We start from the raw sequence: 57,671 nt of genomic DNA, 5'->3' as shown, positions 1-57,671 counted from the left end.
GTCCGAATGGAACGGCGATCGTTTTTTGAAGAGCAGTGATCCCCAACGCGTGCTGGTCATCGGCGGCGGTCCCGCCGGACTGGAGGCCGCCCGGGTGGCCGCCGAGCGAGGACACAAGGTCGTGCTCACAGAAGCGTCGAACCTGCTCGGCGGTAATTTCCTGCTGGCGGGCATGCAGCCAAGAAGAGGCCAGATCCTCGATCTCATCGCCTGGTATGAGCGCCAGCTCGAAAAACTCGGTGTAGAGGTTCGCCTCAACACCTATGTCGAGGCCGAGGACATCGACCCTTCCGAGTTCGAGCGCGTCATCGTCGCCACCGGCTCCTATTCACCGGAGACGGGGTTCCAGAAAACGCTGCCGACGGTCGAGACGATGCCTGGCCTGGCGAAGGGTAACGTCTTCACGATCGAAGCCGTCATGGCGCGGCAGGCAAGGCCGGGCAAACGCGTGCTGCTTCTGGATGAAGGCGGCGGCTGGCGCGGCTGCGGCACCGCCTGGAAGCTCGCCGAGGAAGGTCACCTGGTGACGATCCTGACGCCCGATCCCTTCGTCGGCAAGGAGCTGCAGAGAACCGCAGCCGACGTTCCGATGCGGCAGGCGCTCAGGAAACTTGGCGTGACATGGATCGTCGAAGCCAGCATCACCGAATGGCATGGCAACGGCGCGACGATCATCGACCACACCACGGGAGAGTGCCGCTTCATCGACGCCGATGCGTTGGTCACGGCCACCACGAATGCCCCGGCCGACTGGTTGATGCCGGACCTCAAGGAACGCGGTATCGCTACGCGCCAGATCGGCGACTGCGCGGCCCCGCGGCAGGCGCCCTATGCGTTTTATGAGGGTCGGAAAGCGGGATTGGAGATCTGACATGGCAGATGACGTGGAACTCGGCGCAGCGGAAGCGGAGGATCTGGCGCTGAGAGCTTGCCTTGGTGCCGGCGCCAACCCGGCAAGCGCCCGCTCGCTCGTCGACGCGACAGTGTCCGCCGCCCGCTTCGGCCCAAGCGCGGTCGGGTTTCCGCATATGGTCGATTATCTGAACAGTTTTCGCGAGGGGCGTATCAATGGAGATCCCGCGCCGGTCGCCACGCGCCCCTTCCCCGCCTATCTCGCCTGTGATGCCGACCGCGGCATCGCGCAACTCGGCTTCGACCGTGCCTTCCAAGACTTCGTGGCCGCCGCCCGTTCCTTCGGGATCGCACTCTTCACCCAGAAGAACAGCTATACCACGGGCGAATTGGGCTATTACGTGCGCCGGCTTGCGCTGGAAGGTTTGAGCGGCCTTGCGGCGACCAATGCGAATGCCATGGTCGTTGCCAAGGCAGGAGGTTCTGCCGTCTACAGCACAAACCCGATCGCCTTCGGCTTTCCGCTCGGCAATGGCACCACGCCACTGATCATCGATCAATCTTCCAGCGCGACTGCCTATGTCAACATCGTCACCGCAGCCGCCGAGGGAAGATCTATTCCCAAAGGTTGGGCGGTCGACGCGCAAGGCGCCGATACCCAGGATCCCGAAAAGGCGCTTACGGGCGCCCTTCTGCCATTCGGAGGCCGCAAGGGTGCGAACGTCGCCCTGCTCGTCGAAATGCTGTCGGCCGGCCTCTCCGGCGGGTCATGGTCGCTCGACACGCCGAGCTTCCGGTCGGGCGATGCCTCCCCGGCCGTCGGACTGACCGTGATTGCGATGATGCCAGACCCGGCCGGGAGCGATCACGTCGCCCGCGCTCACGACCAGATCCGGCGGCTGGAGCAACATGGCGTCCACATTCCAGGCTTCAGTGGCAAGCCACATCACCGGCCCTCAGAGCAACCTTTGCGAATGCCCCGCGCTGTCTTCGACGACATCAGTCGTTTTGCGTCCGATTGGTCTGGCGGAATAGCGTAACCCACCGCCTAAGATCCCGTTACACGCCGACAGAAATCGCCATCCCTTCCGGGGCGGCGTACATCGCCATGTTCTTGCGCGACAGATCGAGGTGTGCACGAACCAACGCCTCCGCTCGATCAGGATCGTGGTTCGCTATTGCATCGATCATTTCGTCGTGTTGGCGCGACGCCTCGTGCAACTCCTCCAACATGCGCGCGTTGCTCGGTCTGTAAAAAATCTTGCCGATACGCGCATGATCAATCAAAAGCCGGCGAAGGCTTGGAAGAATGAAGGCATTGTTCGCAATCTCGCCGACCCGAAGGTGAAATTTGTCATTGTAGAAGACGCGCGCGTCGACGTCGTTGCTGTGGACCGCGTCGCGAAAGCTGTCCTGTATCTCGCGCAGGCCCGCGATGTCGGCCTTCGACGCGTGTTCGGCGGCCAGCCGCGTGGCCGCAACATAGATCATCGGCGCGATCAAAAAGAAATCGCGAAGGGATTGGTAGCTCATTGAGGTCACGCGAGCCGGCCGGTTCGCTTCAAGTTCAATGAACCCTTCCCCAGCAAGCTGTCGCATCGCTTCGCGCACCGGGGGGCGGGACAATCCAAATTCCTCGCTCAACGCTACTTCGTCCAGAACCGATCCCGGCGCTATCTGCATCGTGAGGATACGGTGGCGCAAGGTGTTATTCAGGGCAGCCTTTCGATCCGGGCCGACGACTGGTTCAGCTGAGCTTTGATTGTTCGCCATGGCAAACTCCTTTTGAGCCCATATTGTCTACAAAAGATAGACTGGTCAACGCATTTTGATTTCCGTCGACGATCTTGCGGCCACGCGACTCTTTTGCCCGCTCCGCGGTGGATGCGCAAGGCCCAGCGGGCGACCTTCCAGGAGCGAGTATCGGTTCTGATCCTCATTCCTCGCGCCGGAAGACGAGCCGCAGCCCTGTTTCACTATCACGTTTCGTGTGTCTATTGACAGTAGACTAAATGTCTATCTATTGTATTATGACAAAACGACGGTGGCGATCGCCAGAGCGTTGATCCGACGCCGAGCGTTGCCGATGGCTTCCGGATTGATGGAGAAGACAAATGACGGAACTTCTGACGAGGGCGCAGTACGAGCAAATCGCGTCGAGACTATCCCTCCCTTCAAAGGCCATCATCGACGGTCGTTTTGTCGACGCGGGATCGGGACGCACGTTCGCAACCACTAATCCGGCGACAGGAAAGAAGCTGGCGGACTTGCCTGCTTGCGGCCCCGAGGACGTCGATGCGGCGGTCGCGAGTGCGCGGCAGTCATTTGCCGACGGGCGCTGGTCGAAGCAGCATCCGGCCGCCCGCAAGCAGGCTCTTCTTCGTCTGGCGCAACTCATTGAGAACAACCTAGTCGACCTTTCGGTGATGGAGAGCCTCGACAGCGGCAAGACGATCCTCGATTGCCAGACGGTGGACGTGCCTGAGACGATCAACTGCCTGCGCTGGCATGCCGAAGCGATCGACAAGATCTACGATCAGGTCTCTCCCGCCTCGAACGACCACATCGCGCTCGTCGTTCGCGAACCCGTGGGTGTTGTCGGGCTGGTCCTGCCTTGGAACTTCCCGCTCCTGATGCTTGCATGGAAGATCGGTCCGGCGCTTGCCGCGGGCTGCAGCCTGGTCGTCAAGCCGGCGGCGGAAACCTCACTGACGGCACTTCGGGTCGCCGAATTGGCACTGGAGGCCGGCATCCCGGCCGGCGTCTTCAACGTGGTAACGGGCTCGGGTTCACAGGTCGGCGAACCGATCGGCCGGCACATGGATGTCGACGCCGTGTCCTTCACAGGGTCCACGGAGACCGGTCGCCGCTTCCTCAAATATTCGTCCGAGTCCAACCTCAAGGAAGTCGTCCTCGAAATGGGCGGCAAGAACCCTTCGATCGTCATGGACGACGCCGACGACCTCGACGCGGTCGCCGCCCATCTCGTGAACGGCGCCTATTGGAACATGGGCGAGAATTGCTCGGCCATTTCTCGACTGATCGTCCATTCCGCCATCAAGGAAAAGCTGCTGGAAAAGATCGTCTCCGAGGTGAAGAACTGGCACGTGGGCGATCCGCTGGATCCGGACAACCGCGTCGGCCCTCTCGTCTCCGAGGCGCACTACAGGAAGGTTGCGAGCTACCTCGGCGACGAGGCGAAGATCCTCTATGGCGGTAAAACCAGCGAGGGTCGCTTCGTTCACCCGACAATTGTCGAGGTCGAAAGCAATGCCGCGCGGCACGCGAAGGAAGAGATCTTCGGACCGATCCTGACGGTCATCACGGTGGACAGCCTGAAGGAGGCGGTCACGATCGCCAACGAGACGGAATACGGCCTGACGGCCTCCGTCTTTACCGGCAACGGCAAACGCGCCATGCGGGCTGCCCGCGCTCTTCGTGCAGGCACCGTCACCGTCAACTCCTTCGGCGAAGGCGATATCACCACACCGTTTGGCGGCTACAGACAGTCCGGTTTCGGCGGGCGCGACAATTCCGTTCACGCCCACGACCAGTACACCCAGCTCAAGACCATCTGGCTCGATCTCAACGACGACGAAACCGCGGATCTGTAACCATGACCAGCTTTCCGTTTCCCGGATTGAACCTCGCAATTGCAACGCCCTTCGATTCTGAAGGTCGTATCGACTACGCGAAGCTCGAGCAGAATATCGAGCGCTATCTGGCGCTCGGCGTACCCGGCTTCGTGTTGAGCTCGGGCACCGGCATGCATGTGTACCTGACGAAAGAGGAATCGAAGGAACTCGTGCGGCGCGGCTCGAAGATCATCAACGGCCGGGCCAAGGTGATTGCGCAGACCTCGGCGCTGCTGACGGCCGACGTGGTCGAACGGACGAAGTTTGCCGCCGATTGCGGCGCTGACGGCGTCATGGTCCTTCCGCCCTTCTTCGAGGGTCCGACGGACGATGAGGGCATCATCGATTTCTATACGGAAGTGGCGGCAGCCGGCCTTCCGGTCATCGGCTACAACGTCCCGCACGCCGTCGGCGTGACCGTTACGCCGGCGCTTCTCAAGGAACTTTGCGCGATCCCGAACTTCTGTGCCGTCAAGGACAGTAGCGGCGATCTCGGCAAGCAGGCATCGCTCATCCGCACCGGTCTTCCGGTCATGAACGGCGCCGACCACCTCGTTCCCTTTGCTCTCTGGTCCGGAGCGAGCGGCCTCATCTGGGGCGGCGCCAACTTTGCGCCGCGTACCGCGCTCGCGCTGGTCGCAGCAGCCACTGCCGGCGAATCGGGCAAGGCGCGCGATATCTGGGCCTCGCTCGAACCAGCCATGTCCCTCATCTGGGAAGGCGATTACGTGCAGTCGGTCTACGCCGCCGCCGAACTCATCGGCCATGGTGCCGGCGCACCACGCAAACCGCTCCGTCCGCTCCCCGCAGACCGGATTGAAACCATCCGCGCTGCCCTCGGCAGCCTGGTAGAGCGAGAAGCCTAAACCGTGAGCACGCCCTCGAAAAAGGTATTTGCCGCAACGAGACTCCCGAAGAACACGGGCGTTTCTGGATGGGTGGCGATGCTTCCTCCCCGCCAGGCAAAACCGCGGCTCGAGGGACATACCACCGCCGACGTTGTCATCATCGGTGGTGGTTTTGCGGGTCTTTCCGCAGCCCGCAGGATCATGGAACTTGATCCGACACTCCATGTCGCCGTCCTTGAGGCCGGCGTCATCGGGGAGGCGGCGGCAGGACGAAACTCCGGCTTCATCATCGACCTGCCCCACGAGGTCTCGTCCGAAGACTACGGCGGGGACTCGGCCGCAAAGAGCCGCGAGGCCATAGAGACAAGCCGGACCGCCATCGCCCTTGCCAGCGCCGTTGCACAGGAACAGGGCTGGGGCCGCGAAATCTTCGATCCTTGTGGGCGCTACAGCGTCGCCATCAGCGAAGAGGGCGACCAGCATCTGGTCGACTATGCCGAGGGACTGGTGAAACTTGGCGAAGAGCATCAGCTGCTCAATGCGCGCGAAATCGCCGACGTGACGGGCACGAACACCTATACTTCGGCGCTGTTTACCCCTGGAACCATCATGGTGCAGCCGGCGGCCTATATTCGCGGCGTCGCAGATAGCCTGCGCGAACCGGTCAGGGTCTATGAGGAAACCCCCGCCGTGCAGTTGGAAAATGCCGGTCGTGGGTGGCTCGTCAAGACGCCCCAAGGCTCAATCAGCACAGGCAGGATCATCCTTGCAAACAATGGCCATGCGGAGAGCTTCGGCTTCTTCACGAGCCGGCTTCTCCACGTGTTCACCTTTGCCTCGATGACGAGAGAGTTCGACCCAAGCCGGTTGCCGGGTCAGCGCAAATGGGCGGCGACGCCGGCCCTTCCGATGGGCACAACCGTCCGGCGCATTCAGGGCCAGCGTGGCGACCGTCTACTTGTTCGCTCCCGCTACACCTATCACCACAACATCGAAGCGAGCGAGGGAACCCTGCGACGCGCAGGTGTGAAGCATGACCAGAAGTACCACGCCCGCTTTCCCCAACTGACGGATATTCCGATGGAATTTCGATGGGGCGGCGCAATGGCGCTGACGTGGAATTCGGTGCCCGCTTTCGGCGAGATCGAGCCCGGCATATTTGCAGCCTGCGGGTGCAACGGCGTCGGTGCCACGAAAGCCACGGCAAACGGCATCGCGGCGGCCGATCTGATGCTCGGCGTCAAATCACGGCTGACCGAAATCTTCGCGCGCTTCGACGCGCCGAAATCACTGCCTCGTCAACCGTTTCGGACCATCGGGGCCAAGGCGAACCTGGCGTTCCGTGAGTGGCGCGCCGGTGGCGAGTAGATAGTCGCCGCGAACAAAGGGCGGCAGTTGATCCTTTCGATAACTGAAGTCGGTGGTCGCGGCACCCCGGCTTTGATGGAACATGCCGCCAAAAAAGGGAACGGAAGAAATGAAAGAGCTGCTTGCATCTACCTGCTTGATGTTCGGCCTACTTGGCGGAGCATCGGTGTCACATGCCGCCGAATGCGGAAGCGTGACCATCGCCAGCATGAACTGGCAGAGCGCCGAGGTGCTTTCGAACCTCGACAAATTCATTCTCAACGAAGGCTATGGCTGCAGCGCCGAGATCACCATCGGCGACACCGTGCCGACCATCACGTCCATGGCGGAGAAGGGCCAGCCCGACATCGCTCCGGAAGCATGGATCGACCTTTTGCCCGATATCGTCAAGAAGGGAACGGAAGAAGGCCGGATCGTCAAGGTCGGCTCCCCCCTGCCCGATGGCGGCGTGCAGGGCTGGTGGATCCCGAAGTATCTCGCTGATGCCCATCCGGACATCAAGACGATTGGCGACGTGCTGAAGCATCCGGAACTCTTCCCCGATCCGGAAGACGCCAAGAAGGGCGCCATCTTCAACGGCCCGCAGGGCTGGGGCGGCACGGTGGTCACGGCCCAGTATTTCAAGGCGTTCGAAGCCGAGAAGGCAGGTTTCACGCTGGTCGACACCGGTTCGGCAGCGGGTCTCGACGGTTCCATCGCCAAGGCCTACGAACGCAAGGAAGGATGGGTTGGCTACTACTGGGCGCCGACTGCGCTGCTTGGCAAATATGAGATGGTCAAGCTCGAGGCAGGCGTACCGCTCGATGCGGCCGAATGGAAACGCTGCATCACCGTTGCCGATTGCTCGGATCCGAAGCCGAGCGCCTGGCCGGTCGATACGATCGTCACGCTGGTGGCCAAACCGTTCTCCGAAAAGGTCGGGCCCGAGGTCATGGACTATCTCAACAAGCGCGCCTGGAGCAACGACACGGTCAGCAAGCTGATGGCCTGGATGACCGACAATCAGGCAAGCGGCGAAGAAGGCGCCAAACACTTCCTCGAAGAAAATGAAGCGGTCTGGTCAAAGTGGGTCTCGCCGGAAGCGGCCGAGAAGATCAAATCGGCGCTTTAAGCCCCGTCCGGGTGCGGTGAGCCCAGGCACACCGCATCCTTTGCCACAATCGAAAACCTTGCGCCGGCTTCTTCAAAAAGGGGAACCGAATGGAATGGCTTTATGAATTCCCACACATGAACGACGACAGTCTTCGCACGCTGAAGAAGGCGATAGACGAAGGCTTCCGGTCGTTCACGCGCGCCTATGGCGACACAATCGAGGGCTTTTTCTCCCCCTTGCAGCACTTTCTGATCGCCTCCGAGCGCTTCATGACCCAGACACCCTGGCCCATCATTATCGTCATCATCCTGGCGATCGCCTGGGGCGCGAGCAGAAGCTTGAGAGTCGTGCTGGGCTGTCTGGTGACCCTTTTGGCGATCGGCTATTTCGACATGTGGGACGACACCATGCGGACGATCTCGATGATCTTCGTCTGCACGCTGCTGTCGATTGCCATCGGTATTCCGATCGGCATTCTGATGTCCCGTTCCGATCGCCTCCAGCGGGTCGTCAACCCGATCCTCGACGTCATGCAGACGATGCCGAGCTTCGTCTATCTCATCCCCGTCGTCATGCTGCTCGGGATCGGCAAGGTGCCGGGTCTCATCGCCGTCGTCATCTATGCCATCCCGCCGATGATCAGGCTCACCAATCTCGGCATCCGCCTTGTCGACAAGGACGTTCTTGAAGCGGCCGATGCATTCGGTTCGTCGGGCTGGCAGAAGCTCAAGAACGTGCAGTTGCCGCTGGCGCTGCCGACGATCATGGCGGGCATCAACCAGACGATCATGATGGCGCTCGCCATGGTGGTCATCGCGTCGATGATCGGTGTTCAGGGCCTCGGCCAACCCGTGCTGAAGGCAATCGCCAACCAGTACTTCACACTGGGCATTTTCAACGGTCTTGCCATCGTCGGCATCGCCATCATCTTCGACCGGGTCAGCCAAGCATACGGCGAGAGGCTCCAGAAGCATAGGGAGATCGTCCATGGCTGACACAAAGTTCGGCGGCATCAAGATCCGCCACCTCTACAAGATCTTCGGACCGAACGCGAAAGCGCATGTCGACGCCGTGCAAAAGGGCATGACGAAGACAGAACTCAACGAACGGCATGGGCATGTTCTCGGCTTGCGGGACATCAACATCGAAATCCCCTCCGGCGGCATTCAGGTGATCATGGGCTTGTCGGGGTCAGGAAAGTCGACCCTCATCCGGCACATCAACCGCCTGATCGATCCGACGGCCGGCGAAGTGCTTGTCGACGGCGTCGACGTCGTCAAGATGAGCCAGCCGGAGTTGCGCGAGTTTCGACGGCACCAGACGGCAATGGTGTTCCAGAAGTTCGCGCTGCTTCCCCATCGCAACGTCCTAGACAACACGCTTTATGGCCTTGAGGTTCAGGGCCTCGAGCGCGCGAAGGGCGTCGACATCGCCATGCGATGGATCGAGCGCGTGGGTCTGAAAGGCTTTGAAAGCAAATACCCCAATCAGCTTTCCGGCGGCATGCAGCAGCGTGTCGGCCTCGCTCGTGCGCTTGCCAACGACGCGCCGGTTCTCTTGATGGACGAGGCCTATTCGGCACTCGACCCGCTGATCCGCATGGACATGCAGACGGTTCTTCTCGACCTGCAGAAGGAGATCAAGAAGACCATCGTCTTCATCACCCACGATCTCGACGAAGCCCTCAGATTGGGCGACCAGATCGCGGTGCTGCGGGACGGCGAGGTCATCCAGCAAGGCACCAGCCAGGACATCGTCTTGAGGCCAGCCGACAACTACATCGCCAACTTCGTCAAGGAGGTGAACCGTGGTCGGGTCGTTCATGTCGAGGCCGTCATGACGCCGGTCGCCGCCGATCACGCCGTCAATGGCGCGACGTTGAGCACGGGAAGCACGATCGAGGCCGCCCTCAAGATCCTGGCGCACAAGGATGCCAAGGATCTGGTGGTCGTCGATGCCGTCGGCATGCCCGTCGGCATCGTCGATCTGAAGCGGCTGGCTGCGGCGGTCGTAACGCCGCACTGAGCGGCGGGAGACCTGCACCCATCCAACGGAAACCTAAGAAGCCGGGCCAGGCGTCGCCGCGGCAGAGGCCGCTCGTCCAAGTTCCGGCCCAATCGATGGAGAAGACATCATGAAGTTCGAAGGTATTTACACCCCAGCCATCACGCCGATCGGGCACGACGGGCAAATCGACCGCAAGGGTTTTGCAGCCGTGCTCGAGTCCCTTGTCGATGCCGGGGTTCACGGTATCATCATTGGCGGATCGACCGGCGAGTACTATGCCCAGAGCGCAGAGGAACGTTTCGACCTCGCCGCCCTCGCCAAGAATGTGATCGGTTCAAGAATGCCGCTCATCGTCGGGACAGGCGCCACGAGGACGGAAGACTCCGTGGCGTTCGCCAAGGCGGCCAAAGAGATCGGCGCTGACGCCATTCTCGTGTCGTCGCCACCTTACGCCTTGCCGACCGAGGAGGAGAACGCTGTCCACGCTTTGACGGTGGATCGGGCGGCGGATCTGCCGATCATGCTCTACAACTACCCAGCCCGCATGGGGGTGATGATGGGAGACGCGTACTTCTCCCGTGTCAGCGAATCCAGAAACGTCGTGGCCATCAAGGAAAGTTCCGGCGACATGGCCAATCTTCACCTGCTCGCCCGCAAGTACCCGCACATCGCTCTTTCCTGCGGCTGGGATGACCAGGCACTCGAATTCTTTGCCTGGGGCGCAAGGAGTTGGGTCTGCGCCGGCTCCAACTTTCTGCCAAGGGAACATGTCGCTCTTTATGAGGCCTGCGTCGTCGAGAAGAATTTCGACAAGGGACGGGCGATCATGACGGCGATGCTGCCGCTCATGGATTTTCTCGAATGCGGCAAGTTCGTCCAGTCGATCAAGCACGGATGTGAACTGGCCGGCCTGCCGGCGGGACCGGTCAGAGCGCCGCTCGGCTCGCTCAACGCCGAGGAAAAGAAAACCCTCGAGACGATCGTCGCCACCTTGAAGCGCACGGTCGCTGAGATCACCTCGGGGACCGGCCATGCATGAGCGCAATGCGATGTCTAAGGGCGTTCAACTGGCTGCCGTTGTCGTCGAACACGGCAGGCAACTTCTTCAATCGACGAGCGAGACGATGAGATGATCACGCGGTCCGTCAAACGCTTGCCGGTCGAAAATGGCATTTCGGGCTGGGAGGCGATCAGCCAGCGTTCGTTTCCGGTTCGATCGCTCGACGGCAACGTGAACGCAGACTGGCTGATCATCGGCGCCGGCTTTGCCGGCCTTTCGGCAGCGCGCCGCCTGCTGCAACAGCGCCCCGATGACAAGATCGTCATCCTTGAGGCGAGTGAAGTGGGCAAGGGTACGTCAGGTCGGAACTCCGGCTACATGATCGACGTGCCGCACAACCTGTCATCCAGCGAATATTCGAGCGGAACGGCTGACGCCACTCGCCGGGAAATGGCCCAGAACCGTTACGCCATCAAGTTCGCCACGCAAGCGGCGGAGGCCTATGGAATGTCGCGCGAGACCTTCGATCCCGCGGGCAAGATCAATGCGGCTGCGACGGCACGCGGCATGAAACTTAATATGAGTTTCGGCCAGTCCCTTGGGAGTGCGGGTGAGAAGCACACCTTCCTTGATGCCGCCGAGATGCGGGAGATAACGGGGTCGACCTATTACCTCGGCGGGCTCTATACGCCCGGTGCGGTGCTGATCCAACCAGCGGACTACGTGCGCCAGTTCGCTGCCGGACTTTCACACAAAGTCGTTCTCTTCGAGCGGTCTCCCGTGACATCGCTTAAGCGTGCCAACGGCATCTGGATAGCATCGGTGGCGCGCGGCTCGGTAAGCGCTCCCAAGGTCATCCTGGGTGTCAACGGCCATGTGGAAGATTTCGGGCATTTCGGCAGGCGATTGATGCACATCTTCGCCTACGCCTCAATGACGGCGCCGTTTCCGGCAGACGATATCGGGCACAAAGCTTCCGGTCGGGATCGCTGGGCTTTGCTCCCGGCCGACGCAATGGGTGCCACCGTGCGCAAGATCACATCAGGCGGTCAGTCGCGCATCACGATCCGCACCAAGTACACCTACGACACGACGGTCGCCCTTTCGGAAAGCCGCCTCTCGAAAATGGCGCAAGCGCATCGACGTTCGATCGATGCGAGATTTCCTGACCTCAAGGGAATACCGTTCGAGCACAGTTGGGCAGGTCGTCTTTGCCTCAGCCTCAACCACGTGCCGGCTTTTGGCGAGATCGACGAAGGGCTCTTTTCCGCCTGCTGCGAGAATGGACTTGGCACCGTCAAGAGCACCCTTGCCGGCATGATGGCCGCCGACTTGGCGACCGGGACCGTCTCACGGGAACTCGAAGAATACATGGATCACCGGGGCCCAACCCGGCTCCCGCCCGAGCCATTTGCCTGGCTCGGGATAAACTCGGTGATCCGATTGCAGGAAATGCGCGCAGGTCGTGAGGGATGATCCATCGCGGGCAATGCGAGGACCGGATGAAGGCAGAGACGGCCTCCTGGCTCGAGCGAAGATGAGGCAAGATCCGAAGCTCATCTGGAAGCTTCTCCACCGCGATAAACGGCCCGCGCATACCAACCAAGGCCCGGGCAGCGAGGTAGATTTGCCATAATGACGCACATGAAATCCAGCGCTGCTGCGGCGACCAACCGGCTCAAGATCGGTTTCGTGCTCGCCCGGTCTTTCACCCTTTCTGCCTTCGCGCTGTTCGTCGACACCCTGCGGCTGGCGAGCGACGAACTCGACAAATCCGGTCGCATTCGGGCAGACTGGCAGGTGCTCGGCAACACACGGCATCTCATCACCTCCAGCTGCGGCGTGCAGGTTGCACCGACATCGGGCCTGGTCGACCATGCCCCCTTCACCTACATCGTCGTCGTCGGCGGCTTGCTCAACAGCGAAAACCCGATCGACGACGAAACGGTCTGGTTCCTCAAGAAGGCGGCAGCGCGAAAAGTCCCGTTGATCGGCCTGTGCACCGGCACCTTCATCTTGGCTGAGGCCGGCCTGATGTCGGGGCACAATGTTTGCGTCAGCTGGCTCCACTATCAGGCATTCCGCGAGCGTTTTCCGGAGCTGAAGGTTCGCTCGGACCGCCTATTCAATCTGGACCGCACGCGCGGGTCCTGCGCCGGAGGCAGCAGTGCTGCCGACATGGCGGCCCATATCGTGCGCCTTCATATCAGCAAGGAGGCCGAGCGGAATGCACTCGAAGTCCTGCAGATCGACAAGGCACGCTCGCATCTTCATGTTCAACCGAGAAAGCCGCTCGCGATCGAGAGCAATGATCCCCGTTTGAACGCTGCCCTCATCATCATGGAGCAGCACACCGAAAACACGATCTCGATCTCCGAACTAGCGGCCTCCGTCGGTCTGTCGCGCAGGCAGCTCGAACGCCTGTTCATGGAAAAAGCGAAGATGTCACCGGCGCTCGTCTACAGAAAGTTTCGGCTGGAACGTGCCAAACATCTTCTCACCCAGACGGATGCGTCGCTGATTGAGATCGCCCTCGAAGTTGGCTTCGAGAGCGCCGGGCACTTCTCGAGAATATTCGCAAAAACCTACGGACAGACGCCGAGCAGGCTCAGAGCGCAACGGGAGAGGTGATTTGTCCAGCAGCCATTCCAACGACAATCGCGCCGAAGAAGATGCCGTCGGGCGGCGCGATCCGAGGGAAACCTGGTCCTGGTAGGCATCGGCACTGCCCGATCGAAGGGTGACAATCGCCCCAACCAACCCACCCCACTGCGGCCCCTGAAGCAATCAAACGCGCCTACGAAGTTCGGGGGGCTTTCTTCTTCGAAAGCGACCTTGGACCGGATGGCCGTCCGGGAGTGCGATTGGCAAACCGCTGAGACTGCGGTCGCTCAGACACGGCGGCCGGAACGAAGGGCTCATTCCTGACGATACGTTATGCGATCCTCAAGATGCAGACGGTACATCCCACATCAAGAGACCGCCTGTGCTCCGGTTATCTCCACAAGGGAGCCACAAATGAACGCGGCTTCCTCCGACGCGAGAAACGCGACAAGCGCCGCAACCTCTTCCGGTTTTCCGATCCGCCCAAACGGAACGAGCTTGTCGAGATCGGCGATCGTTCGGCCAGATCGCTTCACTCCCGCCTCCAACATTGGCGTATGGATTTCTCCGGGGCACACCGCGTTCACCCGGATCTTGTTCGGAGCGTAGTCCCGAGCGAGATTCTGCGTGAACGCCGCAACCGCGGCCTTGGTCGTGTTGTAGGCGATATGGTTCGGAGCCGGGTAAAGGCCCCACTGCGAGGCGGTGTTGACGATTGCGCCGCCGCCGGCCCCGATCATGTGCGGGAGGGTGGCACGGCAAAGATGGAACATCGAATCTAGATTGACCGCGAAGCTCAGGCTCCAGTCGTCGTCGGTCAGCGACAGGAGATTGCCGCGCCGATTGATGCCGGCGTTGTTGACCAGAACGTCGATGCGCTTCCTCAACGCGAACGCTTCTTCGATCAAACCGATACAGGGGTCCTTGCGCGAGATGTCGGCGGCAATTGCGACCGCGGACCCGCCGACGGAGACGATCTCGGCTGCGACGGCTTCGGCCGCTTCGCCGTTGACGTCCGAGACGACGACAAATGCCCCCTCGTCCGCCAGCCGCCGCAATATGGCGGAACCGATGCCGCCACCACCACCAGTCACGATCGCCACTTTGTTTTCGAACCTCTTCATCGTCTCTCTCCCCTCTTGTCGAGTAACCAATTATCGAATGTAGCTGCCGCCATTGACGTCGAGCGTCGCGCCATTCAGCGAACGCTGCGAGGACCGCAACGCGAAGGCGACGAGTTCGGCGATCTCCGAGGGCTGGGCCATTTCGCCAATCGGAATGTCGGCGACTGCGGCTTGCTTGCCGAACTTTGCGATGAATTCCTCAGCCATGTCCGTCTGCACCCAGCCCGGTGCGATCGCCAGGGCCACGACCCCATCAGCGCCGAAGCTGCGGGCGATCGATTTCGTGAGATTGATCAGCGCCGCCTTCGTTGCGCCATAGGGCATGGCGTCCGCCGCATAGCCGCGCTGCCCGGCACGGCTCGCCATGTTGACGATGCGGCCACCGCCCTGCGCCTTGAAATGCTTCAGAGCCTCCTTGCAGAGATCGGCTGCGGCAAAGAAGTTCACTTGGAACTCCTTCTGCCAGGCCTCTCTCCAGGCACTCGGTTCGGCATCGATCGAAATTTCCGTGCGGATGCCGGCATTGTTGACGAGTGCATGGATGCGTCCTGCGGCAGCTTCGGCTTCCCGCCAAAGAGCGAACGCGCCGTCGACCGCGGAAAGGTCCGCCTGGACGATCATTCCTTCGCCCGGAAGGCTGGCGAGCAAAGCCTCCGCAGCCGCTCTGTCGCGGCCGTAGTGGATGATCGGGCGGGCTCCCTCCTCCGCTAGGCGCTGCACGATGGCGGCACCGATGCCACCGGAAGCGCCGGTAACGAAGACAGTCTGACCCGATAGAGTTGCTGTTGACATGACGCCTCCTCCTTCAGCTCAACGCATCGACCTGCGGACCCCAACTGTCGGAGAGCGCAAAGCCGCTCCTGAATGGGTCCTCGTCGGACATGCGGAGGTGTTCGCGGCCATAGATCCAGGCCCGCCCAGTGATGCGCGGCAACACCGCGAGGTGTCCACCGACCTCGGCGGTGCCAATCGCCTCCGCTATGAACTCTCCGCCGATGATTGAGCGCGACGTTCGCCGGTCCCCCACAACGACCTTGCCGCGGGCATAAAGCACGGCAAGGTTTGCCGAGCTGCCGGTTCCACAGGGCGAACGGTCGACGCGCCCGGGTTTTAGCGTCGTACAGGTACGCACGGCTCCATCAGGTGCTTCTCCTCGGAACATGACATAGGCGATCTCGTCTATGCCGGTCAGCACCGGGTGCTTCACTTTTACTTGCGCGGATAGCAGCGCCTTCAGTTCGATCCCCGCTTCGGCCAGATAGCGCGCGTTGGCCGGAGCAATCTCGCTGCCAATCTGTTCGACGTCGGCGATCGCGTAGTAGACACCGCCGAAGGCGATATCGACCTTGATGCGGCCCCACCGCGGCGTCTCGATTTCCAGGTCGAGCGCCTCGGCAAAACTCGGCACATTGTCGAGGCTGACAGACAGGCAACGACCTTTGTTGCAAGCGGCGCGCGCAACAATCAGCCCGGCGGGCGTATCCAGGCGGACGATCGTTTCCGGCTCTCGCATTTCGACGCGACCGCTTTCGAGAAGTGCCGTCACGACACAGATGCAATTGCTGCCGGACATCGGATGGGCACGATCCGCCTGCATCACGATGAAACCGGCATCGGCGTCAGGCCGCGTCGGTGCGAGGAGCAGATTGACCGACATCGCGACGCTGGCGCGGGGCTCGAAGGTGACGAAGCGGCGCAGGCTATCGTCGACCGTGTTGATGTGGTTCATCTTGTCGAGCATCGTTGCGCCTGGAATTTCCGGCGCGCCGCCGACGATCACCTTGCCGATCTCGCCCTGGCAGTGAACCTCCAGGAGATCGAGCGAGCGATCCCAGTTCATCGAAACGGGGGCACTCATTTGATGTACCAGCCCCATTTCTCACCGGTGGCAAAACGCGTGATCTGCTTGGTCTCAAGGTAGTTCTCAAGGCCCCACCGACCGAGCTCGCGGCCGATGCCGGATTCCTTGTAACCGCCCCAGGGCGCCTCGGTGAAGGTCGGCTGCGAGCAGTTGATCCAGACGATGCCGGCGCGGAAGGCGGCAGCCACGCGCTCCGCACGACGGTCGTCCCGCGACATGACAGCGGCTGCAAGACCGAAGCGGGTATCGTTGGCAAGCTCGATCGCCTCCTCTTCACGCGAGAACGGCCTGATGCAGACGACCGGGCCAAAGATCTCCTCGCGCCAGGCGTCGCTCTCCAGGGGAACATCGGTCAGCACCGTCGGCTCGAGGTAGTATCCCGTCTCGAAGCCATCAGGACGCTTTCCCCCACAAGCGACCGTCGCACCGGCCGCCTTCGCCGCCTCGATCGCCGCGACGACCTGCTGATGTTGGCGTTTGGAGACCAAAGGTCCAAGAAGCACACCGTCCTCGAGACCATTGCCGATCCTGATCTTCTTCGTTTCCTCAACGAGGCGGGCGAGCAGCCGGTCGTAAATCCCGTCCTGGACCAGGACGCGCGACGTCGCCGAGCAGACCTGGCCCTGGTTCCAGAAGATGCCGAACATGATCCATTCGACGGCCTCCTCGATATCGGCATCATCGAAGACTACGAAGGGCGACTTGCCGCCGAGTTCGAGGCTGATGCGCTTGATGTCGCGGGCGGCAGCCGCCATGATCTTCGACCCGACCGGACCGGAACCGGTAAAGGCCAGCTTGTCGACCTCCCTGTGGTCGATGATCGCCTGTCCTGCGACCGAGCCAGCCCCGGTGACGATGTTGAGGACGCCGGCCGGAAGGCCGACGTCATCGGCAATCGCCGCAAGCTCCAGCGCCGTCAGCGACGTCACCTCGGCCGGCTTCAATACCACCGTGCAGCCGGCAGCGAGCGCCGGCGCCACTTTCCAGGCTGCCATCAGCAGCGGGTAGTTCCAGGGAATGATCGCGCCGGCGACGCCGATCGGCTCCTTGACTGCCTTTGAAGTGAAGCGCGCGTCGGGGAGCGCTATCGGCTCCTCCGGATTGTTGTCGAGCTGTTCTGCAAGCCCGGCGTAGAAATCGAAGCAGCCGGCCGCATCAGCAACATCCCAGTCTGCCTCTGGGAACGGTTTGCCATTGTCGATGACTTCCAGACGGGCGATCTCCGCCTGCCGGGCGCGAATACCCTGAGCAATGGCGCGCAGGTACTTGGCTCTCTGTGCGCCCGACAGTTTCGGCCAGCCATCCTTGTCGAAGGCGCGGCGTGCCGACTTGACGGCGACGTCGACATCTTCCGCCGTTGCAGCAGCGACCTTATGGATCACTTCTTCCGTCGCCGGGTTGACGACGTCGAAGGTCCTGCCGTCGGACGACGGCCTCCACTTGCCATCGATATAGAGTTCGCTTCGCATGGTGTTCTCCCTGCTTGCCTGGCGCCGCTCTTAGAAGCGATCGACGCGATAGGGTTTGAGATCGATGGTCGGGTTCGTGCCCGTCATGAGATCGGCGATCAGCCGAGCGGTCGTGGCGGCATAGGTAAGGCCCAGATGGCCGTGACCGGTGGCATAGAAGACGTTTCTGCGTTTGGCCGAGGGACCGATGACCGGCACCGTATCCGGCAAGGCCGGACGGTGGCCCATCCATTCGCTCACCTGTTCGGCCTTCAGGTCGGGCAACGCTTCCTTCGCCCGCTTCACCAGCACTTTGGCGCGGCGATAGTCTGGCGGCGCTTCGAGCCCGGCCATTTCCACCGTGCCGCCGACGCGAATACCGCCCGCCGTCGGTGTCACCATGAACGCGCGCGCCGGCCAGATGATAGAATGGCGCATGGCGATGCCCGGTGCCATGATCTGAGTGTGGTAGCCGCGTTCGGTTTCGAGCGGGATCGGCTCGCCGATCAGGCGTGACAGCCGCCCGGTAAAGGCGCCTGCCGCCAGCACGAAACGATCGGACGACAGCTTGCGGCCGTCGGCGAGCCTCATCGCCGAGATCCCGACCTCGCCTTCCTCGAAACCGACAACCTCGCCGGTCTCGATTGCGCCGCCGAGCGCCTGGAATCGATCAGCCAGTGCCGTCACCAGCCGATAGGGATCGGCGATGGAGCGGTTGTCGGGGAGGAGCACCGCCTTGGCGATCTTCGTCGTCAGGGCCGGTTCGAGATCTCGGATGTCATTGCTGCCGAGGACCTCATGACGGAAGCCAAAGCGTTCGAGAATTTCGATATGGTCGCGGTCGGCCCGAAACTCGGCCTCATCGGCATAGAGGCTAAGGCAGCCTTCGGCGCTCAGCAACGAGGTGAGCCCCGTGTCGCCCAGCAGCGCGTCAAGGTCTTCATGAACGCGGCCACACAGGGCAGCCCCGGCCGCTTCCAGTTCCCGCAGCTTTGACGGGCGGCTGGCGGCGAGGAAGCGCAGGAACCACGGGACGAGTTTCGGCACATAGCCTGGCCGAATGCGCACCGGCCCCTCCGGATCGAGCAGCCATCTCGGCATCTTCGCCCAGACACCGGGCCGCGAAGCCGGCATGAACTCGGTCACGGCGATGCTTGCCATATTGCCGAAGGAGGCTCCCATGCCCGGGCCGGCGCGGTCGATCAGTGTCACGGAGAAACCGCGACGCTGGAGCTGGTAGGCGATGGATGTGCCGATGATGCCGGCGCCAACGACAGCGATGGATGACAAGGGAACTCTCCTCGAAACTTGAGAAGCCGGACGCAAGCCCGTCCGGCTTGCTTTCGTCAGTTGAGGACCGGCGCGATCGCCGCGCGAAAATCCGCCTTTTCCTGCTCGGTCAATTCGCCGAGCGGCGCGCGGCAGAGGCCGACCGGCGCACCCTGCAGCTCGCAGCCGTATTTGATCTTCTGCACGAACTTGCCGCTTTCGAGGATGTTCATGGCGCGATAGAGCACCGTCATCTGCTCGCGTGCCTTGGCGAGGTCGCCGGAGCGGAAGGTGCGGTCGAGATCGACGCAGGCCTTCGCCATGCAGTTGGCCGGGCCGCAGATCCAGCAGTCGGCGCCCCAAAACATGAAGTCGAGGGCGATGTCGTCGGAGCCGGAAATCAGGTCGATGCGGCCCTTATAGCGCGCGTAGATATCGATCGCGCGCTGCAGCGATCCCGAGCTTTCCTTGATGCCGAGGACACGCGGATCGTCAGCAAGGGCATCGAGGATGTCGAAGCCGATCTCCACGCCGTCCTTGTAGGGATAGCTGTAAAGGACAAGATTGATGTCTGTTTCCCTGAGCACGCGCTGGAAATGGGCGAGAAGCTCTTCCTGAGTGGGGCGCGTGTAGAACGGGGTTGCGAGCAGAACAGTGTCGTAGCCGATCTCCTTGGCCCTCAGCGTGTTCTCGATGACCTCGCGGGTCGCCGGCCCATTCGTCCCGGCGATCAGAGCCTCGCCTTCCTTCGCGAAGTCCTTGACGAATTTCAGGACTTCGTCGCGTTCCGCGTTCGAAAGCGCAGAGTATTCGCCGGTCGAACCCATCGGCACCCAGCCGGTGACGCCCGCAGCGCGCAAGCCTGTGAGATGCTTCTCGAAGGCCTTGAAGTCGACCTTGCCATTCGCATCGAACGGCGTGACGAGGGCGGGCATGACGCCAGAAAGTTTCATCGGGTGGTCTCCTGTCCTTAGATGATCAGATGGCAAGTTTCTTGAGAATTCGGCCTTCGACGAGTGTGACGGCACGCGTCAGCGGGAAGGCGATGGCGAAATAGATGAGTGCGACGATCGTCAGCACCTCGACGGGCCGGGCCGTGTTGTTGGAAATGTTCTGGCCGACGAACATCAGGTCAGCCATGCCGACCGCCGAAACCAATGCGCTCTCCTTGAAGAGACTGACGCAATTCGAAAGAAGCGTCGGTACGGCGCGGAGTACTGCCTGCGGCAACACGACGTTGGTGATCTGCACACGCTTGGGCAGACCGAGCGCGACGCAGGCGTCGAATTGCTCGCGCCCCACGGATTTGAGCGAAGCCCGGAACGTCTCGCTGGAGATCGCGCCCATGTAGAGGGTCAGCGCTATGACACCGGAGGAAAGATTGGATAGTTCGACGCCGAGGATCAGAGGCAGGCAGAAGAATATCCAGAAGAGCTGGATCAGTACCGGCGTACCGCGGAAGAACTCGACATAGATGCTGGCAACGGCCCGCAGCAGAATATTCGAGGAGGCGCGGGCCAGACCGACGAGGAAGCCGAGCGAACAGCCAAGTACCACGCAGATGAGCGTGAGTTTGATGGTGGTCCAAAGGCCGAGCGCCAGGGCTTCCTGGAAGCGACCGAGAACGGAGAAATCAAGGGACATATTTTCCTCCTAGCTCGTGATCGCCTGACGCCGGCGTTCGAGATGGCCGACGATCTGGGTGACGGGGAAGGAAACCGCGAAGTAGATGAGCGCGGCGATGGTGAAAGTCTCGATCGGCCGATAGGTCTCGGTCGAAAGCGTCTTTGCCTGGTACATCAGGTCCTGGACGGCGACGATCGCGACCAGCGCGCTTTGCTGGAAGATGACGATGCCGTTGGTCAGGAGAACGGGGACCGATGCTCGCAGCGCATCGGGCAGAACGATGTAGAGAACGCGCTGCAGCGGGTTGAGCCCGAGCGCGATGCCGGCATCGAGCTGTTCGCGTGGCACTGCTTGGATGGTGGCGCGATAGGCCTCGGCGTTGAATGCCATCAGGTTGAGGCCGAGCGCCATGACGCCCATCGTCATCGACCCCAGGAAGACGTTGAAGAGCATCGGCACGCAGTAGAAGAACCAGACGATCTGGACGATCGCCGGCGTGCACCGAAAGAACTCGACGAAGAGCATCGCCGGCAGCCGGACCGGCGCGAGGCGGCTCATCAGCAGCAGCGCCAGCGGGAAACCGAGGACGATACCGATGATGTTGGCGGCAACGGTCAATTGCACCGTGACGAGCAGCCCGTCGATGAGGGGAGCGAGCGAGACCGACTGGAAATCGAACGAGTAGTTCACGGGCGACCTCCTACTGCTTGATATGGAAGACGCGGTCGATGAATTCCCGGGTTCTTTCCTCCCGGGGGGCACCGAGCACCTGTTCGGGCGGCCCGTCCTCGACCACCACGCCGCCAGCGCAGAAGATGACGCGCGAGGCGATGTTCTTTGCAAACCACATGTCGTGGGTGACGATCATCATCGGCATGTTCTGGGAGGCAAGCTGGAGGATGACCTGCTCCACTTCCGCGACCAGTTCGGGATCGAGCGCCGAAGTGACCTCGTCGAAAAGCATGAGCTTCGGGTCGAGCATCAGGGCGCGAGCGATGGCGACGCGCTGCTTCTGCCCGCCGGAGAGTTGCGCGGGATAGGCATTCGCCTTTGCACCGAGGCCGAAGCGCTCGAGCAGCGCCTGCGCCCGCTGCAGCGCCTTGGTCTTCTTCTCGCCCCTTACCTTGCAGGGCGCGAGGATCAGGTTCTGGATAACGCTGAGATGGGGAAAGAGCGTGTAGTGCTGGAACACCATGCCGATCGAGCGCCGCACCTCGGCGTCGATCGTCGTTTTCGCATCCGCTCCCTTCGAGGAAATATAGGGCTTGCCGCCGAAGGTGATCGAACCGCTGTCGATCTTTTCCAGCCCCATCATGACGCGCAACAGCGTGCTCTTGCCACCGCCGCTCGGGCCGATGACGACCACGCGCTCGCCGGGTTTCATTTCGATGTCGAGGCCTTTGAGCACCTGGATGTGCGGGCCGTAGCTCTTGTGCAGTGACTTGACGTTTACGAGCGGAGCGACTGTGGCAGTCATGGCATCCTCGTGATCCGGCGTTTCTGGAAGGAGCCGAGGCATTCACGCCTCGGCTTCGAACATCACTTCGTCGACTTCAGGACGTCGTCGACGGCCTTGCGGATCAGCCCCTCGACGTGACCGGTCGCAACTTTTTCCTCGAGGAAGATGTTGACGACCTCCACATCGGCGGCCGAAAGCTGATGCGGCAGACCGAAGGCTACGCCCTGCTTGGCAAGTGCCGGTTTCGGATTGAGGGCGACGGCCCAGTCAGGGTTGGATTGGGTGAAGAGCTGGTTTGTGTCCGAGGCGTCGACGAGGATGTCGGCGCGCCTTGAGACGACTGCGAGGCGCGTTTCATCGTTGCCGGGCAATCGGAGAATGGTCGCGTTCTTCACAGCCGCGGTGATCGCCTTGTCCTGCGCGGTACCGGACATGACCGCCAGCGTCACGTCAGCCTTGTCGATGTCAGCGACGGACGCTGCTCCTGTCGGGACCTTCGGATTGTCTTTGTTGTAGGCAAGCGAGATCTGATACTCCATCGCCGGCACCGAAAACTGGACAGCCATGGCGCGGGCGGCTGTGCGATTGAGCGCGAGCGAGACGTCCCATTTTCCTGCCTGGAGACCGGCGACGATGTTGTCCCAGGTCGTGTCCACAAATTCCGGCTTGACCTTCAGGGTTTCGGCGAACTCACGGCAAAGGTCTGCGAAGAAACCGGAATATTCTCCGCTTGCCGGATCGCGCATGACATAGGGTGGAGCCACCGCTGCACCGCAGCGCAGGACACCTGCCTTCTGCACGCCCTGCCAATAACCGCCCTCAGCGGATTGGGCCTGAGCGGACGTCATCGAGATACCGGTCATCAGGACAAGCGCAGGCAATGCCCGCAGCGCGGGCGCAAGCAACGTCGAAAGCATCATCATTTCCTCTGTTTAAGTGCGCGGGTGCCGCGCGGTTCCTCTCGTCGGTCATGCCGATTTTCTTGTTTTGGTGTCGTCTCTGTGTCGACACGATATTTAATGTCGTCTCAGTGTCGACAAAGTCAAGCGGAAATTTTACATTGTCTCCGACTGCCCGTTCTGGCCATATGGTCGGGAAAGATCGGAAAGGGTGCTAAGTGTCTGAAGAAGCGGAAACCAAGCGGGCCAAGGGGACAGGCTGGAAAAGCGTCTATGAGACGCTCAGAACCGAAATCCTGGCGCTGACGCTTGCCCCCGGTCAGCTGCTTGACGAGAACAGCCTGGCGGAACGCTTCGACATGTCGCGTTCTCCGGTTCGCGAGGCGCTGATCCGGTTGGCCGGCGAGGAACTCGTGGTGACGCTTTCCAATCGCAGCACGATTGTCGCGCCGATCGAGGTGGCGACGTTTCCGAAGTACGTCGAAGCCCTCGACATCGCCCAGCGGATGAACACGCGCCTTGCTGCGCAGCTCCGGACAGACGCCGATCTGAAGGCGATTGCCAAGCGGCAGAAGGAGTTCGAAACGGCCGTCAAGGGCGCGAACCATCTGCAGATGTCGGAGGCGAACAAGCAGTTCCACATGGCGATCGCGAAAGCGGGCAAGAACGCCTATCTCGCCTCGTTCTACGAAAGGCTTCTCAATCAGGGGCAACGCATGCTGCACCTGCATTTCGAATATCTGGAGCGCACCCACGAAGGCTACTTGCTCACCGACGAACACAATCAAATGCTGGATGCGATCCGCGCAGGCAATGCCGATCTTGCGGATGAACTTGCCCACGCCCATACGCGGCAGTTCCAGGACAACTTCATCAACTTCATGCGCGAGAACTACACGACAGACGTTTCGCTCGCGCCTCGCAAGGCGGCGGAATAGAAATGCGCATCGGGTTCATCGGCACCGGCACGATCACCGAAGCGATGGTGAAAGGGATCGTCGCCTCCGAGCTCTCAGTTTCACAAATCATCGTTTCACCACGCAGCCGGGAGATTGCGAACCGGCTTGCAGACAGCTTCACTGCGGTAAAAGTCGCCGCCGACAATCAGGACGTGATCAGATCCGCAGACGTCGTGTTTCTCGCGATCCGCCCACAGATCGCTGAAGAGGTCATAAACGCGCTCGAGTTTCGGCAGGGCCAGGTGGTCGTAAGCGTTGTCGCCGCCGTTGACCGCGAAAGGCTTCTCAGTTGGATCGGCAAGGATGTCGAGCTGACGCAAGCCATCCCGCTTCCCTTTGTCGCCGATCGCCAAGGTGTCACGGCAATCTTTCCGCCCAACGAGCGGGTTGCCAAGATCTTCGACGCCCTTGGCACCGCGGTCGAATGCGAGACAAAACAAGAGTACGACCTGCTTGCCGCGGCCAGTACGTTGATGGGCACCTACTTCGGCGTGCTCGATCACGTGACAGGATGGCTTGTCGAGAACGGCTTGCCACAGCAGAAGGCTCGTGCCTATCTCGCGCCGTTGTTTACAAGCCTTGCGCAAACTGCCGTCCACGCAGAACAGACGTCTTTGAGCGACCTCAGGCGCGAGTTTTCCACGAAGGGCGGACTGAACGAACAAGTATTCGAAAGTTTTGTGCAGCATTGCGGGACGCAAGCGCTGTCGACCGCACTCGACGGGGTCTTGCGACGCATAAGATCCTAGCCGATTTGGCGTGGGGCTTGAGCGAGTTCGCATTGCATTCGCTCTTTTCGACGTCGGCGCGCGGTTCATGGCGCCATCAATCACCGTCGCACCGGGTTTCAGTCACTCCGCCTTCACCATCTCCGGACCGGCCGGCGACTCGCCATATCCATCGCCAGGGGAGGAGGACCAGCGGATGGCTTTAGCCGGATTGGGCTATGTCTTAGTTTATTCTCAACTACATTAGACTTTAGTAGAATGGAGGTGTGCAGGGAGGTACGCATGGAACGCTTAAAAGCCGAAAAGCTTGAAACCGACGCTGCTACGAAGGTCTGGTCCGTCCATGATTTCTGCAAACGGCACCGCCGTTGCGAGGAAGAGGAACGTCGACTTACAAGACTGTTTGGGATGTTCGCCACAGCCCGCGAACTCCTGAATAACGCGCAGCGCACACCGAAGTGGCGGTAGTGCGGGTTGGCTCCTATGCATTACCTTCGTGCGGCCGTCGTGCTCTCGCTCTTTCTTCTAAGCTCTTACGCTTGGGCCGAAAAGCGCGTCGCGCTGGTCATTGGAAACTCGGCCTATCAGCATGCGCCGCAGCTTGCCAATCCTCAGAATGACGCCAACGACATGGCCTCGAAATTGACAGGACTGCGGTTCGTGGTGGTGACGGGCCGCGACCTCGACCTGACTGGGATGCGTCGGTTGATCCGAGAGTTTGTAGGCAAAGTTGAAGGCGCCGACGTGGCGCTCTTTTTTTATGCCGGTCACGGGCTGCAGGTAAACGGGGGCAACTACATGATCCCGGTCGATGCGCAGCTTCGTTCAAACAACGATTTGGATTTCGAGGCGTTGCCGGTCGAGCTTGTGCTCTCCGCTATGGAGCGTAACGCTCAGGTCAACTTGGTGTTCTTGGACGCGTGCCGCGACAATCCACTCGCCGCGACCTTGGCCCGCTCCCTGGGAACCCGATCCATGGTAGTGGGGCGGGGTTTGGCGAAACTCGATACCGGCGTGGGCTCACTGATTGCGTTCGCAACTCAGCCCGGAAACGTTGCCCTTGACGGAGCTGGCAGGAACTCTCCGTTCACGACGGCCTTGCTGAAACACCTCGGCACACCCGGGCAGAGCATAACGGATGACCTGATTGCAGTGCGTCGCACCGTCTTGCAGGTTACTGATGGCAAACAGATTCCTTGGGACAGCTCATCCCTGACGGGCCCCGTTGTTCTCAATCCAGCGCCAGTTCCGGACCCGGCAACGAGCCCGGCGGCGACGGCAGGTACTGACAGAACTGTGGAGCTTACCTACTGGAATTCCATTAAGGATCTGACCGAAAGTAGTTTCTTCGAAGCATACCTCCAAGAATACCCCAACGGGGCGTTCGGAACGCTTGCGAAGTTGAAGATCGCAGCAATCGCGGGGCGTGAAAAGGAAAGGCAGACGGCGGAGCAGGAAAAGGCGGATTCCAACCACGCCGTAAACCTGGAAGACAACGCCAGGCAAACTGACGTCGCTGCACTTGAACAGAACACCCCAGGGGCGCAGGCGTCAGGTTCGCCAGCCGGCAACATGGATGCCGGCGAACTCGCATTCGCCACCCAAAGGGAATTGGCGCGAATTGGATGCCTCAGCCGGGTCGACGGCAAATGGGGTGACAGCAGTCAGAAGGCCCTGCAAGCATACGCCGAGCGCAAGGGGCTCAAGCTTGCATCGCTCGCACCGACCGAGGAGCTTTTGAATGGGCTGAAGGCGATCGGCAATCGCGTCTGCCCACTCGTCTGTGGCACCGGAATGGAGGCCCGTGCCAACCGGTGCGTGCCGCCCGGCCTCAGTGCCTTCGACGGCACATGGAGTTTAACACGGCATGCAAAGACGGACTGCGGCGACTGGCGCGAACTCTCGACAACTCTTTACGTAAGAAACGGCGTAGTGTCGTCTAGCTCTGGGTTTTCGGGAAAAGTCTCCAACAACGGAACCGTCAATATTGCCCACACCTTCATCCATAAGGGGAGGAAAGGAGGTAACACACTGACGGGAATGATAAAAGGAAGTAAAGGGACCGGCAGGTTTAGAGGGACCGGAGCAGGCAGCGGCTGTTCAGGAACTATTACTATGATTAGGATGTAGAGTTGTCTGTACGTCTAAACCTCGGCGCGGTTGACCTTGAGCTGACCGTCGAAGACCTCTCCGAGATCACCGCAGGTCCTGGAAAGACGCTGTGTGAACAGCCTCAGCTTACCCCCTTATTTGTAGGCTCGTGCGATCGCGCTGACGTCTTTGGCCGACTCGGGTGTGGGAGAGGTCGAACTTAAATCTTTGCTGGAATTCACTCCCTAAGGGCGTCGATCGTTTCACGACGTGTCCGATGAAGACGCTCAGTCTTCCCCGTTAAGATCTGCCAGCAAGTGTTTGGCTACACTCAAATCCTCGGTATCAAGGCCTTCATGGAAATGATCGAAGACTGATTTCAGAAGACCGAGCGCATCGCTCCGAGCACCTCTCGCGTTCATGAACGCAGCCAGATCGGTTGCCACACGCAGTTCCCAGCCGTGGGCACCCATTTTTCGACTTGTATCAAGGGCTTCCAACAGGAGACCCTGCACATACGACGCAGGCATGGACGGTGACAGGTTAGCCGTCATACGGAGCAGTTCCGGCATGGAACAAAGGTCTCCATTGGCTTCGACCGATTGTTTGGCCTTTTCCAGTCTTGTCATGCTTTCGTCGAGTTGTCCGAGCGCAGCCAAACCTTTGATTAGAGATAGCTCCAGCATCGTCGTAAACACCTCATAGGTTGAGGCGTGAAGCTTCTCGATGCATCGCCGTAGGCTGCTCACGCCGCCGCTCAGATCGCCTCGCCGGATCGCTAGTTCTCCTTCGAAACCGTGAGCAACCGAAACGTACGGCGACAGCGAGTGCAACCCGGCTCGGGAAATCAGCCAGTCGATGTGCTCCTGTGCGCTCTGCAAGTCGCCACGCCAGAGAAACACCGCGATACCCCCAAGTAGCGCAATGCAAAGGGTTAGCGAATGGTCTGCTTCCGCAGCTTCTTTGATTGTCTGCCGAGCCCGGTCATCAGCTTGGTCGGGAAATCCCTGCAGCCATAGGTTCCTCGCGAGTATCCCTCCAGCGAGGCCGTGGCCCTGGAAGCCCACATAGCTCGCCGGCGTCCGGTGAGGCAATGGATCACCCCGCACTGCGGCCTCGAGTTCCAGTCGCGCCGGGGCAAGGTTGCCAGTAAAGTGCAGCGAATTGCCCAGAAAGAAATGTCCCAGCGCCACGATGCCAGGATCCTGGCTTTTCTCAGCAATTGAAGAACATTGTCGCGCGCATTGGAGGGCCGAATTGAAATCTCCGGTGCGTAGATAAAACATGTTCAATGGTCCGAGAACCTTTAGCTGGTCGACGGGATCTCCCCGGTGTTCAGCAATCTCCAAGCTTCTCGCGAGAGCAGGTTGGGTATCACGGCCGCCATGCAGGTACATTCGGGAAATTCCGAGCCCAGCTTGAAGATGCATCTCCTCGAGGCCACCTCGCAGATCGCCATCGATGGCAAGAAGTGCGCGTTCAGACTCACCCATGTCCTCGACAAGCGCTTGCGGTTGCTACCAGCGGCGAAATGACCGCCCTTTTCAGCGCCGGTGCCCAGGTTGATCCTATGGGGCATATTGCAAAAATTGTGCGCAACTGCAGGTCAAATTCACTTGCCTGGGCGCCGGAATGGCGGACAATCCCAGAGGAGTTGCCTGTTGGGTGGGCAAGCCCAGCGTCGCAGTGGGCGACACCGGCAGCTGCCCTTCGACGGAGGAGAAGATGGCCGGTAACCATTCAGACCCGAGCGGACCCGACCTCGCCTTCGGCATTGCGCTCGCCGATCTCCCCGATGGCGGAAAGGTGGTCGGTCATCGCGATGGCGAGCCGGTGCTTCTGGTGCGCCGCGGATCCGAGATTTTCGCGGTAGCCGCCAGCTGCTCGCATTACGGTGGGCCGCTGGTCGATGGCCTCGTCGCCGACGACATAGTTCGCTGCCCCTGGCATCACGCCTGCTTTGATCTGCGCACCGGAGAGGCCCTACGTGCTCCGGCGTTATCGCCGCTCGCCTGCTGGTCGGTTGAACAGCACGGCGACAAAATAATCGTCGGCGAGAAGCGCAAGAAGCAGTCGCCGGTTTCACGCGAAGGCGATGCCGGAGCGGCTCCCGAAAGGATCGTCATCGTCGGTGGCGGCGCCGCCGGCTTTGCCGCCGCCGAAAGACTGCGGCGCGAGCAATTTCAGGGCGCCATCGTCATGATCAGCGATGACGAGGCGCTGCCAGTCGACCGCCCTAACCTTTCGAAGGACTATCTCGCCGGTAAGGCGCCGGAGGATTGGATCCCGCTGCGCAAGGAGGGCTTCTATGCCAAGAACGGCATCGATTTGCGCCTCGGAACCAGGGTTGCCGGCATCGATGTCCGCGCCAGCGAAATCTTGCTCGCCGATGGGGCACGGGTCGCCTTCGACAGACTGTTGCTGGCGACGGGCGCCGAACCGGTTCGCCTGACCATACCCGGCGCCGACCAGCCTCATGTCCACACGCTGCGCTCGCTTGCCGACAGTCGGAAGATCATCGCGCAAGCCGGCACCGCACGCAGCGCTGTCGTCCTGGGCGCCAGCTTCATCGGCCTCGAAGTTGCAGCCGCCCTTCGAGGCCGCGGCGTCAAGGTGCATGTGGTGGCGCCCGAGGAACGGCCGATGGAACGGATACTGGGGCCGCAGATCGGCGATTTCATCCGCGCCCTGCATGAGGAAAATGGCGTCATCTTCCACCTTGGGGATACCGCGGCGAGCATCGGCGCAACGGAGATCCAACTGAGCAGCGGCGGCATCTTGGCCGCAGACATGGTCGTTGCCGGCATCGGCGTGCGGCCGCGGGTCGATCTCGCCGAAGCGGCCGGGCTCGCTACCGATCGGGGCGTCCTGGTCGATGCCTATCTTGAGACCAGCGTGCCCGGCATATATGCGGCCGGCGATATTATCCGGTGGCCCGATCCCCATAGCGGCGAGAACATCAGAGTGGAGCACTGGGTGGTGGCGCAGCGGCAAGGCGCTGCGGCCGCACTCAACATGCTCGGACGCCGGAAAAAGTTCACGGATGTGCCGTTCTTTTGGAGCCAGCATTACAACGTTCCGATCAACTATATCGGCCATGCCGAGGGATGGGACGAGATCGAGGTCGAGGGCGACATTCCCGCCAAGGACTGCCTCGTGCGCTTCAAGCGCGGCGGACGTGTGCTGGCGGTCGCCACGATCTTCCGCGACACCGAGAGCCTCGAGGCAGAACTGGCGATGGAGCGGGGCGAGGCCCAGTAGTGACGAATTACTATCTGGGCCATAGGGCGATAGCGAGTTTGACGAAGCACATTCGCAACACGCTATGACAAGCTGTTCGCCCACTTCAAATCGAGAAACGCCTAGACTGCATTGAAAGGCAGGGGCAACGCGCGGGTATTATCGGCGTACTGGATTTCACGACGACGGCTAAAATTGGATTTGCAGACCTTCAAACGGAACAGACAGGGACCTCAGCGGAGGAAGCGATCGCGATGAGACAACTCAGTGAAGAGGGCCGACGAACCCTGGGAGGGATTGCAGAGCGGTACGGGGTCAGCCTCGGCGCGGTGGAGCACCTTCTGATGGCGATTATCGCCGGGCAGGCGACACAGGCCCAGTTCAACCATCCCGATCTAGGTGGGATGGGGCAATGGTCGCAGGGCGGCATGATCATGGTCGGCGACATGTTCAACAATGCGCTGAAGGCGAACGTGGCCGGAGTTTGTTCCGAGCTTGCGGCCTTGGTGCGCGGCATGGATTTACCGGGCCCGCAGACGTCGTCCCAGTCCCAATATCAAGGCCAGGGCGGCGGCGTCAGCCTGTTCGTGCCGGGCGCGCTGTCGGCTGGGAACTGGTGGCCCGAGGAGCTCGGGCACCCTGCCTCGACCGGGGCGCAGAATGACCTGCGTTATGCCTTTTTCCCGACAACCCGACGGCTAGCGATCGATATCGGCGGCCGGGTTACGGTCTATGACACGAAGGACCATCGCATTGGCGGATTCTCGCAACAGCAAAGCGGCGACCAGTCGCTGAGCTTTACCTCTCAGCATGGGCTGGTGAAAATTTCGGAACTGGATGTGATACGGCAGGGCGGCAAGGAACCGGCAGACACACCGGCTACCGAAGCATCCGCCGCCACGGCTGCGCCGTCGATATTCGCATCGTCCGCGTCGGAAACCCCCGAGCCACAACAAGGGGCACATCCAGCGCCGGAGGCGGTTCGGTCGGATGAGGACATCTTCGACAAGATCGAACGTCTCGCGGCACTTCATGCGAAAGGCATTCTCACGGATCAGGAATTCGAGGCCACGAAGTCGGAGTTGCTCAGCCGACTATAGCATCCGATGAACGGGGCTTGCCACGGAGGTCAATGGAAGGCTTTCATCGAGCCGCGCCGGGCGATGACGACCGTCAATGAACTCCGACAACCGATTGAGCTCGCGCTCGCTCACCAAAACCCATCCCATCCTGCGTCTCCCGATCGCCTAACAAGCCGAGTGTGACAATCCGGAGTCGACCCAAAGGGGACGTCGGAGGTTGCCTGTCCGTGAATAGGTTGTGCCCCGCCAGTGGCAGCCGCTTTGGCAAGAGCGGCGTCGCCTTATGGAGATTACCCCGGTAAGACGCTTGGTACCGCCCGCCAGAGGGAGAACTTGGACTCCACATATGTCGCGCAGACCGTCATCGCCGTCCTCGTCCCAGCAATATTTGGCACCAAGCGTCGCCAGGGAGCGTATTTCGTGAGTCCGTGGTGCGATCTTGGCGCTTCGTGACATCGATGCTGTGTATTCGGACAGCCAATCAGGCAACATCCCGAGTTGGTTGGATGTGTGTGACGCGACCGCGGAGTTGGTCCCAGTCTGGTAGGAGGCGCTCGGCGTTCCTCCGGCAAGGTTCGTCCGCGTCGAAAAGAAAGACTGACTGTCGCTTCGCAACTGGTCGCCAATCGACTGATCCGAGGCCACCATCACGCCGGTTGCGATTTGAGGATCCGGATTGACGGCTCGGAAACGGTCACTCTTCTTGATGTAAGAGGCTAGGAGGTAGGGCATGTCGTCCCCACCCAAGCGGGCGCGCCCCACATACTGCACCCGAACGGATGCCGTGCCACGGTGCTTCAGGTCCAGCATGTCTGCTGCTTTGCTGGAAACGTCGATGATGCGACCCTTTCGATAAGGACCGCGATCGTTGACGCGCAGGATGAGCGAAGAACCGTTTTCAAGATTGGTCACCCGCACATAGCTGGGCAAGGGAAGGGTCGGATGTGCGGCGGACAGGTGTTTCGGGTCATAATCTTCGCCGTTTGCGGTCCGCCTCCCCTGAAAAGCTGAGCCGTACCAGGAAGCTACCCCCTTCCTGTCGTAGTTCGGGTCCTCCTTCGGAAAATAGCTCTTGCCTTTCACTACATAGGGCTTGCCAACCACATAGCGGCCACCGCCCTTGGCGACATTCTTGCGGTGTGCGACCCACGGGTTAGCCTTCACTCCGTATGCCTTTTCGGAGATATATGCTTTGCTGCGGTTCGTGTTGGGCGCTTGCGTGGTCGTACAGGTAGCACAGCAGGCGCAGATCACCGTAATCGCCAACCATCGCACACCCTTCGCGGGCGTATTTGCCTCAATGACCATCTGTCCAACGCTAGCGACGGCCTTCCATGCAACTGCGGCAAGCCTCGACATAAGCGCTCATGTCGGCCACGCGCCTGCAGTCTGTGCACTGGGTCCAGAAACAGACGGAATAGCAGCTGTGGCACTCGTCGATGCATCACTGCACTTGGGGTCTCGCCATTAATTCGCTCCATCCGTGTAGTGACTGTAAAATCAGATTTGATGCCAAAAAGTTCCACGGGGACACAAACATACGCGACGCGGTTGGAGTCGCCCCGGCCTCGCTACGCTTGAGGCCTCTTTGGGGGCAGGAAACAGCTACCCGCATGTCTATGATCCAGTTGAAATCTGCACGCCCCACGACCGACAACTCCCTCGCCTTGCCCCCCGCAATCAAGGGTGACTTGCCGATGGCGTTTTGCCCGAGAGTCGCGCTTACCTGCCATGTTGAACTGCATCCTGTAATTGCCTGACGAGTTCTGCGGTCCGTGGGTCATTCGGCTGGAGTCCCGCGAGCGCCTCCGCAAACTCAAGCGTTTCTGCATAGCGGCCGAGTTTGAGTCCAAGCTGAATGGCAGTGCCAAGCAGATTAGCGTCAGTCGCACCCCCTGTAGCGGTCAGATCGAATAGTTCGAAAGCGTCATCCGTGCGGCCCACCGCATCCAGCGCGATTGCTGCCGTCGTCCTGTATCGGGAGTTGGCCGGAGTCAGGCGCACGGCCGCCTCCAGTTCCCGGATCGCGTCCGGCATCGCCTTTTGGCGAACGAGCGACAAGCCATGTCCGTAGCGAAGGTCTGCCTGATCCGGGTTGGCGGCAACCGCCTCAGCGTAGGCCTGTTCGGATTTTTCGTTGTCACCGCTGGCGCGATAGAGTTCGGCGAGATTGATGCGCACGCCGGAAAGCGTCGGATCAAGAGCAATCGCCCGGCGGAACGCCTTTTCCGCTTCGCTCATGCGCCTCTGTTCGAAAAGGAAGGATCCGTAGGTGCTCTGCGCCTCGGCGACGTCCGCGTTGGCCTGGACATAGGCGCGCAAATCGTCGACGGCCGCGTCGAAGGCGCGGCGTTGATCGCCGAGAAAGTCCAGTGACGGAGTGCCGCCAAGAGCCCTGGCGGCGGCCACCCGGACTGCTCGGGTTTCGTCGCCAAGAAGAACGCCGATCGCGGCCAATCGAAGTTCAGGCGGCAAGCTGGCAGCCGCTTCTGCTGCCCCCAGTCGGACGAGCGGATCGGAATCTTTCGCTGCCGCTTCGACGTCTGCGGCCGTTGCTTCTCCATCGAGCCTCGTCATTTCGGCAATCGCACTGCCCCTGACGATGCCTAGTTGTTCGCGGTCGGCCAAAAACCTGCGCAGATCGTCGATTGCTGCACGATCGTCCCGCGCCGCTGCCGCGAATGCGTGCGCTATCGTCGGACGATTGCGCCAGTGCGTGCCGTACCATTTGTCCATGGCCGCCACTGACCATGCGTTTGTCCTGCCTTCATGACACGAGGTGCAGGCATTCGGGACGCCGTAGGCTTCGGAAAGGTCTGGGCGTGGGATGACGAAGGAGTGGTCTCGCCGCGGATCCGCTTTCATGTAGCTGCGCTGGGGCATGTGGCAGTTGGCGCATTGCGCGCCAGGCGACCCGGTCGGGTGATGGGTATGTGCCGTCGTGTCGAACGCACCGCCGGGATCGTACTTTGCAAAACGCTCCGGTGCCGTTTCCGTGTGGCATTGCGTGCATAGGACGTTGCCGACGGCCTTGACCGTGCCTTCATGTGGCTTGTGGCAATCAAAGCAGGTGACGCCCGCTCTCGCCATCTTGCTCTGCTGGAAGGAGCCGTACTCGAACACCTCGTCGAGACTCTGTCCGTCCGGGAAATAGAGGTCCCGGCGGAGCAGCGCCGGCGAAAAATGGTCGAGGAAGGCGTTTCCGGGTCGATAGCCATCGACAAGCTTGGTCCGCCGCGCGTGACAGGCAAAACAGGTGCCTGCATCGACCTTCGATAGGCCCAGACCGGACACCGCCGTCGAGGCATCTTTGGATTTGGCCTTGGCCCACTCGACATGCTTGGCACCGCCGCCGTGACAGGACTGGCAGCCGATGCTGGTCGCGACGTAGGACGACTTGTATTCGTTCGTCTTCGGCTGAAAATTGACCTGAGGGTTGGTGGAATGGCAGTCGATGCAGGTGCGGTTCCAGCGGTAGAAGGGCCCTGTCCAATGATAGGTGGATGCTGGCCGTGCCGGTTTGCCTTCGCCGAGCCAGAACCACGCCTGCTTGTCTGTGTCCCAGGCGACGTCGAAAGCCTGCAATCGCCCGTGACCGAGATCGATCAGATATTGCTGCAGGGGTTCGTAAGCAAAGGTGTATTTGACCTCGAAGTCCGCTTGCCTGCCGTCCGGTCCTTCCGTGCGGATGAAGAAGCGACCGTCGCGGCGGAAGAACTCTGCCGCAATGCCATCGCGCTCGAACCGGGTGTTGTTGAAATCGGCACGCACCGACTTGTCGTCGGCAACGGCCATCGCCTTGGCGTGGTGCGACTTGGCGAATGCGGCCGCCTCATCGGCGTGGCAGGACGTACATGTCGTCTCGGCCACGAACCCGTCATGAATCGCGATCAGCGGATCGGCGGCGGCAGGCGGAGCCGTCTCGGCGGCAACGGTCTGTGCGGCGGACGCAAGCATGGCGCCAAACAATAGGGCTGCCCGAACAAATGCCGCTGAGAGAACAAACCCCGTCAATCGAACGCTCCGTATCGTTCTGGAACAAAGGTCTCGCTGCACCCGGCAGCGAGGCCAAAGCATCGGGCAGAAACGAAACCAATAGAAGCCCAATCAGCCGAGTTTACTATTGGGAGGTTGCGCTCGTGCTGATTAGACCAACCAACCAGCTTAGTAGCAAGGCGGGTACGGATAGTAGTCGCATTGCGGCGGGTAGTAATACGGATTGGCTGCTGCAGCGCCGACGGCGGCACCGGCCACCACCCCCGCGGCAACCGGAGCGCCGCGATACCAAGCCCCGTGATAGACGGGCGCGTGCCAATAGGCACCTCCGACATGGGCGAAACTGGCGTCCCCGACACGCGCATAGCTTCCATGAAACCCGCCGGCACCAAAGTCCCCGCCGCGGAAACCACCCCCGCCAAAACCACCCCCACCAAAACCACCGCTGAAGTGATCGATGAAAACCGCAGCGGGTCCGGCCGCACCACTCAGACTTCCTTCGAGAACGGCAACGTCGAAGGTCAGGGTAGTACCTTCCAGCTTTGGAGATTTCAGAGTGACCACGACGTCACTGACGTCCGAGCCGCCACCTCCCAGTACCGACACCGTTGCGTTTGGAGGGTCGACAGCGAAGTTGTCCTTGCCCTCATCCCACTGCATGATGAACTGTTCGGTGGTTACATGTCCGGCGGCCCGCACCGGTCGGTCGGCAAAGACGATCGAATTTGCCGACACGCCAGTCAGAACCAATTTGTCACCATCGATCTTGGCGCCATCCGAATTGATGACTGCAAGTGACGGCACCGGACCGGTGGGCGCGACCGTTCCGATCGCCTTGCCCAGCGGCACATGTTGCTTCTTGGTGGAATCCTGGGCGAATGCAGCAGTTGTTGCCAGTGCCACGCCTCCGACAACGGCTATCAAGCCGGCGACATGATTGATTTTCATCGTGGATGTCCTTCGAGTTTGGGATAAGCGGCAGGGCCGCCTGTCCTGATGGCCTCACGAACGTGGATGGACATTGACTGCACAAGAGTGTCGCACACGATGCACGCAACGCAGTCTACTTCTTCGGAAAGATCTCTTTCCAATCCGCCTTCATGTCGACCACGGTCCATTTGTTTATCGCCGCTGCATCGAGCGCCTCGTCGAGGCGGCCGAATTCCGTGTCGCGATCGTAGGCGTATTCACGTTCGGCATCGGTGTGATGAATGAGCATGGCGAAACGGACGCTCCCACCCGTCATTGTCGTCCATTGCAGCATTTCCAGGTCGCCGTCGGAATTGCCGAAGGCGGCGATCGGGCGGCGGCCGATATGCTCGTTGATCCCGACGGGCTTGCCGCTCTTGTCATCGATGAAGTTGACCTGCGGCAGGCGAAACAGGGTCGGCATCCCGTCACGCATCTCGAACTGGGTTTTGATCGACGAGCCTACGACCTGCTCGGGCGGGACGCCATAGACCTGTTCCGACCACGGCCGCATGAACTCGATGCCGCCGCCGGATACGATGAAGGTCTTGAAGCCGTTGGCGCGCAGATAGGCCAGCAGTTCAAGCATCGGCTGGTAGACGAGCTCGGTGTAGGGACGCTTGAAGTGCGGATCGCGTGCGGTGGCAAGCCAATCGGAAACGACCTTCTGGAACTCGTCGCTGGTCATTCCGCTATGGGTTGTCATGATGAGCTCGATGAGGCCCTTTTCGCCGGATGCGGCAAGGGTCTTCATGTCGCCTTCGAGCACTGCCTTGAACGGCTGCGTGTCCTTCCATTCCGGATGGGACGGAGCCTCGGCCTTCACACGGTCGAGCGCGAAGGCGAGTTGGGTATACATCGGATGCTCCACCCACAGCGTGCCGTCATTGTCGAAGACGGCGATGCGCTCAGGCTCCGGGACGAAGTCGGGCGTGTTCTCCGTCGTCACCTTCTCGACAAAGGCGACGATGGCAGCCTTCGGGGCGGTGTCGTTCCACGACGGCAGCGGGTCGGTCTGGGCCTGTGAAGGATGACCGGAGCAGGCGACAGCGATCGGAACCAACATTGCGGCGAGCGTTACGAACAGTCGGCGACGGCCGAGCTCGAAATGATGGAACACTCCCATATCGTGTCTCCTGTTGTTGGCCGAGCAGTTGCCGCGGTAACGGCAAACGCCTTGGGGGTCGTTCCGCTACTTTCCCGTGAAAAATACAGAGCGATCCGCAGCGCGTCCGGTTGGCAGGCGGCCCTCCTGGGCCGCCCCGCCATGTCGTACGCCGATTGGCGCGTCAGTCGTGACCAGTCTTCATTTCCCGGACCTGCTGCATGACCTGCTCCAGATTGTAGCTTGCCGGGTCCTGCATCGGCGGGAAGTCGATGTAGGTCTGGAGGTGCTTCAGCCACAACTGCTGTCCGATGGGTAGCATGTTCCAGTCATAGACATAGGCCGTCGACGGAGAGGCGATCGCGCCGCCCATGCCGAACAGTGTCTTGATCTGCTGGCCGACCGAAGTTTCGAACGGATCACGCTTGATGTTGACGACCTGCGTCCAGGAATAGGGCTGCACGCCGGAGATGAAGCCCGCCGGGTCGTCAGACACCATGGCGAAATACATCTTCCAGTTCTTGTATCGGACCGCAGACGGCTCCTTGCCGGAGTAGTACAAGAAGTGGTCGCGCGCGGACTTTTCCGACTTGCCTTCCAGGTAGTCGCGCTGGTTGACCCCGTCGAGCGTGGTCTTGGCGATGCCAGGATACTCGCCCTTCTCGATCCGCGCCTTCAGCTCGTTGCCCTTGGGGCCGCCGGCAACGTCGACCAAGGTGGGCAGCCAGTCGAGAGCGGCGAACATCTCGTTCTTCACCGTTCCGGGCTCGATATGCCCGGGCCAGCGTACGACCAGCGGCGCGCGCATGCCGCCTTCCCAGGTGGACAGCTTGCCGCCCTTGAAGGGGGTGGTGCCGCCGTCGGGGAAGGTGATCGTCTCGGCGCCGTTATCGGTGGTGAAGACGATGATGGTATTGTCGAGCTCGCCCATCTCCTCGAGCTTTTTCAGCACGTAGCCGATGTTGTCGTCCATCTGCTTCATGCCGGCTTCGTTGACGCCCCAGTCCTTGCCGCCAGGCTCTCCGACCATGGCCAGGTACTTGTCCGGGAGCACGGTCGTGATGTGCATACGGGCCGGGTTGTACCAGACAAAGAACGGCTTCTTCGTTTTCTCGGGATCGTTGCGGTCGAGGAAGTCGATAACCTTGGCCGAGATCTCCTCGTCGACGGTCTTCGATCGCTCTAGCGTCAGCGGTCCCTGGTCCTTGCAGCTTTGGTTCGCCGCAGTCCCGTCGGAGGATGTACACGCGAGCATCGGACGCGGCGGCGTCAGGCAAGTCGTTGTCTTGGGATCAACGGCCGCGGGATCCTCCGCAAGTCCTGGGATCGGCGTGTTCTTGCAAGGGGGCGCGAGTGTCTGCTCTGTCGGTGTCTTGTTGATATCAGGGAAGCTTACTCCCTGCATGGCATCGAGGTGGTACAGATACCCCCAGAACTCCTGGAAACCGTGCGCGGTCGGCAGGGATTCGGTGTGATCTCCGAGATGGTTCTTGCCGAACTCGCCGGTGTTGTAGCCGAGATCGAATAGGAACTTGGCGAGCGAAGGCGTGCCGGTCCGCAAGTAGGACGGGCTTCCGGGAATTTCCGGTAGGACCATGCCGACGCGCACCGGCTGCATGCCGGTGAGGAAGGCAGTGCGTCCGGCCGTGCAGCTCTGCTCGGCGTAGTACGTCATGAACTTCGCACCCTCATTGCCGATGCGGTCAATGTTGGGCGTTTCTCCCACCGCAATGCCTTGATGATAGATGCTCGGCTGCATCCAGCCGATGTCGTCGCCCATGATGAACAGGATGTTAGGCTTTCTCGTCTCCTGAGCCTGCGCCGGGGCGATCGCGCCCCAGAGAAAGGCCACAGTCGTCAACGCACCGAGACTGTAACTAAGGATTTTGCGGCTCATTTTCAGCTCCTCCGGTGAATAGGCATTTCCCGTTCGGGAGATGATCCGTTACGGTGGCTTTCACCCGGACGCATAGAGAGCAATCCATCGAAATTCGGCGACCGCGTGTAAAACCTTGCATTGACGGATGCGCCGGAAGCACGCCGAAGCATTCGCGTCTGCTGTTCGTTGAAATTGGAATTACGCCCAGTTCACGTAATCGCTACATATGCGAACGCCACTCATCGCATCGGAGCCTAGTCAGGATTGCGCCTCAGCGATATTGTCCTTTGGGGCAGCGCGCATGAACGGCTGCGTGTCCGTCCATTCCGGATGGGAAGCTGCCTCGGCCTTCACGCGGTCGAGTGCGAAGGCGAGTTGGGTGTACATCGGATGCTCGACCCACAGCGTGCCGTCATTGTCGAAAACGGCGATGCGCTCCGGTTCGGGAACGAAGTCGGGCGAGTTTTCCTTGGTCACCTTCTCGACGAAGGCGACGATGGCCGCCTTCGGGACGGTGTCGTTCCACGACTGCAGCGGGTCGGTCCGGGCCTGCGCCGGGGCAACAACAAACAACGTTACGTCCCACAGTCATAACGAACCCTCCAGAGGTCAGGTGTCCAGGTTCCCGTCCCTTGAGACATGCGGAGGACTGTGCCTTGGAACCAGACGGGCGGCCCTGGAAAGCCGCCCGTCGTGTTGAGCCTGCCTTCTAGTTACCGGGCTTGTTCTTGATTGCGGCGTCGATCTGCTTCTTGACTGCATCAAGATTGAACGAAGCCGGGTCTTGCATCGGCGGATAGTCAATCGCCGTGAGCGCCAGTTTCGTGACCTCCTGCTGGACGCTGACGAACCGCCAGAACTCGCGAGCGAAGAAGTCATTCATATAGCCCCCGCCGAGGTCATTGAGGCTTTGGCCACCGATCGAGGGCGTCCGCTCGAATGGGTCCTGGCGGATATTCACCATAGTGGGCATGTCAGTGGTTACCTTCGGCCCAGGCCAGCCTTGTGGCTGTTGGAAGAACTGGAACTTGAAGTTGTCGATGCGAACCGCCCCCAGAGAAGGGCCGCCGAAGTAGAAAAATTCATGCCGTGCGGACGGTCCGTTGCCCTGCAGAAGGGCCAACTGGTTGTAGCCGTCGAGGTGGTTCTTATAGGTCCGGTCGCCCAGCTCCTTCCCTTTCAGAAGCTCGTCGGTGATGTTGGCGTTACCGGCTGCCGCTAGGAGCGTGGGGAACCAATCCAGAGCGGAGAAGATGCCGTTCTCTACAGTGCCCGGCTTGACTTTGCCCGGCCAGCGGATGATTGCCGGTGCCCGAAAGCCGCCTTCCATCACCGTACCCTTGGTGCCCTTGAACGGGGTCATGCCACCATCGGGCCAGGTGAAGACTTCGGCACCATTGTCAGTTGTGAAGATGACGATGGTGTTGTCGGTCTCGCCCGCATCCTCCACACACTTCATGATGGCGCCGACGCTGTCATCCAGTTGCGCCATGCCGGCTTCTTCGAGGCCGTAATTGCTGTCGCTGTTCATGAGCGCTTGATACTTTGGCGACAAAAACGTCCAGACGTGCATACGCGTCGTGTTGTGCCAGACAAAGAACGGTTTGCCGTCCGTCTTGGCCTTGTCCATGAAGTCGCACGAGGCCTTGACCAGCACTTCGTCGAACGTCCCCATGTCGTACTTTGCCTTGGGCGTGATGTCATGCATGTTCGGGACGTTGGTCATGTCGGCGAATGGCGCCAGGGGACCCTCGTCGACGATCCGCTGCTTGCCGATCTTGCCCCAACGCGGCTGTTCGGTCGTGTCGTCCGTATCCATCGCAAAGCTGTGCACCAAATTGCGCGGGCCGACTTTGTCGCGGTACGACTGGTCGTTCGGGAACGAATACCAGTAGGGATCCGACATCGCGTCGAGGTGATACAGGTACCCGAAGAACTCATCGAAGCCGTGCAGCGTTGGCAGGAACTTGTTCAAATCGCCGAGATGGTTCTTGCCGAATTGACCGGTGGCGTAGCCCTCGGTCTTGAGGGCGGCGGCAATGGTTGCAGCCTTGTCCGGCATGCCGACGTCTGCTCCCGCTTGTCCGACCGTCGTCAAGCCAGTGCGCAACGGGATTTCACCTGTGATGAAGCTTGCTCGCCCCGCGGTGCAGCTTGCTTCCGCGTAGTAGTCGGTGAATAGCATGCCCTCGGAGGCAAGCTTGTCGAGGTTTGGCGTCTTCCCGGACATGATGCCCCGGTGATAGGCGCCAATGTTGAACCAGCCAACATCATCGCCCATGATGACGACAATGTTGGGCTTTTGCTGATCTTGCGCGGCTGCCGGCATGATTGCTGCTGTCGCAACAAAAGTGGAAGCCAGCAGACCAAACCAGATACTTTTCATCTTGCTCATGGTCTGGATCCCTCCCTGGCTGCCCGAAATGGGCCGGCAGCCCTGCGCCCATTTGGAAACGCCTCATGCCGCATCTTCCAGTTGTCGCAGGCGGATCCATTGCTGGTTATCGTCGACACGGCGGAGCAGTTTGACGGCGCATTTTCACAGCCGGAAGATGGCTGACGGTGGCCTGACCACGTGCCGATCTTGCATGGATGGATGCGCCGAAGCAGGCCGCGCGTCTGCTGTCGTCGAAACTGGGACTACGCCGAGTTCACGCAATTGCTACTTACGCGAAAGCCATTCATCGCATCGCAGCCTAGTCAGGAACGCGCCTCGGCGATATTGTCCTTTGGGGCAGCGCGCACGAGTTGGCGCGGTATGGATCGATCAGCAATCGCATTGGGTGTGGAAGCCGTACGCAGGGCAGCAAGGTTTTGGCGTGGGGGCCGGACTAATTTTTGAAATAGTTGAACGCCGACGGGCAACCGCCCCGGCCGCATCGTCATCTCCGAACGCATCGACGGAGAATGGCGCAAAGGACGTTCAATATGGTTCGTGCATCAACGAAACCATCGAGCCCGTTCACCCGGATCGCATCCGCATTTCCTTGCCTTCTGCTGCTCGTGATCCTGATGACGGCCGAGCCCTTGTCGGCGGAGGTCGTGGACCAGGTCCCACGCATCCTCATCCTCTATCCTTATGACGAGAGGATTCCGGCAACGACCATTGCTGGCGAGACCCTGAGACATCGGCTGCTGCAGGCGACAACGGGGAAGGTCGATCTATTCTCGGAATTTCTCGACCTTTCCAGGTTCCCCGAGAAGGTTCACATCGACCGGATGGCGCGATATCTCAGTGAGAAATACGCCGACCGACGTCCGGATGTAGTGATTGCGCTTGGTGAGGAGGCAACGGGCTTCATCGTCAAATACCGGCATGCGGTCGCCCCGGATGCGAAGATCGTGTTCTGCGGCTTCAGCGGCGCGGATGCCGCGAAGCTGAGCCTGCCGAGCGACGTCGTCGGGGCCTTCAGCGAGTATGACATCGCAAAAACCCTTCTCATGGCGCGTGGTCTCCAGCCGGACGCCCGCGATCTCGTCATCATCGGCGGGTCCTCGGATTTCGACCGCTCCTGGCTTGCGACGGCGCGCGCGGATCTCGCCGGCCCCGCAAGCGGTCTTAAAACGACCTACGTCGAGGATTTGACCATCGATGAATTCGCGGACCGAGCCTCGCGTGTGCCGGAAGGGAGCATCATTCTGGTCCTCACCGTCTTTACCGATCGCAGCGGCCGGAACTTCATTCCGCGTAACGCGCTCGAACGGATTGCCGCCAAGGCGAGCGCTCCGGTCTACGGTCCTTATTCCACGTATATCGGCCATGGCGCCGTCGGCGGTAATACCGTCACCTTCGAGTCGGTCGGAACGGCGGTTGCCGAACTCGCCCTCGACGCGATCGCGGGAAAACCGATCGCCAACGTCAACGTGCCGAAAACCTTTGTCGCCGATGCGAGAGAGCTGACGCGCTGGGGCTTGCCGGAGAGCGGGCTTCCTGCCGGAACCGTCCTGAGCTTCAAGGAGAAGAGCCTCTGGGAGGAATACTGGGCGGCGATCATCGGCATCGTTGCGGCGCTTGCGCTACAGGGGGTGATCATCACGGTGCTTCTGGTCGAGCGGCACCGCCGGCGGGCCGCGGAGCAGGAAGCGCGGCTTCGTCTGCTCGAACTCGTGCATCTCAACCAGTCGGCAACGGCGGGAGCCCTGTCGGCATCGATCGCCCATGAACTGAACCAGCCGCTCGGAGCGATCCGCAGCAATGTCGATGCCCTCGAAATCCTGCTTCGGAAAAAGCAGCCGGATCTCGACCTCATCCGGCAGATTCTCGTCGACATCCGCGAGGACGACCAGCGCGCCAGCGATATCATTGTTCGACTGCGGGGACTGCTGAAGAAGCGAAGCGAGATCGACTGGCAGGAATTCGACCTGAATGAGGTGGTCAACAGCGCGATCCATATCCTCCACGCCGAGGCGGGACAAAAAAGCATCGTCGTCAGCTCCAGCGACCCGACCCGGGCGCTGCCGGTGCGGGCCGATAAGGTACATCTCCAGCAGGTCATTCTCAACCTCGCCACCAATGCGATGGACGCCATGGTCGATGCGGCGGCGACCGAGCGGAAGCTGGTCTTTCAGACGGCGCTGATCGAGAATTCCGAGGTCGAGCTGTCGATCTCCGATACCGGCCGCGGCATCCCGAGCGACCAGCTCGACCATGTTTTCCATGCGTTCTACACGACCAAGCCGACAGGCACCGGGCTGGGTCTCTCGATCGCCCGCGCGATCATCGAAACCTATGGCGGCAAGATATGGGCGGACAATCGCGCCGAAGGCGGCGCCGTGTTTCGTTTCGTCCTGCCGCTTGCTCAGCACGGATGACCCAGTTGGAACCCGTCATTCATATCGTCGACGACGACAAGTCCTATCGCACCGCGCTGGCACGGTTGATGGAGGCATCCGGCTATCGCGTCGTCACCTGCAGCTCGGGCGAAGAGCTTTTGGCCCACCTGTCGGGCTCCGACCCCGGATGCATCCTCCTCGACCTGCAGATGCCGGGTCTGAGCGGGCTCGAGTTGCAGGACCGGCTCACCGAGAAAGCACCGCTGCTGCCGATCGTGTTTCTGACGGGGCGAGGCGACATCAAGGCGAGCGTCCGGGCGATGAAGGCCGGCGCCGAAGATTTCCTGGAGAAACCGGCCTCGAGGGAGGCGTTGCTGGAGGCCGTCGAGCGGGCGCTGCTTCGCTCAAAGATACGGCGCGCCGAACTCGATCGCATCCATGCACTCCATGCGCATCTGGAGACCCTGACGCCACGCGAGTTCGAAGTTTTCGGCCTGATCGTCCGCGGCAAGCTCAACAAGCAGATCGCTTACGATCTCGGTACCTCCGAACGAACCGTCAAGGCGCATCGGCACAACGTCATGGAAAAGCTTGGCGTGCATTCGCTGGCCGAGGCCGTGTCGATTGCAGAGAGACTGGGACTTCTCGACCCGACGGCAAAACCGCCTGAAGATACGCACGGTGCTGTTCGGCGCGCTTCCCCATAGGACAATATCCAGCTTTCGACGTTGATCATACGATCGTCATGATCGGGGCTGGACATGCCTTTCCGCATGGGCCTCAGAAAGGCATCCCTTGGAAAGCCAACCACGCAAAGTAGCCGTCGTGGAAGACGATCCGAGCATGCGCAAGAGCGTCGCGCGGCTGTTGAACGCGCATGGTTTCGCGACGGAGGGATATGCCTCGGCCGAGGCCTTTCTCAACCGCGCCACGTCGAGCGAGATCGGCTGCATCGTGCTCGATGTCCATCTCGGCGGCATATCCGGCATCGAACTTTGGCACCGGTTGAAGGATGCCGGCTCGAAGGTCAAGGTCATCTTCATCACCGCAGTCGACGATCAGGCGCTCGAACAGGAGGCGGTCAAAGCGGGCTGCGTCGCCTATCTGCACAAGCCGTTCCCGGCCGAATCCCTCATCGGCGCCGTCAACCGGGCAATGACGGTTTCGCCGGGCGATTGAATGACGAGCCAGCGGGAGCCGCTCCGAAGCAGCACTCGCGGACGGCGGTTCGAAAGTGGAGATGAAACATGAAGTGGCTCGGATCTTGGCGGGGAATGCGCTTTGCATTGGCGATCGGCTCCTGTCTCATTGCTCATGTGTTGCCTGTCGGACCTGCATCCGCACAACAGTCGACGCCAAACATCCTGTTCATTCTCGCCGATAACGTCGGCTACGGCGACATCGGCGTCTACGGCGGCGGGGAGCTACGCGGGTCGCCGACGCCGCGCATCGACCAGCTCGCCGCAGAGGGTCTGCGGCTGACGCAGTTCCTGGTCGAGCCATCCTGCACGCCGTCGCGCGCCGCATTGATGACAGGTCGCTATTCCATCCGCTCCGGGCTATCGCTGGTTGCGGTCGCAGGCACGCCTTTCTCGCTGCCGGACAAGGAAATCACCATGGCGGAAATGCTGCATGACGCCGGCTACGCCACGGCGATCTTCGGCAAGTGGCATCTTGGCGCCCAGATCTATAGCCAGCCGCAGAACCAAGGCTTCGACGAGTTCTACGGAATCCCGCCTGGTGACACCTGGGACGCATTCGGGATGATCCGCCAGGGCCATCAGACCAAGTCCATCGACGTCCCACTCAACGAGGGGCCGCATATCGTCGAGGCCAAGCGGGGAGAGCCGGTGAAGCTGGTGAAACCCTACACCGAGGAAGTGCGTCGCGGGATCGACTGGGAACTGGTGGACCGCGGCGTCGATTTCATGAGGCGCCAAAAGGCGGCAGGCAAGCCGTTCTTCCTGTATCTGCCGATTTCCCGGACGCACTTTCCGAACCTCCCCTCGAAGCGCTTCGAGGGAGCTTCTCGCATCGGCCAGTTCGGCGACTCCCTGATGGAGGGCGACGCGATCGTCGGCACGATGCTTGACGCCTTGAAGGATCTTGGCATCGAGGAAGACACCATCGTGGTCTTTGCCTCCGACAATGGACCGGACGGCCCCGGTGCAAGCCGGTTCGGCACCGACATGCCGGACATGGGAACGACGGGTCCCTATCGTGGCGCGCTGGGCGACGTCAGCGAGGGCGCGATCCGTACCGCCGCGGTGATCCGCTGGCCGCAACGGATCAAGCCGCGATCCTCCTACGCGATGTTCTCGATCATGGACTTCTTCCCGACATTCGCGAGGCTTGCGGGCGGCAAGGTGCCGGACGACCGGCCGTTCGACGGGATCGACCAGAGCGACCTGCTGCTCGGCGACAATGACAGCGGACCTCGCGAGCATTTGCTGACCTTCGTCGGTGCCGATCTGGTCGCCGTCCGCTGGAAACAGTTCCGGGCCTATTTTGCCGACGTAGCACCTGGCCGCAGCGGCGCAGGCGGTGCAATCTTGATGGGCGGTATCGGATCAAGCGCTGCGCCGATGAATGGCTACCCAAAGGTGTTCAATATCGAGGCCGACCCGCAGGAGGAGCACAATATCGGCGAGATGTATAACTGGGTCCTCGGGCCGGTGTTGAAGACGGTGGAGGAATACAAGGCGAGCCTCGCGCGGTCACCCAATCCGCCCGCCGCGAACATGACGAGGTTCTGAACGTCAATACGTTGTGAAGGCGGGCCTTTTGGTTTGAACGCGATCATATTGCCACCGACGGCGTCACGCCGATGTAGGTCGAGGGCCGACTAAGGATCATAGGTCGGTTCAGCCGCTTACCGCTACCAGTGGATCGGATTGGAGAAGAGGACGCCACCTGACGAATGATAGCACCGCGCCAAGGACGAAAATTATGCGGACGGACGCCAGATTGAACGAACCACGTGCTGAACGGGGACGTAAAGACTCCCGGCTCGAAAAATTGCTCTTCCGCCTGGAGGCCCAGCGCATCTGCCTCGAATGGGCCTTCAGAGAGATAGCTGGCCGTCCGGGCATTGTGTTCGAGATGGGTCTGGGTCACGGTCGCACCTACGACCACTTGCGCATCCATCTCCCGGAGCGCGAGATCTATGTGCTGGATCGCGAGACCGACTGTTTCGCCGACTGCACGCCGCCACAGAATTATTTCTTGCTCGGCGACATCGAGGACACGCTTGCTGCCGCAGCCACCCGCTTTGGCGGACAGGTCATCCTGGCACATGCGGATATGGGTTCATATGTCGAAGCGAATAATATTGCGACAAGCGCCAAACTGAGCCGATGCCTCCCGGCGGTCCTTTCGCCGCATGCCATCGTCCTGTCCGATTTGCCGCTCGAACTTGCGGGGACCCGTTCGCTACCGCATCCACCGGGCGCGCCTCAAGACACGTATTTTCTCTACGTCAATGGGCCCCGGTGATCCGCTGGCCGCAACGGATCAAGCAGCGATCCTCCTACGCGCAGTTTTCGATCATGGACTTCTTCCCGACATTCGCAAAGCTTGCGGGCGGCAAGGTGCCGGACGACCGGCCGTTCGACGGGATCGACCAGAGCGACCTGCTGCTCGCCGACAATGACAGCGGACCTCGCGAGCATTTGCTGACCTTCGTCGGTTCCGACCTGGTCGCCGTCCGCTGGAAACAATTCCGGGCCTATTTCGCCGACGTGGCGCCCGGCCGCAACGGCCCTGGCGGCGCAACGCTGCTTGGCGGAGTGGGAAGCAGCGCCGCACCGATGACCGGCTATCCGAAGGTGTTCAACATCGAATCGGACCCGCATGAGGAGCACAATATCGCTGAGATGTACAACTGGGTCCTCGGGCCGGTGTTGAAGACGGTGGAGGCCCTGGATGATCCTAAGACGCACCGACCTTAGTCGGTCAGTGAAACTTGCAGAGCATCGTGGCCGTCGATCCTACCAGCGACCGGCAAGTTCAGACGACTTCCCCTAAGGACAATATCGCTCGGTGGAGTTTCGCGTAATCTCAGTTGGGACGAGTTGCTTGAGCAGCCGCGCTTGGTTGCTACCCCGTCACAAGCGCAAAACCTAGGAAGGAGCATGACAATGAACCGCATTGCGACTTTTTCTATGATTGCCAGCCTCTCCGCCCTGAGCTTCGTTGGGATCGCGCACGGTCAAGGTGCCGCAATGGACTGGCCCAAGGAGATTGAGCAAACTGTGCGCAGCTACAGCGGCGACAAGATTAATGTCGTCGATGTAAGCACACTTGCGGAGCAGAACCAAACGCGCATGTGGGTCGAGCATGCCACGCCGGAACAACGCGCAGCGCTGCTCGAGGCGGTCAAAGCGAACAAGTCCTTGGCTGAAAAGCTGAAGGCGCAGAACGTCGAGATGGACAACATCGGCGGCGCTGAACAGGCGACTGACGGCGGGCTGACGATCTACGTTCGCTAACCCTCCCGGGGTCAGTGAAGCGGGGTGCGGAACGCCGATGGTATTTGCGCCGCATCCCGCTCCATCCGCGAGCATACCGCGGCAGGTGTTCGGTACTTGTTACCTTTATAGGACGCCCCACGCGCGAAACCTCCCCTCCCCGTCACGGCCCGGCAGTATTCCCTCGCCTCCCGGGCGCGAGGCCGAAGCAAACGAGAACCTCACGCAGGGGCCGAGTTCCCTTCCGATGCTCGTCTAACGCGAAGTTTTTTGAGATATTGAGTACGGCAGATCACCCGATCTGCCCAATTATCAAGGGAGGACGTCCCATGCCACTGTTCATAACCACAGGGTGCTATACAGCCACGTCAGCGAAGGGAATGATTGACAGTCCATCGAACCGAGAAAAGGCGGCCCGTGGCATCATGGAAGCTGCGGGCGGAAAACTGCATTCTTTCTACGTCACGACCGGCGAAACCGACTGGATGGCAATCACGGAATTCGACGATGGCGCTGACCTGGTCCCCGCACTTCTCGTTGTCGGCGCATCGGGAGCCGTATCGAATGTCAAAACCGTGCGAGCCTACACGGGCGCGGAATTCAAGGCTGCGCAAGAGAAGGCGGGCAAAATCGCATCTTCCTACAAGCCCCCGGCAAAATAAGCAGACGACGGGTTGAAACATCTCTGGCAGCGGAGCGAACCTCCGCTGCCAGAAACGATGTGTTGGCGCGCAATGAGGCCGCGATCGAGCGCGCTTCAGTTCCATCGCGGCATGCGCCCGCGAGTCTCTAACGCGCGGACAAGACCCGGCGCGTTAGAGATCTTGCGCGCGCTATTCGTCGATGTCGACCTTGTCGAAGCGGTGTGAACCCAAGGGTTCCATGACGTAGCCCTTCACCTTCTTCGACATCGGCAGCACGACCGTCGAATGCGCAATCGGCACCCAAGGCGCCTGATCGCTGATGATCGCCTGCGCTTCTTCGTAGAGCTTCGTCCGCTCGCTCTGATCCGCGCTGGCTCGTGCCTGCTGGAAGATCTCGTCAAGCGGCTTATAGCACCAGTTGGCGTTGTTGCTGCCGCCGACGCCGGCGCAACTGAAGAAGTAGCTGAGCAGGTTGTCCGGGTCACCGTTGTCGCTGGTTCCACCGAGGATGATGGCGCCGTCCCGCGCCTTGTCGCGCGACTTCTTGAGGTACTCACCCCATTCGTAGGAGACGATTTCGACCTTGATACCGACCTTGGCGAGGTCCGCCTGCATCAGCTCGGCCGCGCGGCGTGCATTCGGCATATACGGGCGGCTGACAGGCATCGCCCAGATCTTCATGCTCAGATCCTTGACGCCGGCCTCGTCGAGCAGCTTCTTTGCCGCTTCGACGTCGTAGCTGTAGCCGTCGATGCTGCCGTTGTAGCCCCACATGGTCGGCGGAAGGACGCTCTGGGCGATCTGGCCCATGCCCTGATAGACGGAATCGACGATCGCTTTCCGGTCGATCGCCATGTTGATGGCGCGGCGCACCTCCAGCTTGTCAAACGGCGCAACCAGCGTGTTCATCGCCAGGTAGGAGACGTTGAGACCTGGTTGTTCCAACACGTTGAGGTCAGGATTCGCCTTCAGACCGGCCACGTCGGCCGGCGCCGGATAGGGCGCGACATGGCACTCGCCGGCCTGCAGCTTCTGCATGCGCGTGGTCGCATCGGTGGTGATCGCGAAGATGAGGTTGTCGATCTTCGGCGCTCCGTCCCAATAGTCGGCATTCGCCGCAAAGCGGATCGCGGCATCCTGCTGGTAGTCGACAAAGCGGAAAGGTCCTGTGCCGACCGGTTTGCGATCGAGGTCCTCGCGCCGCCCCTCTGCCGCAAGCTTGTCGGCATATTCCTTCGACATGATCGAGCCGAAGTTCAGCGCAAGCTTCGACGGAAGCGACGCATCCGGCTGGTTCAGCACGAACTTGACAGTTCTGACATCGACCTTGGCGATCTCCTTGATGGCCGCCGGCATCTCCATCGCGTTGAACATTTCCCAGTTCGCGCCGGGGAAATAGCTGTTCCACGGATCGCCCTTGTCCAGTTGGCGATTGTAGGTGAAGAGCACGTCGTCGGCGTTGAAGTCCCGCGTCGGGGTGAAGTCGTCGGTCGACTGAAACTTCACGCCCTGGCGCAGTTTCAGCGTGTATTCGAGGTTGTCTTCGGAAATGGTCCAGCCCTCGGCGAGGCCGGGAACGACGTTGGTCGTGCCGGGTTCAAATTCGGTGAGACGGTCATAGATCGTTTCGGCCGAAGCATCCCAGGTGCTGTTGGCCGAATAGAGCGCCGCATCGAACCCTTCAGGCGAGCCTTCCGAGCAATAGACTAGGGTCTTTGCCATCGCCGGCGTCAGCGCAACGCCCGAAAGCATCGTGGCTGCAAACAGGGAAACGAGAGTTTTGCGCGTCCGCGCGAATTTCATGATCATTGGCTGTCCTCCCTCAGGAATGCACTGTGAGATGCCCGGCGAATATCTCGCCTCGCTCAATCGGCTTTGCCCGCGGTCGTTCCGAGGCCGCGACCGGGCGCCCAGACCGGATCGGGTGCGGTCCAGAGCACGTCGTTTCGGATCAGCTTCACGAGTTCGCCCGCCTGCAGGTCGAGGAAGCGCTCTCCCTTCTCGGCGGTCGCGCTGCGCGGATCGCCCCAGGTTCCGGTGATGGGGGCACGCTCGGCGAAGGAATAGAACCGCGATACGTCCGCCGGCACGTCGACAGGATGCTGCTGATTGCCGAAAGCCTGGCCGAACATCTCGGTCTTTACCGCGTCGGCAACGATCGCCAGCATTACCGATGCCTCGCCTTCACACGCGTGATGGGCGCCCGTGTCGACCTCGAAGATCTTGTTTGCCTCTTCCGGCGCCAGCATCCACGGCGTCGTGGCAACGATCGGCATGGCGAATTCGACCGCCAGTTCGCGCACGGCGACCGCGAGCGGATCCATGTTGCCGCCGTGACCATTGACGATGAAGAGCCGCGAGAAACCGAGCGTCTTCAGCGAGCGGACGATGCAGCGGATGACACGGCTCAGCGTATCGTAGTCGAGGGTGATTGTGCCGCCGAAAGGCAGGTGATGCTCGCTCATGCCGAGCCAGAGGCCTGGAAGAACGGCGACCGGCACTTCATCGGCAATCAGCCGGGCGGCGCGGATGGCGGCGGCTGATGCACTGGCGGTGTCGGTAATGACCGGCAGATGTGGCCCATGCTGTTCCAGCGAGCCGATCGGCAGGATGGCAAGCGCACCGGGCTTGCCGGCAATTTCGCGCAGGCTCGGCGCGGTCATGCGCGCCCATTCAACTTCCTTCGTCATGTTAGGCCTCTTTCAGCTGTTCAAAATCAAGAGTTCCGCCTGCGGCCGTGGAGAACGGCCGTTCAAGCGATTAGGTCTGGCGGCCACGGGCATCGACCCGCAGCGCCACCGCCCGCCCATCCGATTGCCGCAAGGTCACGCTGTCGAATTGAGCGACGACGGCGCAGGCGTGATTGGGGAAGATTCGGACACGGCTGCCGATTGAGGGCGGTACCTTTGAGAAGCGCACGAAACCATGTTCCTCGGAGAGGCGCTCGACCTCCCAGGCTTCCTCACATTCGCTATCCGCGCTGACCGCTACGCCGAACCCGCTGCCGCCTGAGCCATGCGCCCCGAGATCGGATGACAGGGATTTGGAGCCGGCATCGACGAGGAAATGCCTGTCGTTGTGCGCCACAACCGTGGCAATGACCGAGAGCGAGATGTCGTCTGGCGTGGAAATGCCGAGACGCAGCGCCGTGCGATCGAGAAACGCGTAGTTCCCCGGGCGGATTTCGGTCACGCCTTCAGGGATCGGGGCGCCGAGGCAGGTCGGCGTGGCGCCGACTGAAACCCTCGGCACATCGATCCCCGATCGCCGCAATCGGTCAGCCAATTCGCGGAGCGCCAGCGCCTCCGCATCTGCAATTTTCGTCAGGTCCTCGAGGCTCTTACCGCCGTAGGAATGGCCAGCGTGCGAAAGCAGGCCGGCGAAGGTCAAGTGCGGGTGGCGGCTGATGCTCTCAGCCAGCACGAGGGCATGGGGATCCTGCGGCTTCACGCCGACACGGCCGAGGCCGACGTCAATCTTGAGAAACACGCCAAGCTTTACGCCATGTGCCTCTGCCGCGGCACCAATCGCATCGACGCCGGTCGTGTGTGCGGCGATCAAGAGCAGCTCGGTTCCGCGCGCCTTTACGCTCAGAACCAGCCGATCGATCGCTTCGGGCCTGACGATCGGGTACGCAAGTGTCACCGAGGGAATGCCGGCCTCGACGAAGACAAGCGCTTCTTCCGGCTTCGACGCGGTCACGCCGACCGCTCCAAGTTCAAGCTGGCGGCCCGCAATCGCCAAGCATTTGTGCGTCTTGATATGCGGCCGCAGTGCGACGCCGGCGGCATCCGCCCGCGCCTGCATGCCGCGCAGGTTGCGCATCAATCGGTCGTCATCGATCTCGACATAGGGTGTCGGCAGGAGGACCGGATCTGGTCGAAGGAAAGCCGCGATCGGTGCTGCATCAGTCAAGGTCGTCTCCGGCAAGGCGCGGGCACAAGCGACGCTCGGCCCCAGATGGCGGGAGCCGCCCGAGGCGGCTGAGGCACGTTTGCACACCCGGCAAAATCAATCAAATTATTTTCCTATAGGAAACTAATCTTTCTTAAACGCCGTGAGTGCGCCCCAAACGGCATAGCGCCGCACCGCTGTCGCCGATGCCAGCGGTCGGCGGAGTGTGCGCTCTAGGAATTGTCTAGCGCCTCACCCCAGCGCCAGATGACACCTGATATGGCGGGCGCCGTCCTCGGCGCGCTGCAGAACCTGCCGCACCTCGCAGCCGGCGGCCGCGTGGCCGCATCTTTCCTTGTAGAAGCAACTGGCCGGCAGTCTGCGGTTGTTGGGAAGCTCGCCGGTCCGCACCTCGGCAATGGTCGGCAAGGGCGTCTCAAAACTGGGCGCGGCCGCCAGGAGCGTTTGCGTGTATGGGTGCCGAGGATAACGCAACACTTCCTCGGCCGGCCCCGCTTCAACGATCTGGCCGAGATACATCACCGCGACATCGTCACAGAAGTGGCGCACCAGCGCGACGTCATGCGAGATCATGAGGTAGCTGAGACCACGTTCCCGCTGCAATCTCAAAAGCAGGTTGATGATCTGCGCCTGCACCGACACGTCGAGGGCCGAGGTCGGCTCGTCCAATACCAGAAGATCCGGGTCGGTGCTGATGGCACGCGCGATTGCGATGCGCTGGCGCTGTCCGCCTGAGAATTCGTGCGGCAGACGATCGAGTTGCTCCGGCCTCAGGCCGACGGAGACGGCCAGTTGCTCGGCCTTTGCATGCAGCTCTGCCTTGCTGCAGCCGCCGCGTATGTGCAGTGGTTCGCTGATCAGCCGCCAGACCGGCAGGCGTCGATCGAGCGACGATTGCGGATCCTGAAAAACGATCTGCATCTTCTGCCGCAGCGCGCGCTTCTCTCGTCCCTGCGTTGCCTGAAAGTCCTGGCCATCGATCGTCACTCTGCCCTGCTCATAAGGCGCAAGCCCGATAATCGCCTGGGCGAGCGTGCTCTTGCCGCAACCGGACTCGCCGACAATACCGAGGCTCCTGCCGGCACGCACCACAAGGTTGACGCCGTTGACGGCGTGCACATGCGAGGTGGGGCGGCCGAGCCAGTTACGGGACGCCGGGAAGCGCACATGGAGGTCGGAAACCTCCAGAATCGGTCGCGCGGCTGTGTGAACACCCTTGGTCATTGCCGGCCCTCCTGCCCCAAAGCTTCCGGCGTGGCGCCGCGTCGCCAGCACGCCACCTGTTGGCCATCGGACCCCACCAATTGCGGAGACCGGGATCGACACAGATCCACCGCTTCCTTGCATCGCGGCTGGAAGTAGCAGCCGGCAGGCGGGTGCAGAAGGTTCGGCACCGCACCGGGGATCGCTTCCAGTTCCTGCTTCGGCGCCACTCGCTCCGGCAGGCAGCGCAGCAGAGCCTGGGTATAGGGATGCTGCGGCGCCTCGAGAACGCTACGGGTCGCGCCGTGCTCCACGATCCGGCCGGCATACATCACGTAGAGCCGGTCGCAGAGCTGCGACACCACGGCCACATTGTGCGAGATGAAGACGACGGATGTGCCTGTGCGACGCGCGCGGTTCTGGATGAGCCGCAAGATCACGGCCTGGACGGTGACGTCGAGCGCGGTCGTTGGCTCATCGGCAATGATGAGACCGGGGTTGCAGGAGAATGCCATGGCGATCAGAACGCGCTGTCGCATGCCGCCCGAGAGTTCGAACGGATAGAGGTTCATCACCCGCTCCGGCTCGCCGATCAGCATGTCGGCGAGAATATCCCGCGCGATGCACCTGGCGTCCGGCAAGTTTGTCTCTTCGTGTCGCATGATGACATCGGTGAGCTGCTTGCCGATGCGAATGGTCGGGTTGAGCGCATTCATCGGCTCCTGAAAGATGGTCGAAACCACTTTGCCACGAACATCCTGAAGTTCGCTGTCGTCCATGGTCAGGGTGCTGCGGCCAAACAGGCTGACCGAGCCGCCGGTGATCCTGTAGCGCCCCTGGGGCAAGAGCCCGGTCGCGGCCATGGTCGTCACCGACTTGCCGCAACCGGATTCGCCGACGATCCCGACGATCTCCGCCTTTCCGACCTCGATCGACACATTGTCGAGCGCCTTGATCGCGCCGCTGAAGGTTGGAAACTCCAGCGACAGGTTGTGAATGGCCAGCGCCTGGCCGCCTTGGTCAATTGGTTTCATCATCTGCCCCTCAAGCGCGGGTCGAGCATGTCGCGAATGCCGTCGCCAACGAGATTGCAGCCCATGGCGGTAATCAGAATGGCAAGGCCCGGAAAGGTCGCGTACCACCAATGATCGAGCATATGGCTGCGACCGCTGCTGACCAGAGCGCCCCACTCGGCGGTCGGCGGCTGTGCACCGAGACCGATGAAACTAAGGGCGGCTGCAATCAGCACGACGCCGCCGAGATCGAGAGTCGCCTGCACGATGATCGGCGACATGGCGTTCGGCAGAATGTGCCAGCGCAGGATGTAGAACGACGAAGCGCCATAGGTGCGCGCCGCCTTGACGTAGACCTGTCCGCGGAGCGACAGGGTTTGACCGCGGGCGAGGCGCACATAAGCGGGGATCCGCACGATCGCCACCGCCAGCATGGAATTGAACAGGCTCGGGCCGAGGGCTGCGGCCAGCGCCATGGCGAGCACCAGGGCCGGCAGCGCGAGCACAACGTCCATGAGGCGCATGATCGTGGTGTCGACGCGACCACCGACCACTCCGGAAAAACAGCCGATCAGCACCCCAACCGCGGTCGAGATCAGGACGATCATGAAGGCCGCGCCACAGGACGCCCTTGCCCCGAAGATCACCCGCGAAAACAGGTCGCGGCCGACTTCATCCGTGCCGAACCAATGCGCGGAACTCGGCGGCAAGAGGCGCGCGGTCAGAGAGACCTTGTCGGGATTGTAAGGCGCGATCCATGGTGCCGCGACGATCATCACCATGACCATGAGGATGATCGCAACTCCCAGCAGCGTCAGCGGGCTGCGACGGCCGAGATACCAGAGATAGCGCAGCCGCTCGGATAGGGGCTTGGCCCTGCGCGCAGCGGCAGTTGCCACAGCTGGCTCAGTCGGAATGACGGCAGACATGATCAGACCTCCCTGATCTGCGGGTCAGCGAGCATGTAGGCGAGATCGACCAGAAGGTTGATCAGCACGTAGCCGACGGATGCGACGATGGTGAACCCCATGATGGCCGGAAAATCGAGCGTCTGGATGGAGGTGACGACGTAAGTCCCCATGCCCGGCCAGGCGAAGATCGTCTCGGTCAGCACCGCCCCGTAGAGAAGATCGCCGAGCGCCAATCCAAGCAGGGTAATCGACGGGATCAGCGCGTTTCGAAGCGCGTAGTTGAAGATGATCATGCCCTTGCGCAGACCACTCGCACGGGCGGTTCGAATGTAATCTTCCTGCAGCACATCCAGCATCGAGGCGCGGATCTGCCGTGTGATCACGCCCATATTGGCAAAGGCCAGCACGAAGCCCGGCAGGATGATGTGATAGGCGGCGCTGCGAAAGGCATCGAAGCGGCCCTGCAACAGCGAGTCGATCAGCAGGAACCCGGTGATGCGTTCGGGCGGGATGATGCCCATGGCCAGGCGCCCGCTACCGGGCAGGATCTGGAATTTGGCGTAGAAGACATAGATCAGGATCAGGCCGAACCAGAACACCGGCATCGATATGCCTGAGACGGAGACGGTCCGCGCAATCTGGTCGATCGGACCGTCCTTGTAGACGGCCGACAGCACGCCAAGCGGCACGCCCAGACAGATCGCAATGAAGAGCGCGACCGTTCCAAGCTCCAGCGTCGCCGGCAGGAAGGTGCGAATATCGGCGGCGACGGGACGGTTGGTGCGCAAGGATGTGCCGAGATCGCCCTTTAGCAGATTACCGATATAGATGGTGAACTGTTCGACGACGGGCCGGTCGAGACCCAGATTGCGCCTGACGTTTTCAAGCGTTTCGGCGCTTGCCCGGTCGCCCGCGATCATGCGCGCTGGATCGCCGGGGATGAGATGCGAGATGGTGAAGGTGATGATGGCGACCCCCAGCACCACGAAAAGCAGAAGGATCAGACGCGGAAGAATGATGCGGGTGATTGCCATGGACGCCAGCCCTTTCGGCAGGGAAACCCTGACTTAAGCTTTGGGAATGAGGAACCCCTGCCGCAAGAACCTTGCGGCTTGCGGCAGGCGTTCCGTCGATGGAGAGCTGTAGGGATCTGTTCGATCCGCTAAGCTCACTCCGTCTTCGACATCGTGCCGAAGTTGTAGACCTGGATCAGCATGGGGTTATAGACATAGCCCTTGACCGCGGCGCGGCGGGCAAAGATGTCGTTCTTCTCCATGATGTATAGGTAGGGCGCGTCCTCAGTCGAAAGCTTCTGCGCCTCGATGTACAGCGCCTTGCGCTTGTCTTCGTCGACGATCGAGCCCGCTTCCCGCACAAGGTCGGTGACCTTGTTGTTGTTGTAGAAGGAGCGGTTGCCCGGGCCGCCCATCTTACCGGCGTCGAACCAGTAGTTCATGAACATGTAGGGATCGGCGAAGTCGGGCGTCCAGGCACCGGGCGCCAGGTCGAATTTGCCGTTGGCCGCCAGTTCGCGCTTGGTCGTATCGGCGACCGACTGCAGGTCAAGCTTGATGCCGATTTCGGCGAGAGAGGCCTGCAGC

General features: G+C 61.2%; 50 protein-coding genes and 1 pseudogene (2 of these 51 only partly in view). 24 read left to right on the top strand and 27 right to left on the bottom strand.

The genetic code is table 11. From position 1 onward, the window contains the following. Positions 1 to 871, top strand: the end of a protein-coding gene (locus tag V7S54_RS21070) for an oxidoreductase (RefSeq protein ID WP_336409435.1). It extends 1,115 nt beyond the left edge of the window; only the last 871 of its 1,986 coding nucleotides appear in the window; its start codon lies off the left edge, out of view; its stop codon occupies positions 869 to 871. Position 872: 1 nt separating this feature from the next. Further along, complete coding sequence (locus V7S54_RS21065; protein WP_336409436.1) at positions 873 to 1,892, top strand: Ldh family oxidoreductase; 1,020 nt, start codon at positions 873 to 875, stop codon at positions 1,890 to 1,892. A gap of 19 nt (positions 1,893 to 1,911) precedes the next feature. Here V7S54_RS21065 and V7S54_RS21060 read toward each other — a convergent pair whose 3' ends face one another. Further along, complete coding sequence (locus V7S54_RS21060) at positions 1,912 to 2,625, bottom strand: GntR family transcriptional regulator (RefSeq protein ID WP_336409437.1); 714 nt, start codon at positions 2,623 to 2,625, stop codon at positions 1,912 to 1,914. A 341-nt stretch (positions 2,626 to 2,966) separates the two neighbouring features. On the opposite strand from V7S54_RS21060, the gene V7S54_RS21055 reads away from it, so the two are divergent. The 9 genes from V7S54_RS21055 (at position 2,967) to V7S54_RS21015 (ending at position 13,434) form a co-directional block, all read left to right on the top strand. Next, positions 2,967 to 4,466: an aldehyde dehydrogenase gene (locus tag V7S54_RS21055; protein ID WP_336409438.1), complete on the top strand. Its 1,500-nt coding sequence runs from the start codon at positions 2,967 to 2,969 to the stop codon at positions 4,464 to 4,466. A 2-nt stretch (positions 4,467 to 4,468) separates the two neighbouring features. Beyond that, positions 4,469 to 5,353 (top strand): dihydrodipicolinate synthase family protein, encoded by an 885-nt coding sequence (locus V7S54_RS21050; RefSeq protein WP_336409439.1) that lies wholly within the window; start codon positions 4,469 to 4,471, stop codon positions 5,351 to 5,353. A gap of 3 nt (positions 5,354 to 5,356) precedes the next feature. Next, the gene (locus V7S54_RS21045) at positions 5,357 to 6,703 is read left to right on the top strand and encodes an NAD(P)/FAD-dependent oxidoreductase (protein ID WP_336409440.1); all 1,347 of its coding nucleotides are present in this window, start codon (positions 5,357 to 5,359) and stop codon (positions 6,701 to 6,703) included. Positions 6,704 to 6,812: 109 nt separating this feature from the next. Beyond that, the gene (locus V7S54_RS21040; RefSeq protein WP_065375769.1) at positions 6,813 to 7,814 is read left to right on the top strand and encodes an ABC transporter substrate-binding protein; all 1,002 of its coding nucleotides are present in this window, start codon (positions 6,813 to 6,815) and stop codon (positions 7,812 to 7,814) included. An 89-nt stretch (positions 7,815 to 7,903) separates the two neighbouring features. After that, positions 7,904 to 8,791: an ABC transporter permease gene (locus V7S54_RS21035; RefSeq protein WP_065375770.1), complete on the top strand. Its 888-nt coding sequence runs from the start codon at positions 7,904 to 7,906 to the stop codon at positions 8,789 to 8,791. Further along, positions 8,784 to 9,821, top strand: coding sequence for a quaternary amine ABC transporter ATP-binding protein (locus V7S54_RS21030; RefSeq protein ID WP_336409441.1), 1,038 nt, complete (start codon positions 8,784 to 8,786; stop codon positions 9,819 to 9,821). The genes V7S54_RS21035 and V7S54_RS21030 overlap by 8 nt, the downstream gene beginning before the upstream one ends. A 109-nt stretch (positions 9,822 to 9,930) precedes the next feature. Then, positions 9,931 to 10,842, top strand: a complete 912-nt coding sequence (locus V7S54_RS21025; RefSeq protein ID WP_336409442.1) for a dihydrodipicolinate synthase family protein — start codon at positions 9,931 to 9,933, stop codon at positions 10,840 to 10,842. Positions 10,843 to 10,932: 90 nt separating this feature from the next. Then, entirely contained in the window at positions 10,933 to 12,279 is a 1,347-nt protein-coding gene (locus V7S54_RS21020; RefSeq protein ID WP_336409443.1) for an NAD(P)/FAD-dependent oxidoreductase, read from the top strand. A 159-nt stretch (positions 12,280 to 12,438) separates the two neighbouring features. Then, positions 12,439 to 13,434, top strand: coding sequence for a GlxA family transcriptional regulator (locus V7S54_RS21015; RefSeq protein ID WP_336409444.1), 996 nt, complete (start codon positions 12,439 to 12,441; stop codon positions 13,432 to 13,434). A gap of 341 nt (positions 13,435 to 13,775) precedes the next feature. Here V7S54_RS21015 and V7S54_RS21010 read toward each other — a convergent pair whose 3' ends face one another. The 10 genes from V7S54_RS21010 to V7S54_RS20965 all read right to left on the bottom strand — a co-directional run bounded on the left by V7S54_RS21010 (position 13,776) and on the right by V7S54_RS20965 (position 23,111). Beyond that, positions 13,776 to 14,531 (bottom strand): SDR family NAD(P)-dependent oxidoreductase, encoded by a 756-nt coding sequence (locus tag V7S54_RS21010; protein WP_336409445.1) that lies wholly within the window; start codon positions 14,529 to 14,531, stop codon positions 13,776 to 13,778. A gap of 30 nt (positions 14,532 to 14,561) precedes the next feature. Then, positions 14,562 to 15,323, bottom strand: coding sequence for an SDR family NAD(P)-dependent oxidoreductase (locus V7S54_RS21005; protein WP_336409446.1), 762 nt, complete (start codon positions 15,321 to 15,323; stop codon positions 14,562 to 14,564). 13 nt (positions 15,324 to 15,336) lie between these two features. Beyond that, complete coding sequence (locus V7S54_RS21000; RefSeq protein ID WP_336409479.1) at positions 15,337 to 16,371, bottom strand: proline racemase family protein; 1,035 nt, start codon at positions 16,369 to 16,371, stop codon at positions 15,337 to 15,339. Positions 16,372 to 16,385: 14 nt separating this feature from the next. After that, on the bottom strand, positions 16,386 to 17,861 hold the full coding sequence (locus V7S54_RS20995; RefSeq protein ID WP_336409447.1) for an aldehyde dehydrogenase family protein: 1,476 nt from the start codon (positions 17,859 to 17,861) through the stop codon (positions 16,386 to 16,388). Between the two features lie 30 nt (positions 17,862 to 17,891). Next, a complete protein-coding gene (locus V7S54_RS20990; RefSeq protein WP_336409448.1) occupies positions 17,892 to 19,130 on the bottom strand; it encodes an NAD(P)/FAD-dependent oxidoreductase in 1,239 nt (412 codons plus the stop codon). A 56-nt stretch (positions 19,131 to 19,186) separates the two neighbouring features. Next, entirely contained in the window at positions 19,187 to 20,062 is an 876-nt protein-coding gene (gene dapA / locus V7S54_RS20985) for a 4-hydroxy-tetrahydrodipicolinate synthase (RefSeq protein ID WP_065375779.1), read from the bottom strand. A 25-nt stretch (positions 20,063 to 20,087) separates the two neighbouring features. Next, a complete protein-coding gene (locus V7S54_RS20980; RefSeq protein WP_065375780.1) occupies positions 20,088 to 20,753 on the bottom strand; it encodes an amino acid ABC transporter permease in 666 nt (221 codons plus the stop codon). Between the two features lie 9 nt (positions 20,754 to 20,762). Then, complete coding sequence (locus V7S54_RS20975; RefSeq protein WP_336409449.1) at positions 20,763 to 21,425, bottom strand: amino acid ABC transporter permease; 663 nt, start codon at positions 21,423 to 21,425, stop codon at positions 20,763 to 20,765. A 10-nt stretch (positions 21,426 to 21,435) separates the two neighbouring features. Then, the gene (locus tag V7S54_RS20970) at positions 21,436 to 22,212 is read right to left on the bottom strand and encodes an amino acid ABC transporter ATP-binding protein (protein ID WP_065375782.1); all 777 of its coding nucleotides are present in this window, start codon (positions 22,210 to 22,212) and stop codon (positions 21,436 to 21,438) included. A gap of 62 nt (positions 22,213 to 22,274) precedes the next feature. Further along, entirely contained in the window at positions 22,275 to 23,111 is an 837-nt protein-coding gene (locus tag V7S54_RS20965; protein WP_336409450.1) for a substrate-binding periplasmic protein, read from the bottom strand. A gap of 200 nt (positions 23,112 to 23,311) precedes the next feature. Between V7S54_RS20965 and V7S54_RS20960 the strand changes: the two genes are divergently transcribed. The 3 genes from V7S54_RS20960 (at position 23,312) to V7S54_RS20945 (ending at position 26,910) form a co-directional block, all read left to right on the top strand. Next, entirely contained in the window at positions 23,312 to 24,031 is a 720-nt protein-coding gene (locus V7S54_RS20960; RefSeq protein WP_336409451.1) for a GntR family transcriptional regulator, read from the top strand. 2 nt (positions 24,032 to 24,033) lie between these two features. After that, on the top strand, positions 24,034 to 24,801 hold the full coding sequence (locus V7S54_RS20955; protein ID WP_336409452.1) for a pyrroline-5-carboxylate reductase: 768 nt from the start codon (positions 24,034 to 24,036) through the stop codon (positions 24,799 to 24,801). A 462-nt stretch (positions 24,802 to 25,263) separates the two neighbouring features. Then, the gene (locus V7S54_RS20945; protein ID WP_336409454.1) at positions 25,264 to 26,910 is read left to right on the top strand and encodes a caspase family protein; all 1,647 of its coding nucleotides are present in this window, start codon (positions 25,264 to 25,266) and stop codon (positions 26,908 to 26,910) included. A gap of 248 nt (positions 26,911 to 27,158) precedes the next feature. On the opposite strand, the gene V7S54_RS20940 is transcribed toward V7S54_RS20945, so the two are convergent. Continuing rightward, positions 27,159 to 28,364: a hypothetical protein gene (locus V7S54_RS20940; protein ID WP_336409455.1), complete on the bottom strand. Its 1,206-nt coding sequence runs from the start codon at positions 28,362 to 28,364 to the stop codon at positions 27,159 to 27,161. A gap of 232 nt (positions 28,365 to 28,596) precedes the next feature. Here V7S54_RS20940 and V7S54_RS20935 point away from each other — a divergent pair, with 232 nt between their 5' ends. Both V7S54_RS20935 and V7S54_RS20930 read left to right on the top strand, forming a co-directional pair. Then, the gene (locus V7S54_RS20935) at positions 28,597 to 30,132 is read left to right on the top strand and encodes an FAD-dependent oxidoreductase (RefSeq protein ID WP_336409456.1); all 1,536 of its coding nucleotides are present in this window, start codon (positions 28,597 to 28,599) and stop codon (positions 30,130 to 30,132) included. Between the two features lie 233 nt (positions 30,133 to 30,365). Further along, positions 30,366 to 31,211, top strand: coding sequence for an SHOCT domain-containing protein (locus V7S54_RS20930; protein ID WP_065375789.1), 846 nt, complete (start codon positions 30,366 to 30,368; stop codon positions 31,209 to 31,211). Positions 31,212 to 31,358: 147 nt separating this feature from the next. On the opposite strand, the gene V7S54_RS20925 is transcribed toward V7S54_RS20930, so the two are convergent. The 7 genes and pseudogenes from V7S54_RS20925 to V7S54_RS20895 all read right to left on the bottom strand — a co-directional run bounded on the left by V7S54_RS20925 (position 31,359) and on the right by V7S54_RS20895 (position 41,537). Then, complete coding sequence (locus tag V7S54_RS20925) at positions 31,359 to 32,501, bottom strand: septal ring lytic transglycosylase RlpA family protein (RefSeq protein WP_083203751.1); 1,143 nt, start codon at positions 32,499 to 32,501, stop codon at positions 31,359 to 31,361. Positions 32,502 to 32,915: 414 nt separating this feature from the next. After that, complete coding sequence (locus tag V7S54_RS20920; RefSeq protein WP_336409480.1) at positions 32,916 to 35,150, bottom strand: tetratricopeptide repeat protein; 2,235 nt, start codon at positions 35,148 to 35,150, stop codon at positions 32,916 to 32,918. A gap of 207 nt (positions 35,151 to 35,357) precedes the next feature. After that, entirely contained in the window at positions 35,358 to 36,137 is a 780-nt protein-coding gene (locus V7S54_RS20915; RefSeq protein WP_336409457.1) for a hypothetical protein, read from the bottom strand. 115 nt (positions 36,138 to 36,252) lie between these two features. Beyond that, on the bottom strand, positions 36,253 to 37,224 hold the full coding sequence (locus tag V7S54_RS20910; protein ID WP_065375866.1) for an HAD family hydrolase: 972 nt from the start codon (positions 37,222 to 37,224) through the stop codon (positions 36,253 to 36,255). A 223-nt stretch (positions 37,225 to 37,447) separates the two neighbouring features. Further along, entirely contained in the window at positions 37,448 to 39,160 is a 1,713-nt protein-coding gene (locus V7S54_RS20905) for an arylsulfatase (RefSeq protein ID WP_268753051.1), read from the bottom strand. Between the two features lie 285 nt (positions 39,161 to 39,445). Further along, positions 39,446 to 39,730, bottom strand: a pseudogene (locus V7S54_RS20900) (haloacid dehalogenase-like hydrolase); the annotation flags it as partial. 121 nt (positions 39,731 to 39,851) lie between these two features. Beyond that, positions 39,852 to 41,537, bottom strand: coding sequence for an arylsulfatase (locus V7S54_RS20895; protein WP_065375793.1), 1,686 nt, complete (start codon positions 41,535 to 41,537; stop codon positions 39,852 to 39,854). Between the two features lie 617 nt (positions 41,538 to 42,154). Between V7S54_RS20895 and V7S54_RS20890 the strand changes: the two genes are divergently transcribed. The 8 genes from V7S54_RS20890 (at position 42,155) to V7S54_RS20855 (ending at position 49,046) form a co-directional block, all read left to right on the top strand. Continuing rightward, on the top strand, positions 42,155 to 43,954 hold the full coding sequence (locus V7S54_RS20890; RefSeq protein ID WP_336409481.1) for a sensor histidine kinase: 1,800 nt from the start codon (positions 42,155 to 42,157) through the stop codon (positions 43,952 to 43,954). Then, on the top strand, positions 43,951 to 44,622 hold the full coding sequence (locus V7S54_RS20885) for a response regulator transcription factor (RefSeq protein ID WP_065375795.1): 672 nt from the start codon (positions 43,951 to 43,953) through the stop codon (positions 44,620 to 44,622). The genes V7S54_RS20890 and V7S54_RS20885 overlap by 4 nt, the downstream gene beginning before the upstream one ends. Positions 44,623 to 44,758: 136 nt before the next feature. Further along, positions 44,759 to 45,094 carry a response regulator transcription factor gene (locus tag V7S54_RS20880; RefSeq protein WP_083203753.1) on the top strand — a complete coding sequence of 112 codons (336 nt, stop codon included), beginning with the start codon at positions 44,759 to 44,761 and terminating at the stop codon, positions 45,092 to 45,094. Positions 45,095 to 45,162: 68 nt separating this feature from the next. Further along, entirely contained in the window at positions 45,163 to 46,671 is a 1,509-nt protein-coding gene (locus V7S54_RS20875) for an arylsulfatase (protein ID WP_234793144.1), read from the top strand. A 211-nt stretch (positions 46,672 to 46,882) separates the two neighbouring features. Further along, a complete protein-coding gene (locus tag V7S54_RS20870) occupies positions 46,883 to 47,410 on the top strand; it encodes a class I SAM-dependent methyltransferase (protein WP_234793147.1) in 528 nt (175 codons plus the stop codon). After that, on the top strand, positions 47,407 to 47,865 hold the full coding sequence (locus tag V7S54_RS20865) for a hypothetical protein (RefSeq protein WP_065375799.1): 459 nt from the start codon (positions 47,407 to 47,409) through the stop codon (positions 47,863 to 47,865). The genes V7S54_RS20870 and V7S54_RS20865 overlap by 4 nt, the downstream gene beginning before the upstream one ends. Before the next feature lie 189 nt (positions 47,866 to 48,054). Further along, positions 48,055 to 48,405 (top strand): hypothetical protein, encoded by a 351-nt coding sequence (locus tag V7S54_RS20860; protein ID WP_065375800.1) that lies wholly within the window; start codon positions 48,055 to 48,057, stop codon positions 48,403 to 48,405. A gap of 308 nt (positions 48,406 to 48,713) precedes the next feature. Continuing rightward, positions 48,714 to 49,046: a GYD domain-containing protein gene (locus tag V7S54_RS20855; RefSeq protein WP_065375801.1), complete on the top strand. Its 333-nt coding sequence runs from the start codon at positions 48,714 to 48,716 to the stop codon at positions 49,044 to 49,046. 171 nt (positions 49,047 to 49,217) lie between these two features. On the opposite strand, the gene V7S54_RS20850 is transcribed toward V7S54_RS20855, so the two are convergent. The 8 genes from V7S54_RS20850 to V7S54_RS20815 all read right to left on the bottom strand — a co-directional run. Further along, on the bottom strand, positions 49,218 to 50,831 hold the full coding sequence (locus tag V7S54_RS20850) for an ABC transporter substrate-binding protein (RefSeq protein ID WP_065375868.1): 1,614 nt from the start codon (positions 50,829 to 50,831) through the stop codon (positions 49,218 to 49,220). Positions 50,832 to 50,893: 62 nt separating this feature from the next. Further along, complete coding sequence (locus V7S54_RS20845; RefSeq protein ID WP_065375802.1) at positions 50,894 to 51,718, bottom strand: creatininase family protein; 825 nt, start codon at positions 51,716 to 51,718, stop codon at positions 50,894 to 50,896. Positions 51,719 to 51,788: 70 nt separating this feature from the next. Continuing rightward, a complete protein-coding gene (locus V7S54_RS20840; protein ID WP_065375803.1) occupies positions 51,789 to 52,943 on the bottom strand; it encodes an alanine racemase in 1,155 nt (384 codons plus the stop codon). Positions 52,944 to 53,174: 231 nt separating this feature from the next. After that, positions 53,175 to 54,167 carry an oligopeptide/dipeptide ABC transporter ATP-binding protein gene (locus V7S54_RS20835; RefSeq protein ID WP_065375804.1) on the bottom strand — a complete coding sequence of 331 codons (993 nt, stop codon included), beginning with the start codon at positions 54,165 to 54,167 and terminating at the stop codon, positions 53,175 to 53,177. Then, the gene (locus tag V7S54_RS20830) at positions 54,164 to 55,180 is read right to left on the bottom strand and encodes an ABC transporter ATP-binding protein (protein WP_176707593.1); all 1,017 of its coding nucleotides are present in this window, start codon (positions 55,178 to 55,180) and stop codon (positions 54,164 to 54,166) included. The genes V7S54_RS20835 and V7S54_RS20830 overlap by 4 nt, the downstream gene beginning before the upstream one ends. Beyond that, positions 55,180 to 56,088, bottom strand: a complete 909-nt coding sequence (gene ddpC / locus V7S54_RS20825) for a D,D-dipeptide ABC transporter permease (RefSeq protein ID WP_065375806.1) — start codon at positions 56,086 to 56,088, stop codon at positions 55,180 to 55,182. The genes V7S54_RS20830 and ddpC overlap by 1 nt, the downstream gene beginning before the upstream one ends. A 2-nt stretch (positions 56,089 to 56,090) precedes the next feature. Further along, entirely contained in the window at positions 56,091 to 57,104 is a 1,014-nt protein-coding gene (locus V7S54_RS20820) for an ABC transporter permease (protein WP_336409458.1), read from the bottom strand. 134 nt (positions 57,105 to 57,238) lie between these two features. Continuing rightward, positions 57,239 to 57,671 carry the final stretch of an ABC transporter substrate-binding protein gene (locus V7S54_RS20815; RefSeq protein ID WP_234793148.1) on the bottom strand. The gene runs 1,139 nt beyond the window's last position, so the window shows 433 of its 1,572 coding nt (coding positions 1,140-1,572); the start codon falls outside the window, past its right edge; it ends in the stop codon at positions 57,239 to 57,241.

Source organism: Ensifer sp. CCNWLY38, assembly GCF_037120565.1.
In the GTDB taxonomy this organism is placed as follows: Bacteria; Pseudomonadota; Alphaproteobacteria; order Rhizobiales; family Rhizobiaceae; genus Ensifer; species Ensifer adhaerens_H.
Note: the sequence above shows the minus strand (reverse complement) of the source record. Positions and strands in the feature narration are given on the sequence as shown.

Coding starts and splice junctions, on each gene's coding strand:
- V7S54_RS21065 (WP_336409436.1), top strand. CDS start 873: ATGGCAGATGACGTGGAACTCGGCGCAGCGGAAGCGGAGGATCTGGCG.
- V7S54_RS21060 (WP_336409437.1), bottom strand. CDS start 2,625: ATGGCGAACAATCAAAGCTCAGCTGAACCAGTCGTCGGCCCGGATCGA.
- V7S54_RS21055 (WP_336409438.1), top strand. CDS start 2,967: ATGACGGAACTTCTGACGAGGGCGCAGTACGAGCAAATCGCGTCGAGA.
- V7S54_RS21050 (WP_336409439.1), top strand. CDS start 4,469: ATGACCAGCTTTCCGTTTCCCGGATTGAACCTCGCAATTGCAACGCCC.
- V7S54_RS21040 (WP_065375769.1), top strand. CDS start 6,813: ATGAAAGAGCTGCTTGCATCTACCTGCTTGATGTTCGGCCTACTTGGC.
- V7S54_RS21035 (WP_065375770.1), top strand. CDS start 7,904: ATGGAATGGCTTTATGAATTCCCACACATGAACGACGACAGTCTTCGC.
- V7S54_RS21030 (WP_336409441.1), top strand. CDS start 8,784: ATGGCTGACACAAAGTTCGGCGGCATCAAGATCCGCCACCTCTACAAG.
- V7S54_RS21025 (WP_336409442.1), top strand. CDS start 9,931: ATGAAGTTCGAAGGTATTTACACCCCAGCCATCACGCCGATCGGGCAC.
- V7S54_RS21020 (WP_336409443.1), top strand. CDS start 10,933: ATGATCACGCGGTCCGTCAAACGCTTGCCGGTCGAAAATGGCATTTCG.
- V7S54_RS21015 (WP_336409444.1), top strand. CDS start 12,439: ATGACGCACATGAAATCCAGCGCTGCTGCGGCGACCAACCGGCTCAAG.
- V7S54_RS21010 (WP_336409445.1), bottom strand. CDS start 14,531: ATGAAGAGGTTCGAAAACAAAGTGGCGATCGTGACTGGTGGTGGTGGC.
- V7S54_RS21005 (WP_336409446.1), bottom strand. CDS start 15,323: ATGTCAACAGCAACTCTATCGGGTCAGACTGTCTTCGTTACCGGCGCT.
- V7S54_RS21000 (WP_336409479.1), bottom strand. CDS start 16,371: ATGAACTGGGATCGCTCGCTCGATCTCCTGGAGGTTCACTGCCAGGGC.
- V7S54_RS20995 (WP_336409447.1), bottom strand. CDS start 17,861: ATGCGAAGCGAACTCTATATCGATGGCAAGTGGAGGCCGTCGTCCGAC.
- dapA (WP_065375779.1), bottom strand. CDS start 20,062: ATGAAACTTTCTGGCGTCATGCCCGCCCTCGTCACGCCGTTCGATGCG.
- V7S54_RS20980 (WP_065375780.1), bottom strand. CDS start 20,753: ATGTCCCTTGATTTCTCCGTTCTCGGTCGCTTCCAGGAAGCCCTGGCG.
- V7S54_RS20970 (WP_065375782.1), bottom strand. CDS start 22,212: ATGACTGCCACAGTCGCTCCGCTCGTAAACGTCAAGTCACTGCACAAG.
- V7S54_RS20965 (WP_336409450.1), bottom strand. CDS start 23,111: ATGCTTTCGACGTTGCTTGCGCCCGCGCTGCGGGCATTGCCTGCGCTT.
- V7S54_RS20955 (WP_336409452.1), top strand. CDS start 24,034: ATGCGCATCGGGTTCATCGGCACCGGCACGATCACCGAAGCGATGGTG.
- V7S54_RS20945 (WP_336409454.1), top strand. CDS start 25,264: ATGCATTACCTTCGTGCGGCCGTCGTGCTCTCGCTCTTTCTTCTAAGC.
- V7S54_RS20940 (WP_336409455.1), bottom strand. CDS start 28,364: ATGGGTGAGTCTGAACGCGCACTTCTTGCCATCGATGGCGATCTGCGA.
- V7S54_RS20935 (WP_336409456.1), top strand. CDS start 28,597: ATGGCCGGTAACCATTCAGACCCGAGCGGACCCGACCTCGCCTTCGGC.
- V7S54_RS20930 (WP_065375789.1), top strand. CDS start 30,366: ATGAGACAACTCAGTGAAGAGGGCCGACGAACCCTGGGAGGGATTGCA.
- V7S54_RS20925 (WP_083203751.1), bottom strand. CDS start 32,501: ATGGTCATTGAGGCAAATACGCCCGCGAAGGGTGTGCGATGGTTGGCG.
- V7S54_RS20920 (WP_336409480.1), bottom strand. CDS start 35,150: ATGCTTGCGTCCGCCGCACAGACCGTTGCCGCCGAGACGGCTCCGCCT.
- V7S54_RS20915 (WP_336409457.1), bottom strand. CDS start 36,137: ATGAAAATCAATCATGTCGCCGGCTTGATAGCCGTTGTCGGAGGCGTG.
- V7S54_RS20910 (WP_065375866.1), bottom strand. CDS start 37,224: ATGTTGGTTCCGATCGCTGTCGCCTGCTCCGGTCATCCTTCACAGGCC.
- V7S54_RS20905 (WP_268753051.1), bottom strand. CDS start 39,160: ATGAGCCGCAAAATCCTTAGTTACAGTCTCGGTGCGTTGACGACTGTG.
- V7S54_RS20895 (WP_065375793.1), bottom strand. CDS start 41,537: ATGAGCAAGATGAAAAGTATCTGGTTTGGTCTGCTGGCTTCCACTTTT.
- V7S54_RS20890 (WP_336409481.1), top strand. CDS start 42,155: ATGACGGCCGAGCCCTTGTCGGCGGAGGTCGTGGACCAGGTCCCACGC.
- V7S54_RS20885 (WP_065375795.1), top strand. CDS start 43,951: ATGACCCAGTTGGAACCCGTCATTCATATCGTCGACGACGACAAGTCC.
- V7S54_RS20880 (WP_083203753.1), top strand. CDS start 44,759: ATGCGCAAGAGCGTCGCGCGGCTGTTGAACGCGCATGGTTTCGCGACG.
- V7S54_RS20875 (WP_234793144.1), top strand. CDS start 45,163: ATGAAGTGGCTCGGATCTTGGCGGGGAATGCGCTTTGCATTGGCGATC.
- V7S54_RS20860 (WP_065375800.1), top strand. CDS start 48,055: ATGAACCGCATTGCGACTTTTTCTATGATTGCCAGCCTCTCCGCCCTG.
- V7S54_RS20855 (WP_065375801.1), top strand. CDS start 48,714: ATGCCACTGTTCATAACCACAGGGTGCTATACAGCCACGTCAGCGAAG.
- V7S54_RS20850 (WP_065375868.1), bottom strand. CDS start 50,831: ATGAAATTCGCGCGGACGCGCAAAACTCTCGTTTCCCTGTTTGCAGCC.
- V7S54_RS20845 (WP_065375802.1), bottom strand. CDS start 51,718: ATGACGAAGGAAGTTGAATGGGCGCGCATGACCGCGCCGAGCCTGCGC.
- V7S54_RS20835 (WP_065375804.1), bottom strand. CDS start 54,167: ATGACCAAGGGTGTTCACACAGCCGCGCGACCGATTCTGGAGGTTTCC.
- V7S54_RS20830 (WP_176707593.1), bottom strand. CDS start 55,180: ATGAAACCAATTGACCAAGGCGGCCAGGCGCTGGCCATTCACAACCTG.
- ddpC (WP_065375806.1), bottom strand. CDS start 56,088: ATGTCTGCCGTCATTCCGACTGAGCCAGCTGTGGCAACTGCCGCTGCG.
- V7S54_RS20820 (WP_336409458.1), bottom strand. CDS start 57,104: ATGGCAATCACCCGCATCATTCTTCCGCGTCTGATCCTTCTGCTTTTC.